Consider the following 54,875-nt stretch of genomic DNA (forward strand, 5'->3'; position numbering starts at 1 on the left):
CCGGCTGCGTCATCCGGCGGGCCGCTCCAGGGACCGGGGGGTGGCCCGTGGCGTGGCCTGTGGGGGCGTTCCGCCGAAGCGAGGATTTCGAGCTGTTCGGGGGTGAGCTTGGTGCGCAGCTCGGCGATCGCGTCCTTCAGCTTGGCGGCCGAAGCCGCGCGCGCCGTGACCTCGTCGGCCAGTCTTTCCTGGAAGGCGAAGGCATCGGCCTTGCCGCCCGGACCCGCATCGGGACCCTTGACATCTGGACCCTTGGCCTCGGGCCCGCCGGCATCAGGACCGCCAGTGGCACCGGGGCCACGATCATGCCGTGGCGGGGTCAGCACGGCTTGCAGCGCGCTGGTATAGTCGCGCCAGGCATCGAGCTGTTCGCTGCGGATGCCGACGCGGGTCTCGAGCGCGGCCAGCCGGGCGGCGAGCATGAATTCCGGCGGCGGTCCCATGCGCCGGGGGCCAAAGCCTTCCTGCGGACCCGAGCTTTGCGGACCCCAATTTTGCGGACCATGCCGCGTCGGCCCATTCTGGCCGAACCATGGCATCGGGCCATGGTCCGGTCCACCCTGCATTGCCATCGGTGGCGCATCGCCAGGCGCCGTGGCGGGATCGGGCTGCGCCGCCAGCACGGGGTGAACCGCGGCGACGGAAAACAGGCCGAGCGCAAGAAGTCTGCTTCGCATGACGATGTTCCTTTCTCTCATGCATCGGACGGCCATGAGGATAGGAAGCCTGTTTGTCCGCTTCGCGTCGGCGTGTTGCCGAAGGTTTCCGCAAAGGGGCAATTTGTTTCCGAATGTTTCCAGCGGCCCGCCGGAAACATTGCGTTGCAATTTTCCATGCCGCTTATGCGCGCTCTCCCTATAATCACGGCCATTACGGGCAAGGGCACGATGATGCAGTCACAACCCCATATCCTCGTCGTTGACGACGATCGCGAGATCAGGACGCTTCTCGGCCGCTACCTCGACGGCCAGGGCTTTCGCGTCTCGGTGGCGGCGGACCGGCGTGAGTGCGAGCAGAAGCTGGGTCTCGGCCAGTTCGACCTCATCGTCCTTGACGTCATGCTGCCTGATGGTTCGGGGCTCGACATCTGCCGTGCCTTGCGCGATCGCAAGCCGCACATTCCGGTGATCCTGCTGACGGCGCTGAAGGAGGATGTCGACCGCATCATCGGTCTCGAACTCGGCGCCGACGACTATCTCGGCAAGCCGTTCAACCCGCGCGAACTCACCGCCCGCATCCGCGCCGTGCTGCGGCGCTCGACGCCCGAGGACGCGCCCGCCCCGCCTCGCGCCCGCATCTATCGCTTCGCCAGCTACCGGCTGGAGCCGGACACCCGCAAGGTGACGGACGCGCAAGGCGCGGCTGTCGACCTCACAGGCGCCGAGTTCGACCTTTTGCAAGTGTTCCTCGACCGTCCCGGCCGGCTTTTGTCGCGCGACCAGCTGCTTGATCTCACGCAAGGCCGCGAACGCGACCCGCTCGAACGCTCGGTCGACGTGCTGATGAGCCGACTGCGCCGCAAATTCACCGACACCGGCGACGGGCCGCTGTTCAAGACGGTGCGCAATGGCGGCTACCAGCTCACCGCGCGTGTCGAGACGGTGGAGGCGCAGGCGTGAACTCGCTGCGCCGCCGCCTCATCCTGCTGCTGGTCGCCTCGATCGTCGGCGTCGTCGGCTTGGCGACGGCCGCCGTCATCAGCGTGCGCGGCGGCGGGCCGCCGCCGGAGCTGACCGTGCCCTGGGTCGCCCAACAGATGGAACTGGTGGTGCGGCTGCTGCCCGGCCCTATTCCGGATGTGCTGCGCGTGCAATTCAGCGACCGTCCGGCCGACGGCAAGGTGGACCGGCCGAAGACCGCCATGCTCAACGATTTGCTGCGCCGTCGCGGTTTCGACCTGCTGGCCATCGTCAGCGACAGGCCGGACGCACCCGGCCAGCATGCCTCGGTGCGCCTGCCCGATAGCCGCTGGGCGATCGTCGAGATTCCCCATATCGATCCGCCCGGGCGCGAGTGGCTGGTGCTGGCCGGCTGGATATCGCTGATCGTGGCCGGCGCCACCGCCGTCTCGGTCTACTTCACCTCGGTGCTCATCCGGCCGCTGGAGATGCTGGAAACAGCCGTCTCCAAGATCGGCAGCGACGGCGTGCTGGCGGCGGTGCCCGAAGTCGGTTCTGCCGAGGTCAAGGCGACGGCGCATGCGCTGAACCAGCTTTCGTCGCGGCTGCGGACCGCCATGGAAAGCCGCATGCGGCTGGTGGCCGCCGCCGGTCACGACCTGCGCACGCCGATGACGCGCATGCGGCTGCGCGCCGAATTCCTCGACGAGGAGCGTGACAAATGGCTTCACGACCTCGACGAACTCGACCGCATCGCCGACAGCGCCATCCGTCTGGTGCGCGAGGAGGTGAACCAGGACGCCGTCGAACCGCTCGACCTGGAAAAGATGGTGCGCGACATATCGGCCGAAATGGTCATGCTCGGCCATGCCGTCTCCATCGGCCACCTCGACAAGGTTTCGGTGCGCGCCGGCGCGCTCGGCCTGCGCCGGGCGCTGCGCAACCTGATCGTCAACGCCGCCACCCACGGCAAGGCCTGCAGCGTGGATCTTGCCATCGCCGGCAAGCGCGCCGTGCTGACCATTTCCGACAACGGCCCCGGCATCCCGCCCGACCTCATCAACAAGGCCTTCGAGCCCTTCTTCCGCGTCGACCCCGGCCGCCAGCAATCCGTTCCCGGCGCCGGTCTGGGCCTTGCCATCGCCAAGGAGATCATCGAGCGCTACGGGGGAACCGTAACGCTGGAGAACCGCCAAGATGGTGGGCTGGCGCAGATGGTGGTGTTTAGCGCGGTGTGAAAGGGGTGGCCGCCAAGCCAGCACCGATATCGCCAATCCGATTGTTACCTAACAATCGCACACGTCGAATTGCGCCGGGTTCACAGCCTTCGCGGCCACCATTGCCTTGACCGCCGAGACAACCTTCGCGCCGCCCCCGTCTTTCGTCGCCCCCACCGATGGGGACGAGACGAAATTTCTCGCAAACGCCACGAGCCCGGGAGGTCCCTTCATTGTGGTAAAACCCTGCTGCTTGCAGGCATCGAGAAACTCCTGTGTGCGGCCCTGTTCAACGATGGCGCGTACGTGAAGAACCACACCTTCGACGGAAAGCTTTCTAGTGTGCCGCGTGGTCGCGCCATTCTTGGGCTTGGATGAACTCGCGCCCGCCGTCGTTCTGGTCGCCTTTGCCATGGGTTCCTCCTTCGGTTGATCCATCTGTCGACGCTGTCGTGCCGTACAGTCACTCCCCGGTGATCACCTCGAGTGCCTTTGATTTCCTGTCACGGAAGTTGTTGTCGTCCACGCGCTGAAGTTCACGCACCCCTGCCTCCACCTGGCGGCTATACTCTTCCTGCTCCGCCTTGCTGCGTGCCTCCGCCACCGTCAATCCTCCCGACTGAGCCGGCAGTTGCATGATCAGCGTCAGGGTGTGGATGTCTACTCGGTCCGAGGTGGCTTGCAGTATGCTGGTCTGGACGTCGGTGCCGCTCAGCCGCTTGGCCAGCTCCAACTTTGGGTTGATGCCTGCATGGAGTGTCGTGGTGAAAACGAGCGTCTCGCTCATGGAAGGCACTGGTTTCGGATTCTGAACCGTTAGCACTTCGGCTTCGGACACTTGACCAATCAGGTTTCCCGACTGGTTGGCCGTGATGAAACTCCGGACGACCTCGATCAGATCGAGTTTACCAGCGATCGGGTAAGCGCCATTGGGCAGAGGCTCACCGCCGGCAAGCTCCGCCCGAAGCCGGTTGCACACGCGGATCGTAGGAAGATTGGTCAGCAACTCGTCGACCCGGTCCGCCTGGACAAACTCCCGCTTCGCCTGCCGTTTGCCTTCGAATGACCCTTCGATCGGAATGGTGAGCGTTCCCCGGGTAAGCACACTCAAAAGATCGACACTGCCGCCCAGATGGTCGGTCCGGGTCATATCGAATACATATTTGTAGACGATGAAGACTGGGGAGTATGTCTCCACGACCTGCTTGAGTTGCTTGTCTTCGTCATGAAGGCCCTTGTAGCCGGACGTGAGGAGGGTCTGGAATACCTGGGACTCATTCCTGGCCCTCGCTATTGCTATTCCGTCCCTGTCAAGCGAGGCACTGTTGGGTGGTATGAATCGTGCTAGGCGGTCGCGACTGAGGCCGGCCGCGACTTCCATATTGTGTTTGTCCCTGCCCTGCGACAGCGCGCCGATCAGCAGTGTGATATAGGCGTCGCGCATTTCGCATCGGATCGCCTGGGCGATGCGGGCGGTATCCAACCCTCCTGTAACCTGTTGAGTCGTCGGACGTACGGCGCAGCCAAATAAAACCTGGGCGGCGGCCAATAAAGCGGCCCCGCGAAAAATCGCGTGATACAGGCGCAAAGTCTCCCCCTCGGAGCCCAACCAGACTTATACTGGAAGCGCACAGTAAATCAAATATTCACCTCTTATGTCAATTAGAACTTTCAGAAATTGCTAATTTAGAAGCGCCGACGTCTTGCGTCGGATGATACGAGTGCGGTGTCGACGCGATTGGGGATGGGGAAATGGTGCGGCTTTCAAAAGAAATCAGAGGAAACCCGCCGTCATGGCAGGCCCCCTCTCTCCGTCCATTTCGGGGCCACCCCTACCCACTTCCGTGGGGCGAGGACATGGCGTTGGCGCTACCCCGCTATCGCCATCGGCACGGCGCTCTTGTTGGGGATCTGGATGTCGATTTCCAGCGTCGACATGGTCTCGCCGCGGTCCATGGAGATTTGCAGGTAATCCTGGTCGATCTGCACATGCTTGGCGATGACGGCCATGATCTCCTCGCGCAGGATGGAGACGAGGTCGGGCTGGTTGCGGTTGCGGCGCTCATAGGCCAGCAGCACCTGCAGCCGCTCGCGCGCCACCGGCGCACTGGAGCGCCGCTTGAAAATGTCGAGCAGGTTCATGCCGCCCTCCTTCCCAAAAGACGATCGAGAAAGCCCTTGCGTTCGAAGGGCACGATGACAGGCAGGTCCTCGCCTTCCAGCCGCCTTGCGGCGTCGAGGTAAGCCTTGGCCGCGGTGTTGAGCGGCTCCGACAGCGTGACCGGCGCGCCGAGGTTGGAGGCCCTGAGCACATCCTGGCTCTCGGGGATGATGCCGAGCAGCGGCACCGACAGGATCTCCAGCACATCGTCGATGGAGAGCATTTCGCCGCGCGCCGCGCGCGCCGCGTCATAGCGGGTGACCAGCACATGCTTGGCGATCTGCTCGCCCTGTTCGGCGCGCATGGTGCGGGCGTCGAGCAGGCCGATGATGCGGTCGGAATCGCGCACCGACGACACTTCCGGATTGGTGACGATGACCGCCTCGTCGGCAAAGCGCATGGCGAGCTGCGCGCCGCGCTCGATGCCGGCCGGGCTGTCGCAGAACACGTAGTCGAACACCGAGCGCAGCTTGTCGATGACTTCGCCGACGCCTTCCTCGGTCAGCGCATCCTTGTCGCGCGTCTGCGAGGCCGGCAGCAGGAACAGCGTCTCGACGCGCTTGTCGCGGATCAGCGCCTGCGACAGCTTGGCCGTGCCCTGGATGACATTGACGAGGTCGAACACCACGCGCCGCTCGGCGCCCATGATCAGGTCGAGATTGCGCAGGCCGACGTCGAAATCGACGAGCGCCACCTTCTTGCCGGTCTTGGCCACGGCCGCTCCAAGCGCTGCCGTCGAGGTGGTCTTGCCGACGCCCCCCTTGCCCGAAGTGACCACCACTACCTTGCCCATCAAAAAAGCCTCCGTTGTTGTCGTTTGTTATCTCGGGCCGGCTTGCCGGCCTTTGTCTCAGTCAGCGCTTTAGCTCAATGTCTCGACACGCAGGCCCTCGCCGTCGAGGAAGGCCTGCACCGGTTTGCCGCGCGACACGCCTTCCATTTCCTCGGCGGTGATGTACCAGCCGTCGACCGACAGAAGCTCGGCCTCGTTGCGGCGGCAGAAGATGCGCGCGGCGGTGTTGCCGAGCGCCCCCGCCGAAGCACGCCCGCGCAGGGTGCCATAGACATGGATCGAGCCGGCCGCCACGATCTCCGAACCGGACGCGACCGAGCCGAGCACGATGACATCGCCATGCGGATGCATGATCGCCTGGCCGGAGCGGATGGGCGCCTTGATCATCAGCGTGCCCGAATCGTAATGCCCAGCCTGCGGCTCGCTTTCATCGGTCTTGCTTGCGCCAGCCTTGCCCTTGCCAGCCGCACCTGCTTCTGTGCGCGTTTCCGGCACCTCGGCCTTGTCCGAAACCTGGACTTTGTCCGAAACCTCCGCCCTGCCCTTGCGGCCAGGCAGCAGCCCATCCGTTGTCGCCTCCTTGGCGCCGACCAAAACCGGCGGCAGATCGGCGCCGAGCGACGCGCCTTCAAGCTCGATGGCATAGATGCGGATGCCGCGCGTGCCGAGTTCAGCCACCAGCGCCGCGATATCGCTTGGGTCCGGCTTCAAAGTGTTCAAATCGAGCAGCACCGGCCGCCCGGCAAAATAGCCCGGCGAGTTGCCGATCCAGTGATCCAGCCCCTGCAGCCACTCCGAAAGCGGCATCTCCGGCGTCAGCGTGAAAGCGACGAAGGAGCGTGCCCGAAAGCGAATGGATTTGGCCTCGAGGGGAGCGGCAAAGGTCACGGCTGGCGAATCCTTACTGAGAGGTAAACGCTAGCGAGGGAATGGTTAACGAATGGTTAATGGGAGGTGAGCAACATATCTCGTCGCAACGATGTTCCCGCGGCGACACCGGTTTCCGGGCATTGCGCTACCCAGCATTAGCGCGCATCTGGCGTCGAGATGTGCGCCTCGCGCGCGGCGCAGCTTCGACGATATGTCCATTTGTGGGCAACACAGCGTCTTTGCGCGATCTCGCGTCGGTCACTCGGTGCAACCGCTCGTAGGGCAGCAATTCCTTAATGCGCGCGTCAAGAGTCACGATTTCGGCGCGCAGATCTTCGCATTCCTGCCTCTGGATATCGAGCTGTATCTGGTCTGAAGCCAGTTGCAATGAGAGCTCCGATAGGTTGGTGCTGACCGCCGACAGGTTTTTCTTGTCGCCTTCGCTCTCAATTTTGAGAGCGACAAGCCTTTCCTCCGCGATCCGGCGCTCGGTCGCGAAATCGTTAGCCTGGGTTCTGAGCAGGGTGATCTCGGCGGAGGTTTCGCTGCTGTCGCTGGATGCCTTCTCCAGCCTCGATCGCAACTCCTCTATCTCGGAACGCAGCCCGCGCATCTCCGCGTGGGCGCGCGCCCGTTCGGCAGCGCTGTCGCTTTCCACGATGCGGGCCGCCTCGGTTGCCTCGGCAAGCTGGGCATGCGTGGTCTCCAGTGACTTCTGCAGCCGGGCTCCTTCCTTCTCGTGCCTGCCGAGTTGGCCCAACAGCTCGGCTATGTGCGCGGTTTCGTTGGCGTGAGTTGCCGCGAACTCGTCCAGTTTATGCCGAGCCTCGGTCTCCCGCTTTTGCGCCTGCTCGAGCTCGACCGAAAGGCCGACCTGCTTTTCGCGCAGCAGCTTGTTCTCGCTTGCACGTCTGTCGACCTCGACGGTTTTGACGGTCAGAGCCTTGACGATCTCGCCGAACTGCGTTTCGCGCCTTGCACTCTCATTGCCCATTTCCACGAGCTCGAGCCGTGCCTTCGCAAGCGCTGTACGCAGCGACTCGCGGTCCTGGACTATGCCGGCCTCGCGCTGTTGCCAGACCTCGGCTGCACGGTCGAGTTCGCGCAGCTTGCGGGCGGTGTCGAGCAATTGTTCCGACAAGGTCTTGTGTTCCGTCGTCAAAGCGACATTGGCCAGTTCCAACTCATTGGCCCTTAGGGTGTCGCGATACAGGACGTTCAGAACCTCGCGCGTCATGCGATGCGCGGTGGCTATCTCGGCCAATCTGGTTTCGATCTCTTCCAAGTGGCCTTGCCCGTCCCGGAAAAGGCCGGCGACGGCCTCCAGGGCAGCAAGCCGGGTCTGTGTGTGCGGTGTCAACCTCACGGACGGCGCGTCGCTTTCGCCTTCAGCAGGGCCAGTGTCCTCGTTTGCCGGCACTTCCGCATCTTCGGAACCCTGCCCATTGGTCGAAAGGCAGTCCTCGATTGCTTCCGCCAGATCCGATTGGAATTCCTGAAATTCCTTGTCTACGTTCTCGGCCCGCTTGATTAGAGATTTGAAACTCACCACGACACACCCTTTATGCTCGACAACACACCTTACCCTAGCTTCCGGGAACGCTTAACGAATTGCTAATATACAGCATTACCTGCCATTCCGGAAGGGCTCGAGGCTGCCATAGCCGATCCTGCCGGCCGAATGGACGAGATCATCCAGAAGTATGACGAGGCGCAGCGCCGGTTCGAGGAGCTCGACGGATACGAGCGGCGACAGCCACGATGCTGTTCTCGTCAGGCGACGGGACAGCTACCTTTAACGGCCGAAATGAGGCGCAAAGCCGCCATTGTACTCAGCGGAGATGGCCATTAGGAGTAGTACGGCCGAGGTCATCGAAGGGGAGGCATGACATGCAGGCAATGCCGATAGCGCATCAAGCCGCGCAACCCGTGCTCGGCCCCATATCCTCCATGACCGGCTATCCGGCCGCAGTCCTGTGCTGGCTGCTTTCGGCTGGCGTCTATATCGCGGCCAAATGGGTGGCGCCTGAAATGCCGCCCTGGGGCCTCTGCTTCTGGCGGCTGACGCTTGCTTGCGCCATCCTGCTGCCGATCGTGCACCGTCATCACGACGCGATGATCGGCCTTTTGCGAACGCGCGCCGTGGAGGTCGTCGCCGTGGGGGCGATCGGCCTGACGCTGTGCCAGGGCATGATCTACCATGGCCTCAGCCACACCGACGCCACCACGGCCGGCATCATCATGGCGCTGTCGCCCGTCATGACGATGGTGCTCGCCCGTTTCGTGCTTGGCGAGCCGCTCGGGCTGTGGAAGTCGCTTGGCGCGCTGGTTGCGCTTGCCGGGATGATTTTCATCGTTGCCCACGGCAACCTGACGGCGCTGCTGCAACTCAAGGTCAACGCCGGCGAGTTGTGGATCGTCGGCAGCGCGTTCTGCTGGGGCCTCTACACCGTGCTTTTGCGCCGTGCCAAATTCGGCATCGAACTCCTGCCGATGGTCGTGCTGCTGCTCGGCGCCGGTGCGCTGGTCGCCTTGCCTTTCCATGTGTGGGAATTGTTCAACGACGAACGCTCCGCCATGGATGTCGACAGCCTTCTCGCGCTCGCCTATCTGGCGGGTCCCGGCGGCGCCTTGATGTACTATCTCTACAACAAAAGCGTGGAAACGCTCGGCGCGAGCCGGGCGAGCATGCTGCTCTACCTGCAGACGGTGTTCGTCGCCATGCTCGCCTATCTGCTGCTCGGCGAGGGCTTGCACGATTACGATCTGGTCGGTGCTGCCTTCATCGTCGCCGGCATCGTACTCGCCACCGTGGTCAAATCCAGGCCAGCTCAACCCCGCTTGGCGTAAAAATCCTGACGGGATCAGGCGCAAAGCCGCCTTTGTATTCAGCGGAAGTAACCAGTCTCAGTGGTGCGTCACCGTCGTGACAGTCAGAGGCACCCCCTCAATGCCGCTTGAAATACTGCACCTCGCGCTCGTGCTTCTCCGCGGCCTCGCGCGTTTCGAACGTGCCCAGGTTCCGCCGCTTGCCCGTCTTCTCATCCTTCTTGCGCGAATAAAGCCGGTATTTTCCGCCCTTGAGTTTCCTGATCATTTCGCCTGGCCCTCCTGAGGCGTGCGCCGCCTTTTGAGACTGCGTGCGGCTTGTTCAAGGGCGGCGCGGTCGGTGCCCAGGCGGTCGATCAGTTCCTGCGCCTCGTCGCCCGATATGCCGGTGCGCACCGCCAGTTCCTCCACCGTCAGCACGTCGGCGCTGGCGATCTCGCGCGGCAACGCGTCACCGGCCGTCAACGGCAGTGCCGCCTCGCGGTCGATCTCGGCTTCGGCCCGGTGCCAGTGATCCTCGGGATCGCCGCCGCCTTCACGCTGCCAGATCTGGTATGCGCGCTGCTGGATCTTCTCGTGCCGGTCATCGTCCATGGTCGTTCCTCCTCTGGGCATTGAGGCCGATCCGAACGATCCCAGAAATCGCGCGGTCGCAGTCGCTCCCGGCGGCCTTCGTCGTGTGCCAGCCCGCTGCCGGCTACTCGCATTGGCGTCTCGGCCCGCCGGAATAGGGCTGGTAGCTGTTGTCTTCCGGCCGATAGGAGCGGTAGCGGCTGAAGCAGGAGGCAACATGGTCGTCGTCGCCGGCGGCCGCGTAAGCGCCCAGCCCCGGGCCCTCGGCATAGCTGGCCTCGGCGGCGGGCGGCGCGGTGCGGTCGGCGGCGAGATAGGGCGAGACGCAGGTGCGCTGCTGCCCGCTATAGGACATGTAGCTGTTGTCGTCGGGATTGTAGGAGCGGTAACGGTTGGCGCACCAGGCGAGATGCGGCGGCGGCAGTTCGGCCGGCGCGATAGCGCCGGTGACGGTGGGATCTGGCTGCTGCTTGGTTGGTTCCCTGGCAACGATGTCGGCAGGCGCGGGCTGCTCGGCCGGCACGCGTTCGAGGTTCTGTGCCGCCTTGTTCACCGGCCGCGCCTTCTTGGTCCACAGCTCCGCCACGCTGACGGTGGGCCTTGCTTCGCGCGCGGGTTTGGCGGCGAGCAGCCAGGCTGCGAAAACCAACCCGCTGCCGAACACCGCAAGGGTCAGCACGAAGCCGCAGACCAGTCCCAAAAATGCTTTCATGCCACGCTCCTTGCGCCCCTGCTAATAGAATGCGGGACGTCAAGGCTTGTTCCAGAAAAGCACGCGCGGCGGGCGCATCGCTGATCGGTCCGCTGGAGCAGGAATGGAGCGGGCCATTCAGACGGAGAAATGATCCAGGCGGCGACCGCCGCCTGGATGCCGGCCATGGCGGCCGGTTTTGTTATCGGTTGCCCCAGATGCCCTGGCCATAGCCCGGTGCGGGCATGCTGGAGTTCGCACTTCCCTCAACCGCGCTGCCGGTGATGCCCTTGGTGCCGCTCATGTCGGACGCACCGCCGGGCATCATCGAATGGGTCGTCGTGGTCGGATAGCTGCCGGCGGCCGGGACATAGTCCGTGCCGAAGTGGTCGCTGCCGGCAAAAGCCGTGCCGGAGGCAAACAGAACCGCGGCAATGGTAAAAACGATCTTCTTCATTTCAATTCTCCATCTTTCTAAAGTTGATGACAGGACCTCAACGCGCCGCCCGCACCGCGTTCCCGAGGCTGTCTCTACATTTTCATCAGGCGAAACCGGCCAGCCGCTATCCCCACGGGGTCCGCGGCGGCAGGTTGCTCAGCGCATGATCGTCTTGGGTTCGTCGTGCGCTGTTGGCCGCTTTATAGGGCCGTGGTGTGTGCGCAAGCGTGGTAGCCGGCGTGGTAGGAACCGCCGCAACAGTGGAATTTTGCGTGGAATGCAGCAGACAAGTGCTGCGCCTGGGCCGCGAGGGTTCGGGCGCCCCTCAAATCGGCAGCTTCACCTCGCCCACCCACATGTGGTTCTCCACCGCCAGCAGCGCCGCCGCCATCTCCTTGTCGCGCTGTCGCTTGTGCAAATAGAGCGCCACCAGCCGGTCCAGCGAGAACCTGCCGGCACCGACGGCGGCCAGCACGAACATGCCGCCGGATATGGCCAGGTCCTTTTCGAAATGCAGTAGCTCGTTCTGGCTGGCGAAGTTGGTGTGGAACAGCATGGCCGTCGCCAGGCAGAACAGGCCGAGCCCGATGGCGCCCAACCGCGTCAGCAGGCCGGATGCGATCGAGAGCCCTGCCCCCAGTTGCAGCGCGATGGTGGCGACGAACAGCGGCAGGCCGACGCCCAATGCCGCCATCGCCTTTGCGGCGGCATCGAAATGGGTGGCGAGCGTTGCGCCCTCATGCAGGAAGATGAGGGACAGAAGCAGGCGGCCGGCAAGCAGGGTCACATCCCCAGCGTGGTATTTCGTGGCGAGAGCGTGTAACCGGGCGATACGTTCGGTCAATGTCATGGTCGGTCTCCGATATTTTGGTACAGGCAGGCGCCCGCTCTGCAAGGGCGCTTGCCAGCGTGCGATGTTCGAAAGGGCCGGAGCCGGCTCGAGGGAGAGGCGCCGGCTCCGGCAACGGGCGTCAGCCACGAGCGCCCAAACTGCCCCCGAGGGGAGATGTGGGAAGCGTCAACGTTGGCCCCTCCTCTCCCTCGGGGAGAGGTCGGATTGCCCCGAATTGCTCTTGGCAATTCGGTCTTGGCAATCCGGGTGAGGGGGAACTTACTGCGTCACCTTGGTGTCGATGGCTTTCTGCAGGTCGGAAAGCTCCTCGCAGCCGGCGGGGCACAGTTTCTGCAGCGACGCCAGTTGCTCCTGGGCCTTGGCCATGTCGCCGGTCTCGACATAGAGCTCGCCCAGATATTCGCGGGCGGCCTTGTGGTCGGGCTTCAGCTCCAGCGCCTTGTTGTAGTAGGTCAGCGCGGTGGTGAAGTCGCCGGTCTTGCGCAGCGTGAAGCCGAGCAGGTTGTAGACATCGGCCTGCTGGTTGTCCTGCGCGAGATCGCGCAAATCGGCCAGCGCGCCCTTGTAGTCCTTGGCGGCGATCTTGGCCTGCACGGCGGTGAGATCGGGCGCATCGGTGCCCTCGATGTCATCGACGGCATAGGCCGGCATGATCGTGGCAACGGGAACCACGGTCAGCACGGCAATGGCGCCGAGCAGGCCGTACAGGGCATGTCTGCCCAAGAAGGATTGTTTCATTGTCTTTCTCGCTTGTCGGGTTGCCGTGATTAAATCTGCACGGGCGTGAAAGCGTAAGCGCTGCCGTCCTTCACGAAAACGCCGGTGCCGGGGAATGGGAAATGCGACCCGGAAATGCGGATGTTGTCCGCGATCACCCGGTCGACGATCTTGTGGCGCGTGGCGATCGCGGTCGGCCCGTCCTGGTCGTAGGCGCCCTGCCACTCCGGATGCGGCGCCAGAAGGGCCGGCACATACATGGTGTCGGCCGAGATCATCAGCTGCTCCCCACCGGAATTGGCGAGGTAGACCGAGTGGCCGGGCGTGTGGCCGGGTGCGGCGATGATCTGGATGCCGGGCGCGACTTCGGCGCCGTCCTCGACCAGCTTCCAGTTCTTCCATTTCGAAAAATTCTCGGCGATGCGCTTGCCCGCCGGCTTGCGGCCCTCGGGCAGCTTGGCCAGCCGGCTGGGGTCGGTCCACCAATTGTATTCGGTGGCGTTGACGATCAGCTCGGCATTGGGGAACACCGGCGTGTTGGTGCCCTTCTCCATCAGGCCCCAGACATGATCGGGGTGGAAATGCGAGATCATGATGGTGTCGATGGCCTTGTAGTCGATGCCGGCGGCGGCCATGTTGGCCGGCAAATGCGTGGCGTTGGCCTGCCACTGGCCGACACCCGAGCCGGCATCCATCATGATCAGCCGACCGCCCATCTTGAGCACGACGACGGTGAGCGGGATGGGCATGAACTCGGTGGGCAGCCCGGCTTTGGCAAGAGCCGCCTTGGTGTCGTCGACCGATACATCCTTGATGAAGGCCGGGTCGTGCGGCTTGCGCCAGATGCCGTCATAGACGGCTGTGACCTCGATATCGCCGACCTTGTATTTGTAGAAGCCTACGGTCGGCTCAACCGGTGTTTGCGCGAAAGCCGGGCGTATGAATTCCAGCTTTCCGGCAAGGCCGAAAGCGGCGGCGGCGGCGGCTGATTGAAGCACTGTGCGACGTGTCATGCTGAACATGGTGGTCTCTCCTTTGGGTTGCGTGGCGGAAGGCAAAAATCGGAAGAAATGACGGAGGGCCAAGCCCCTGGCCCTCCGTCCTGATGCGGTGAGGCGCGCCGTCGGGATCCGGCGCGACGCTCATGAACTCAGCGGCCCCAGATGCCCTGGCCGGGTTCTTCCGCATCGGATTTCATCGACGCCTGCGTGTCGTGCCGAACTATGTCCGCCTCGCGAGTGGAGGCAGTGTAGGTGTTGTCGGTGGTTGCGGTGGCCTGGGTGCTCGTGCCGAAATGGTCGCTGCCGGCAAAGGCAGAACTCGAGGCAAGCAACATCGCAGCCACGCTGAGAGCGAGCTTGGTCATTTCCGATAAATCCTTGTTCCGTTTCTTCAGGTCGCGGGCCGCTGGATTGGCCCCGCTGAAATGAAGACCCGGAAGGGCGGCGCTTTATTCCCGGGCCTCGCAAGATTCTTTGGGAGGAAGGAATCCGGGGCAAAAAAGAGCACCGAGACACAATCCAGAAACAATATTCAACAGTTCGGAAAAACTGGCGAAAAGATCGGATGGCATAAGCGTGTCCCAGCGACCGGGAATCGGCCGCACAGCGCATCGGATTGGGCACGGGCAATGCAACGCGGTTCGAACGGATGGATGTCGCTCGCCGCCAGCGGTGCGTCTGCCTCCGCCCCGCGCCCTGCGCGCCGGTCATTCCACCTTCACCAACAACGTCAAATTGCAGCGGCCGCACAGCCGACAATGCCTGCTTGAGCGGCGGCACGATCGACATGTGCCTGGCACGGTTCGGCTAGGATAAGAAAGTTTTGGAAATGGACCACGGTGTCGATATCGCCGAACTGGACAGGGAAGCGGCAAGATCGGGCGGAGAGCCCGATCGGGCGGGCCTGGATAGCATCGAAGCTCTTGTAAGGATCGCCCCGCGGACAGTGGCGCGCAGCCAGATCCTGGCGGGCGCCGATTTCGCCCGGGCAGGTCAGCCAGATGAGCGGCTCGATGCGGTCTTCGAGCAGCTCGCCGAAAGCTTCGCCACGCTGCCGGCGGTGATCAGCGAGGGACGTGTCTGGACCTATCGCGAGCTCGACAGGCGGGCCAACCAGTTCGCCCGCCTACTGGTCGAGCGTGGCGTGCGGCCGGGTCACCGGGTCGGTCTCATCCTCGACCGGTCGGCGGAGACCTATGTCGCGGTGCTCGCCGTAACGAAGGCCGGAGCCGCCTTCGTGCCGCTGGCCACCGCCTTCCCGCAAGAGCGCATGACCCTCATCATCGAAGACGCCGGCGTGAGCCTGATCGTCACCATCGCCGCCTATGCGGAGCGAGCCGGTCTGCTGCCGGTTCCCCATGTGCTGATCGACAGCGCCGCCACCGACATCTCCGCACGCTCCGACGCAACGCTGCGGCTCGACGCGGCGCCCGCCGACGACATCTGCTACATCCTCTACACGTCGGGCACGACAGGCAGGCCGAAGGGCGTCGCCATCCGGCACCAGAGCTTCGTCAATTTCATCCGCGTCGCCGCCGCATCCTACGGATACCGGCCGGGCGATCGCGTCTACCAGGGCATGACCATCGCCTTCGACTTTTCCTCCGAGGAGATCTGGGTGCCCTTCGTCGCCGGCGCGACGGTGGTGCCGGCACCCGGCCCGCTAACGCTGGTCGGCGAGGAGCTGGCCGATTTCCTGCGCCACCATGAGATCACCTGCATGGCCTGCAGCCCGACCCTGCTGTCGTCCATGGCGAGCGACGTGCCGAGCCTGCGCACGCTGCTGGTGGGCGGCGAGGCCTGCCCGCACAATCTGGTGGTGCGCTGGTCCAGGCCCGGCCGGAAGATCCTCAACACCTATGGCCCGACCGAGGCGACCGTCACCGCGACGATGGGTGAACTGACCCCCGATAAGCCCGTGACCATCGGCGCGCCGCTGCCCACTTATTCCATCGTCATCCTCGACCCCGAAGTGCCGGCACTGGCCGAGCCGGGCGAACTGGGCGAGATCGGCATTGCCGGCATCGGCCTTGCCGTGGGCTACCTCAACAGGCCCGACCTCACCGAACAGAAATTCATCGCCGATTTCCTCGATTTGCCCAACAACCCATCGCGGCGCATCTACCGGACGGGCGACCTTGGCCGGATCAACGACGACGGCGAGATCGAGTATGCCGGCCGCATCGACACCCAGGTGAAGATCCGCGGCTACCGCATCGAGCTGGGCGAGATCGAGGCGGTGCTGCTGGACCAGCCGGAGATCGCGCAGGCCGCCGTCACCACCTGGGAGATCGAGCCCGGCCGCGTCGAACTCGTCGCCTATTTCGCGCCAAAGGCCGGCCTGCCGCCGCTGTCGCGCGCCGATATTGCCAGCACGATGAAGCGGCGCCTGCCGGATTACATGGTGCCCTCCTATCTGGAGGAACTGCCGGCGATCCCGATGACGGTTTCCAACAAGGTCGACCTTCGCCAGCTTCCGAAGCCGACCAGCATCAGGCTTTCCGCCGACCGCGAGATGGTGGCGCCCGGGAATGACGACGAGCGCTTTCTCGCCGAGGCGCTGGCCGCGGTGCTGAAATTCGACGCAGTGTCCGTCGAGGACAATTTCTTCGACGACCTCGGCGCCAACTCCCTGCTGATGGCCCATTTCTGCGCGCGCGTGCGCACCCGGAAGGAATGGGCGACGGCCTCCATGCGCGACATCTATCTCTATCCGACCGTGGCGCGCCTGGCCAAGCACCTGCGCGTGGCCGAAGAGATGACGACCGCCACCAACGAACCTGTCCTCACCCGCCAGGCGTCGAGCCTTGTCTACTGGACTTGCGGTGCCGCGCAGCTCGCCTTCTACGGCCTCTACAGCTATGTCGCGCTATGGGCGGTCAATGACGGCCTCAACTGGGTCTATGACGCGCTCGACGAGCCGCTGCAGCTCTATATCCGGTGCGTGGCGCTCTCGGCCGGCGTGTTCTTCGGCATGTCGGGCTTTGCCGTCGCCGCCAAATGGCTGCTTGTGGGCCGCTGGAAGGCCGAAACGTTCCCCATCTGGGGCCTGCGCTATTATCGCTTCTGGGTCGTCAAGACCTTGATCCGCACCGCGCCCGTGGTCCTGTTCCGCGGCAGCCCGCTCTACAGCATCTACCTGCAGCTGCTTGGAACCAGGATCGGCAAGAACGCGGTCATCGAATCCAAGTCCGTGCCCGTCTGCACCGATCTCATTTCGATCGGCGCCCAGACGATCCTGCGCAAGGAATCGATGATCCTCGGCTATCGGGCCCAGGCCGGCTATATCCACACCGGGCCGCTGACCATCGGCCGCGACGCTTTCGTCGGTGTTGGCTGCACCATCGACATCGACACCAAGATCGGCGACGGCGGCCAGCTCGGCCACTCGTCCTCGCTGCAGCGCGGGCAAAGCATCCCGGACGGCGAACACTGGCATGGATCGCCGGCGGTGCCGACCACGGCGGACTATTGCAAGGTACGCGCCGTCGATCCGTCCAATGTCCGGCGCGTCCTCTACGAAGCGGTTCAGTTGATCGGGTTGTTCGCCATCGTCACCCCGCTGCCGCTCCTGTTCCACAGCTATTGGGAAAATGTCGGCGACGACTATCAGGAGACGATCGGCCTGGTCGCGATCGGCACCACGGTCACGCTTCTCGGATACATCGCCGCGGCCTTCCTCGCCGCGACGGTCGTGCCGCGCCTGATAAGCCTGGTGCTGAAGCCCGGCCGCACCTACTCGCTCTATGGTTTCCGCTACTGGCTGCAGACCGTCGCCGAATTCTCGAGCAACTCGCGCGTGCTCGGCCTGCTGTTCGGCGACAGTTCGGCAATCGTCCACTACATGCGCGCCATCGGCTGGAATCTCAACAAGGTGGTGCAGACGGGTTCCAATTTCGGCTCCAACCAGCAGCACGAAAACCCTCTCCTGTGCGAGATCGGCACCGAGACCATGGTCTCGGACGGGCTTTTCATGATCAATATGCACAAGTCCGCCACCGCCTTCAGGCTCGAGCCGACGCGCATCGGCGAACGCAACTATCTCGGCAACAACATCTACTATCCGCCGGATGGACGCACGGGCGACAACGTGCTGCTCGGCACCAAGGTGATGGTCCCCGTCGATGGACCGTTACGCGAGAATGTCGGGCTTCTGGGCTCTCCGGCTTTCGAGATCCCGCGCATAGTGAACCGCGACAAGGAACTCATCGCCGGCGTCGACGAGGCCGACCGCCGACAGCGCATCCCGCACAAGAACCGCCACAATCTGGTGACCATCCTGCTGTTCGTGGCAACGCAATGGGTGATGCTGTTCGCCACGCTGGCGATCTGGGACCGGGCGCTGAACTACTACAGCGAGTGGGCGGAGGTCGCGCTTTTCGTGGCCGTGCTCCTGACCTCGGCCATCACCATCCCGTTCTACATCCTGGTCGAGCGGGCAAGCCTTGGCTTTGGCAGGCTCAAGCCCCAGATCACGACGATCTACGACGTCGCCTTCTGGCGCCACGAACGCCACTGGAAGCTTGCCGATTCACCGATCGTGCGCCTGTTCGCCGGCACGCCGTTCCGGCCGGTGATCCTGCGCCTGCTCGGCGTCAAGGTCGGCAAGCGCGTCTATGATGGCGGCAGCAACCTGACCGAACGTTCCCTGGTGGAGATCGGCGACGACGTCACCCTCAACGAGGGCTGCGTCATCCAGGCCCATTCGCTCGAAGAAGGTGCGTTCAAGTCCGATTACATCCGCATCGGCAATGGCTGCACGCTCGGGCCCTCCGCCTTCGTCCACTATGGGGTGGTGATGGGCGAAGGCTCGGTGGCCGACACCGATTCCTTCGTGATGAAGGGCGAGGAGTTGGAGCCCAACTCGATCTGGCGCGGCAACCCGGCCAAGCTGCATCGGTTCGTGACTCCGGTCGCCGACGATGGCGAAAAGTGACGGAACGTCCCGCGAGATGGTGGAAATCCGTCTCGTCCCGGTGACCAGGGCCAACCGGGCCCTGGTCACGTCCCTGCGACTGGCGCCGGAGCAGATCGATTTCGTCGCCGGCAATGCGGACTCCCTGGATGAAGCCAGATCCGACAGGGATGCACGGCCACGCGCGGTGATCGCCGGCGACCGTGTCGTCGGATTTCTGATGTACGAGGCGCCGCGCGATGACGACGAGGCGCGCATCTATCGCTTCATGATCGACCGCTCCAGCCAGGGTAAAGGCTACGGCAAGGCCGCGCTGCGTGAAGTGCTGGGCGAAATCCGGGGGCTCGGCCACGTCAGGCACGTCTCGATTTGCTATGAACCGGAGAATGAGGCCGCGCGCCGGCTCTACCGCGCCGCCGGTTTCGTCGAGGAAGGCCTCGACGAGGACGGGGAAATGATCGCCGAGCTCGTGCTGCCCGCATCGAGCGGCCGATGACACTTCCCGCAATTCCGTCCGCCCTGGAGCAGCTTGAGGAAATCTCACTCGCGCGGGCGCTGGCCGCCATCGCCCCCAACGGCGTCCGCACCGGATGCCGGATGATCCGTGGAGGCGACGAGGCGCACCTCTTGCCCGCGGAGGCGCAATCCATTCCGGCGCGCCAGCCGGCCATGCGACGCGCCAGCGGCGCGGCGCGGTGGATCGCGCACCGGCTGCTGGCGGATCTCGGCGTCAACGACCTCGCCATCCCGCGCGGCACCTCCGGCGCGCCGGTCTGGCCCGGCGAGATAGTTGGTTCGCTCGCCCATGACGACGAGATGGCCGTGGCCGCGGTCGCGCCGCTTGGCCACATCGCCTCGCTCGGCATCGACGTCGAGCCGGCATTGCCCCTGCCCGACGAGCTCCTGGCGATTGTTCAAACCCCAGCGGATGAAACCGGTGCGGCGCCCCTGCATCTTGCCGGCCGTATCCTCTTTTCAGCCAAGGAGGCGGTCTACAAGGCGGCATATGCGCTCGACCGCAATGTGCTAGGCTATGAGGATATCACTGTCGACCTCAACGCAGGTCGCGCGGTGACGAAGACGGGCCGCAGCGTCCGCCTCGCATACCGCATAGCGCCGCGCGTGGTCGTGCTGGCGTTTGTCGAGGCCGGTGCGGACTAGCTGATCCGGCGCCGGCGCACCTGCTTCTCACGCTTCGGTGATCTCCGTATATCCCCTCACCGCGCCATCCTGCCCGCGTATCCGCCAGCTCTCCCCATCGCGTCCCTCGATAGAGCACGGCCCGAGCGGCACCTTGCCGCCGCCTTCCGGGAGGTCCAGCACATAGACGGGATTACAGATGCCCGACAGCCGCGCCCTCAGCGCTTCCACCAGCGCCTGGCCCTGCGCAATCGTGGTGCGCCTGTGCGCCATGCCGCGCGCGAGGTCGCCATGGTGCAGGTAATAGGGTTTTACCCCCAACCGGTACATCAACTCGCGGCAGAGCTCTTCCAGCACTTCGACGCTGTCGTTGACGCCCTTGAGCAGAACGCTCTGGTTGAGCAGCACGAAGCCCGCCTGGCGCATTGTCCGGCAAGCCGCCTCGGCAGCGTCGGTGATCTCGCGTGCATGGTTGAAATGGGTGACGACGGTGACCATCAGCCGGCCTTGCAGCGCTTCGACCAGCCCTGGCGTGATGCGTGACGGCAGCGCCACCGGCACGCGGGTGTGGATACGCAGCAGCCGCACATGGGGGATAGCCTCGATGCGCATGAAGATTTCGGCCAGTGCCTTGTCCGACAGCGACAGCGGATCGCCGCCGGTCAGGATCACCTCGCGTATCTCGGAGTGGTCGGCGATATAGGCCAGCGCCGGCTCCAGCGCCTCGCGCGTGTAGCCGCGGCCGATCGAGGTCAGGGATTCCTTGCGGAAGCAGAACCGGCAATAAACAGCGCATTGATAGGTCGGGAACAACAGCACCCGGTCGCCATGGCGGTGCGTCAGCCTGGGCACCGGGCTGAAGTCGTGATCGGCGATCGGGTCGCCAAGCTCACCCTCCGCTTCCACCAGTTCGTCCGGCGACGGGATCACCTGTGCCCGGATAGGGTCGGCCGGGTCGTTCCAGTCGATCAGGTCGAGATAGGTTTTTGGCACGCGCACCTTGTGAAGCGTCGCGGCTTGCTGGGCGGCTTGGCGCTCGGCGGGCGACAGCGGCAAGGCGGCCAGATCGCGGACATGCCGCACGCCCTGGCGGACATCGTCCTGCCAGGTGGCGTCGGTGGCACGGGTTGCATCTTTGAGGTCGGTCATTGCGGGTCTCGGGCTGTTCGCGCGGACCTATCGGCCGGATGGGCGGTTGGGTCAACCGCCATGGACGCCAAACGATGTCTGCCCCGCCCTACGACGCCCCCCTCTGTCCTGCCGGACAGAGGGGGCGTCGTAGCGCACCAACCTCGCAAGGCATCCAACCTTCACACCGTCCGCCCGCCCCCTGCAGCCATCTCCACAAAGGCGCTCTCGATCGTCTCGAACCTCAACTCCGGATAAAGCGCACCGGCCTCGGGAGTGGCCGTCTCCAGCGCGGTCTCGCCGCGGATCCAGAATGCGCGCAGCAATGCGAGGCCAGGGACGGCCGCGATCAGCGCCTCCAGCTCGTCGGCGTTCATGTGCTTGATGCCAGGCGAGCGGCCGCTCACCTTGCGCCACAGCTCGATCATCTCGTTCTGCGTGATCCTGTTCTGCGCGATGCGGATTTCGCGGCGGACGGCACCCGGATCCTCCAGCGCACGCAGGGTGACGGCGGCGATGTCCTTTTCGCTGACGAAGGTCGCCGGCACATTGCCATCGCCGTAGAGCGTGACCTCATCCGGCGGCAGGGACGTCGAGCCGAACCGCGTCAGGTCGCCTAGCGTGGCCACCCAGGTCGAGAAGAAGCCATTGGTATATATCACCGTATAGGGCAGATCGGCTTGCCTGACCGCATCGAACACGGCTCGCTTGATGTCGAGCGGTTCGATCGAGCCGGGTGCGGCGGCGGCAAAGTCGAGGCCGAAGCCGGCGGAGGGCACATAGCGCGAGACGCCGGCATCCTTGATGGCGCGCACCAGCGTCATCTCGCTGGCCGAGCCAACATGCACCGAGCTGATGACGCGATCGACCTTGCCGACGGCGCGGACAAGGCTGTCATAGTCGTCGAGATCGCCGACATGGACCATGGCGCCGAGGTCTCGCAGCGGGCGCATCCGCTCCTCATTGCCTGCGGTTGCCGGCCGGACAAGGACATGCAGGCTGTCGCCGTTGCGCGCACTCGCCTTCGCCATTTCGCTGCCCAGAAGTCCCGTCGCGCCGATGATCAAGGTGCTGGTCATATTCCCCTCCCGTTGCCAAGAATGGAACCGTCCCAGTCGCGCTCCAGGCCGATGTCGCGCAGGCGTCGGTCCGAGAGGCGTGAAACCTGACGCAGGGTGCGGCGGTGCTCGAATGCTGCTACGCTTCGCATGGCAAGGCCACCTATCGCGGCGCCGATATATCCAAGGGTCATTGTTCGTCTCCTGTGTTCGTTTGGGCGCAAGGATGCCGGTGCCGCCCAGCGGGCGAGCATGACGATCGCTCACACTCATGTCTGGTCTTCAGCGCATCGGCGAGCCGGAAAGCTCGATGTGGATGCGCGGTACGCCTTGAATTATTGGCCATCTTTGGGCTGGACGACAAACGACTCTTTGTGCAGGATTTGTGAGCAATGCTCACAGGTCGAGACCATGCCGCGCAGACTGCCACCCCTCACCGCTTTGCCCGCCTTCGACGCCGCCGCCCGGCATTTGAGTTTCTCCAAGGCGGCGGAAGAGCTCAACGTCACCCATGGCGCGGTCAGCCGCGCCATCCGCAACATCGAGGACAGGCTGGGCATCCAGCTGTTCGATCGCGGGACAAGGTCGGTGCGCCTGACACCCGTGGGCGCGGCCTATGCGGCGGAGGTCGGCAAGGCGCTGGACCAGATCGCCGCCGCCACCATCGCCGCAACGCCGGACCGCTCGACGCGCGTCCTGAACGTCAGCACCTCGGACGGCTTCGCCGGTCGCTGGCTGGTGCCGAGGCTGCATCGCTTCCACCGCGCCAACGCTGATATCGACGTGCGGTTGTCGACCTCGGGCGTGTTTGCCGATTTCGTCAGCGACGGCATCGACATCGCCATCCGCTATGGCCGGGGCGACTACACCGGGGTGACCGTCGAGTTTCTCGCCGATGAGGAGGTCTTCCCGGTCTGCAGCCCGGAACTCCTGGCGGGTGAACATCCGCTGCGCCGGCCCGAGGATCTCAGGCATCACAAGCTGATCCACGATGCTTTCCGCATCGACTGGGCGACATGGCTGGACCAAGCCGGCGTGACGGACATCGACGCCAAGCGCGGCGTGCGCTTCGATTCAGCCACCTTTGCCGTCGAGGCGGCGGTGCATAGCGAAGGCGTTCTGCTCGGCCGCAGCGCGCTGGTCTCGGCCGACCTTGCGGCGGGGCGCCTAGTGCGGCCTTTCGACCTCGCGCTGAAATCGGCGGCTCGCTACTACGTCGTCTATCCCGAAGGCGCGCTGCGCCAGAAAAAGGTCAGGGCGTTCCGCGACTGGCTGTTCGCCGAAATCGCGGCCGACTGGGTCGGGATGCCCAAGAGAGATTGAGCGGCGCCGCGGCCCCACCCCGCTGCTTCGCAGCGACCCTCCCCACAAGGGGGAGGGTTAGGAAGCGCCTTGTTCACCTATGCGACCGTGCTTTATGGAAATGCAGAAAAAGCTCAGCTCCCACCTTCCCTTGTGGGAAGGTCGGACCAAAGGTCCGGGTGGGGGTACTGGCGCAAACCTTTCCCTGAGCTACTCCTTGGCGCGGTAGGCTTCCGGCACGACGAACACTTCGTCGGCGCGACCATAGCCGCCGTCGGCGACCTCCTCGACCAGCACCATCGTGTAGGGCCGCACGCTCTCGCCGAAAAAGTCGACGAACATGGCGGTGGTCCGATGGATGAGGTCTTCCTTCTGTGCCCTGGAGAGGGCCGCCTGCGGCATCTTGATGTTGGCGAATGGCATGATCGTTTCCTTTTGTGTTGAAGTTGGATTTCAGGCTTTGGGATGGAGCAGCCGTCCGGCGGCTGGAGACGCCGTCGACAGCCTCCTTCAGATCACGCCGCCATTGGCGCGGATGATTTGCCCGTTGACCCAGAAGCTGTCCGGCCCGGCTAGGAACGAGACCACGCCGGCGATGTCGCCGGGCTGGCCGAGCCGGCCGAGCGGGATCATCTTGCCGATCGCCTCGATCTGCGCCGCGCTCTTGCCGTCCGTGAACAGCGCCGTCTCGACCGGTCCGGGCGCCACCGCGTTGACGGTGATACGGCGCGCGCCAAGCTCCTTGGCGAGAATGTGCGTCATCGCCTCGACCGCCGCCTTGGTGGCAGCGTAGACGCCATAACCCGGCTGATAGAGGCCGACGACGCTGCTGGAGAATGAGATAATGCGGCCACCATCACGAAGCCGGCGCGCGCCTTCGCGCATTCCACGGAACACGCCGCCGAGATTGGTGGCGACCTGGTGGTCGAAGGAGGCGTCATCGGTCTCGGCGACTGGCGAAAGCTTCATGATGCCGGCATTGTTGACGAGAATGTCGACGCCCCCAAACGCCTGCTCACCGGCATCGAAAAGCATGGCGATACCAGCCGGATCGGCGATGTTGGCCTGTATGGCAACCGCCTTACCGCCTTCGGCTTCAATCGTGCGGACAAGCTCTTCGGCCTCCGCACGGCCTCGTGAATAATTGACGACAACGGCGACGCCGTCACGGGCAAGCCGCCGCGCGATCGCAGCACCGATGCCCTTGGAAGCGCCGGTCACGATCGCCGCTTTGGTTGGATTGGATATCATAGACGTGTCTCCGTGTTGTCAGTGACACGGGATATATGCCAAGCCATCTTTCGGATAATCAGTCACCTATTGACATCACTATTCGGAAACTGCGAACAAAGGCCATGGATCGCCTGGACACGATGCGGCTCTTCGTCCGCGTGTTGGAGCGGCGCAGCTTCACCGCTGCCGCCGCCGATCTCGGACTGCCCCGTTCAACCGCGACGGAAGCGATCCGGCGGCTGGAAGAACATCTCGGCGCGCGGCTCCTGGAACGCACGACACGGCAGGTGAACGCCACGCAGGACGGCGAGGCCTACTACCGGCGTTGCCTGTCGATCCTGGCTGAGATCGAGGATGCGGAAGCCGCCTTCCGCAACGCCGAGCCATTCGGCCTGCTGCGCATCGACGCCAGCACGCTGCTCACCCGGACATTTCTTCTGCCGCGCCTGCCGGAATTCCTCGCCCGCCATTCCCGCATTGACCTGCAGATCGGCCAGAGCGACCGGCTGGTCGATCTGGTGCGCGAGGGCGTCGATTGCGTTATCCGCGTCGGCGAGCCGCCCGACAGCGGCATGATCATGCGGCGGCTGGCCATGATCCGCGAGATGACCTGCGCCAGCCCCGCCTATCTCGAACGCCACGGCACGCCCGCCTCCCCCGACGCGCTCGACGGCCACCAGGCGGTCGGCTTCGTCTCGTCGCGCACCGGCGAGGTGCTGCCCTTCGAATTCACCGTCGGCGGCAAGACCCGCGAAGTCAGGCTGCCGGGCCGCGTCGCCGCCAACAATTCCGACACCGCCGCCGACCTGGCCAGGCTTGGCCTCGGCCTCATCCAGGCCCCACGTTATCGCTTCGAAAAGGATCTTGCCGACGGCACGCTCATCGAGGTGCTGGCCGACTATCCGCCCTCTCCGACGCCACTCTCGGCGCTTTACCCGCAGAACCGGCAGCTTTCGCCCCGGCTGCGCGTCTTCCTCGACTGGGCCGCGCGCATCTTCGCCGAGGCGAACCTCTAGGGGTGAGATCCAGCCCTATTCGCCGGCGATCAGCACGATCTTTGCGGGGTCGAAATCGATGCCGACGACGGTTCCTTCCGCCACGGCGGGCGAATGGCGAGTGCCGCGAGACCAAGCCATGCCCTGCCCCGCCTGCGAACAAATGGACCTTTCATCGATATTCCTCCCTTTAACTGCTCTTGAAATCAACCGTCGTCGAGCGGCACTCCGATCACCTGGGACAGTGTCGCCGCCACGCCTGGTGCTGCGGCAAGCACGGGATTGCCCTTCGTCATGCCCTCGCCGTCGAGGAACCGGTTCACCCGGCCCCCGGCCTCCTCCACCAGAAGCAATCCGGCCAGGCAGTCCCAAGAATTGATGTGAAGCTCGGCATAAGCATCCGAGCGGCCGTCGGCGACATAGGCCAGCCCAAGCGCTCCCGAGCCGGAGCGCCGCACATTGGCGCCGAGTGACCAGACCAGCGCGACCTTGTCCAGATAGTCGCGGTTCGGGATCCTGGGCGACCAGCCGAACTCGACAAAGGCGCGGTCGAAAGCTTGCGTCGGCGAAACATGGATCGCCGCGCCGTTGCGCGTCGCGCCGCGTCCGCGACGGGCAAAATACGTCTCGCCGACGGCCGGATTGGAGATGCCGCCGATCTCGCTGCGGCCGTCCTGGACGAAGGCGATGGAGATGCAGAAATGCGGAATGCCGCGCATGAAATTGGCGGTGCCGTCGATCGGGTCGACGACCCACATGCGGACCGAGCCGGTGCCGCCGGTCTCCTCGCCCAGGAACCCGTCCTGCGGAAAGGCCGCGGCCAGCGTCGCACGGATGTGCTCCTCGACCTTGCCGTCGGTTTCGGTGAGAAAATCCTGCGGCCCTTTCATCGCCACCGGCTGGGTGGCGTCGAGCCTGGAGTATCCCTCCATCGCCAATTCTCCCGCCGAGGCGAGCAGCTTGCGGCAGACATCGGCACGCCTGTCCATTTCGGCATCGGACAGCCGGTCCGCCCCAGGATGCGCCACTGCCGTGCTCATGCAGCCGGTCCGGACAATCGCGCCCTCGATACCGTCGTCGCTGAAATGGACAGGATAATCCTCCAGTGCCGCATTTGTTGCACGGCTGTGCAAAGCTGTTTCATTCAGGCGCGGGTGTCAAGTGGGGCAGTAGCAATAGCTCGGAACTTGCGCTATGTTGCACTGCCGTGCAAGGAATCACGAGAAACAGCAGCGAGACATTTCGCTTGACCGTCCAGAGAGCCCGCAACGGTTTTTCCAGCGCCCAGCAGGTCGCCGACCTCGCCGGTGTTTCGCGTTCGGCCGTGTCGCGAACCTTCACCCCCGGCGCCAGCGTCTCGGAAGAAACCCGCGAGCGTGTGCTGCTGGCGGCCGAGCAGCTCGGTTATCACGTCAACCATCTGGCACGCGGCCTGATGCGGGCTTCCACGGGCATCGTCTGCCTCATCGTTGCCGACGGCGACACGCCCTATCACGCCCGCCTGCAGCGGGTGCTGACCCAGCATCTACGGGATGCCGGCAAGGTGGCCATGGTGTTCAACACCTCAGGCCCCAGCCATCATGTCGATCAGGCATTGCGCAACACGCTGAATTATCGCGCCGATGCGAGCATCGTGCTGTCCGGTTCGCCGCCGCAAGTCCTGATCCGCACCTGCCTCGAAAACGGCCAGCGGCTGATCCTGATCAATCGCGACGATCGCTTCGACGGGCCGCACAACATCGGCGTCGACAACGCCGCAGCCGCCGAGGCGGCATTGCACGCCTTCATCCGCGCCGGTTGCACGAGGCCTGCCTTGGTCACGTCGGCCGCCGGCACGCCCAGTCTCCTGGTCCGCGAGACGGCTTTCATCGCCGCCGCGCGGAAGGAAGGGCTGGAAATGATCCTGTGGCGCGAAGGGCGCACCGGCTACGCAACCGGCGTCGAGGGCGCCAGGCGCCTGTTTTCCGGCCGGCAGCGGCCGGATGCGGCGTTCTGCGTCACCGATCTCATTGCCTGCGGCTTCCTGGACGCGGCGCGCCATGAGTTCGGCATCAGCGTGCCGCGCGATCTTTGCGTCATCGGCTTCGACGATATCGAACAGGCCGACTGGGCGTCATACCGGCTGACAACGTTCGCACCGCCCATCGAGGAGATCGCCACGCACGCCGTGCGGCTGGCCACCGGTGCGCGGGACGAAGGCGGTGCCGGCAGCCGTATGATCTACCATGCGCCGATGATCTGGCGTGGCACCGTAAGGCCGGGGCAGAGCTGATGCGAAGCATGCCCGGACCAGATTGGGATGCGCACTGATGCCAAAGAAGAAGGCCAGGAAGACGCGTCATGTGGCAAGACCGGTCGAGGTCTCGGTGAGTCCCGAAATCCGGCGGATGATGCGCAAGTTCGGCCTGACCGAGGAAGAAGCGCTGCGCATGATGCGCGAGTGCAGCGCCACACTCTACGGCTCCAGCGCCGGACACAGCCGGCAAGGATCCTAGCTCCGCCCGCCGGTTCTTCTGCCTGCGCGACCGGCTTCCTTCATTGCCCATCCACGCCATCTGATGTCATTGTCGCCGCGACGGCGCTCCGTGGGGAGATGTGGCGCCGCCAGGGAGGACTGCCATGACCAGGACCGGCTTGCCGCGCTACGAGGACGCTGTTCAGCACTTTCGCATCGAAGATGAGATCGCCAGGCTCGACGGCGACCCGGCGACCGGCATCAATGCCTATGTCGAATGCTGCGGCCGCCATACCGGCAGCAACCGTCTGGCGCTGCGCGCGATCTCGGCCGGCGGCGAGCTCAGGCAATTCAGCTTCGACGATCTGGCCGATATGTCGGGCCGAGTCGGCAACCTGCTCAAGCAACTGGGCGTCGGCCCCGGCGATGTCGTCGCCGGCATGCTGCCGCGCATTCCCGAATTGGTAGCGCTGATCCTCGGCACGTGGCGCATCGGCGCCGTCTACCAGCCGCTGTTCACCGCATTCGGCCCAAAAGCGATCGAGCACCGGCTCGGCTACAGCGGCGCGAAATTGGTGGTGACCAATCCGGCCAATCGCGGCAAGCTCGACGAGATCGAGACCTGCCCGCGCGTGGCAACCATTCTCGACCCAGGCGATACCCTGCCGCAAGGCGACATCGATTTTCGTGCCGCCATTGCCGCCGTCTCTCCCGACTGTGAGCCGGTGATGCGCAAAGGTTCCGACCTGTTCATGATGATGTCTACCTCGGGCACGACAGGCCTGCCCAAGGGCGTGCCGGTGCCGCTCAGTGCGCTGCTGGCCTTCGGCGCCTATATGCGTGACGCGATCGGACTTCGTCCAGACGATGTCTTCTGGAACATCGCCGATCCCGGCTGGGCCTATGGCCTCTATTACGCCATCACCGGCCCCCTGCAGCTCGGCATCGCCACGACCTTCAACGAAGGACCTTTCAATGCCAGGAGCACCTATGAGGTCATCGAGCGGCTCGGCGTCACCAGCCTGGCCGGTTCGCCCACCGCCTTCCGCCTGCTGCTCGCCGAAGGTCCCGACGCCGCCGCTCGCGTCAAGGGCCGGCTGCGCGTGGTAAGCAGCGCCGGCGAGCCGCTAAACCCGGAGGTGATCCGCTGGTTCGACGCCCACCTCGGTGCGCCCATCCACGATCATTACGGCCAGACCGAGAACGGAATGATGGTCAACAATCACCACGGCCTCGCGCATCCTGTCCGCGCGGGCTCTGCCGGCTTTGCCATGCCCGGCTACCGCATGGTGGTGCTGGACGAGGCCGGCAACGAGCTCGGCCCCAACCAGCCTGGCATCCTTGCCGTCGACATCGCCAACTCGCCGCTGCGCTGGTTCGATGGCTACCACCAGGCCGAAACGCCGGCGATCACGGGCGGCTACTACCGCACCGGCGACACGGTGGAATACGAGCCGGACGGCTCGGTCTCCTTCATCGGCCGCGCCGACGACGTCATCACCTCATCGGGTTACCGCATCGGCCCCTTCGATGTCGAAAGCGCGCTGATCGAACATCCCGCGGTCAACGAGGCCGCCGTGGTTGGCGTGCCCGATCCGCAGCGCACCGAGATCGTCAAGGCCTTCGTAATCCTGGCGCCCGCTTACAAGGGCAGCGAGGCGCTCGCCGAGGAACTGGCGCAGCATGTCCGCAAGCGGCTGTCGGCCCACGCCTATCCGCGCGAGATCGATTTCGTGACGGAATTGCCGAAGACGCCGAGCGGCAAGATCCAGCGCTTCCTGCTGAGGAAGGCGGAGGTGGAGAAGCGAAAGCAAACCTGACCATGTTTTCACCATGCTCGTTGCACAATGTCTTCCGCACAACACCCTGAAACTGGAGAGATTCCCATCATGCGGCTGGTCTGGACGGTCATGTTCGCGCTGGCGAGCAGCGCGGCTTTCGCGGCATCGCCGGAGGACGACTATATTGCCGCGCGCGACAAGGCGATTGCAGCCATCGCGGCGCTCAACAGCGCGAACGCTCCCGTGGAAGACCTCGATGCCGCCGATGCCAAGGCGCGGACCGATCTCCAAGGGCGCCTCTCCGCACTTCTCGGCCCCCTGGCGGTCAAGGATTTCCCGGCAACCGGCACCATCAATCTGGAAAGCCTGAGCGACGCCGATGTCGGATATGGCATGCTCGACGGGCTGCGATACACCAAGAGCGATGACGGCCCGAGCCTCTTGGCAACGACGCGGGGTCTGCTCGACCGCTGGCTTCAGGCCCGGTCCGCCGAGACCGACGCGGCGCTCAAACTGCCCACCGATATCAACGAAGCGCTGAAGCTCGACGCCTTCTACACCCAGGCGATCAACAGCGACGCCGCCTTCCTGGGCACGCTCGATTTTCCGCTGAAGAAGCCTGATGGCGCCGACATCGCCATTGCGCGGCTCGGCGGCTGGACGCAGGATGTCGGCCCGATCTACGAGCAGCAGGTCGTCGTCACGCTGGTCAAGGGCAACAGCGTCATGATCGCCTCGGCGCCCGCCACACCACCTGTTCCCAAGATCGCGGCCTGCGAAGCGTTGTGGACCGCGGCCGACGAAGCCGCCCAGAAACTCGCCGCGCAGGCGTCCGGGCAGCAGGACGAAACGGCCTATGATGCCGCCAATGCCGCCTGGGAAAAAGGCGACGGCGACTATCGCAAATGCATGGGCGAACAGTTGCCGAAAGACGCGGCCTTCCCGGCTCTGGTCGGCGAGGCGCAGGCGCTTGCCGACCAGATGGCGGGGAAGTAGCGCGCGGCACGGACGCTGCCAATCTCCCCACTCGTGGGGGGTGAGGAGCGGCCCGCGCAGCGGACGGAAAGCCAATTGCTGGGCTTTCCGAGCGACGAACGCCGGCAGGCCAGAGGGGGCGCCGTAGGGCGCCAACCCCGCTCTTCTGTCGATACGAGAGAACACATCGCGATTAGCGAACGGACTGGAAGAGTCGGCGGGACAGCGCCCCCCTCTGCCCTGCCGGGCATCTCCCCCACTAGGGGGGAGATTGGCAGTTTTGCCGCCGGCGCCCAGTTTCTCAGCCTCTTGTCACTCTCCCATTCCATCACGATATTGTCGTGGCGCTGGCAACTGCCGAGTTGCCAGCGTTATTGAAAATGGTTGAAAGGGACATCCCGAACGCGCTACCGCGCGGCGGGCGGATGAACAGCGTGGGAAAAATCTGAATGACGACCGATACGAAAGCGACGGAAACCAGGGCGTTCGAGGCGGATGTTTCGCGGCTGCTGCACATGATGGTGCACTCGGTCTATTCCGATAAGGACGTCTTCCTGCGCGAGCTGATTTCCAATGCCGCCGACGCCTGCGAGAAGCTGCGTTTCGAGGCCGTCAGCCGGCCTGAGTTGCTGGCCGATGACCCCAAGCCACGCATCTCGATTTCGGCCGATCCCGACAACAAGCAGATCACCGTCGAGGACAACGGCATCGGCATGAGCCGCGACGACATGGCCGAGGCCCTTGGCACGATCGCGCGGTCGGGCACGCGCGCTTTCATCGAGCGGGTTGGTTCCAGCACCGAAGACACCCAGCTTATCGGCCAGTTCGGCGTCGGCTTCTACTCCGCTTTCATGGTGGCCGACCGGGTCGACGTCGTCAGCCGGCTGGCGGGAAGCGAGGAAGCCTGGCGCTGGTCGTCCGACGGCAAGGGCTCCTACGAGATCGCGCCCGCCCCGCTCGAAGCCGCCCCCAGGCGCGGCACCCGCGTCGTGCTGCATCTGATGGACGATGCCGTCTCCTACACCGGATCCTACCGGCTCGAGCAACTGGCCAAATCGCAATCGGGCCATGTGCCGGTGCCGATCACGCTCGTCGAAAAACCCGGCGCCGAGGCGCGCGACATCGCCGATGGTACGGCACTCTGGGTCAGGCCGAAGAGCGAGATCAAGCCCGAGGAATACACCGACTTCTATCGCGGCGTCGCCGGCCAGTATGACGAGCCGGCCGCCACCATCCATTTCCGCGCCGAAGGCCGGCAGGAATACTCAGTGCTTGCCTTCGTGCCCGGCTCGCGCCCGTTCGATCTCTTCGACCAGGACCGCAAGGGCCGCATGAAGCTCTATGTGCGCCGCGTCTTCATCACCGACGATGCCGACCTCCTGCCGCGCTATTTGCGCTTCGTGCGCGGGCTGGTCGATTCCGCCGATCTGCCGCTCAACGTTTCGCGCGAGATGATCCAGGAAAGCCCGCTGCTGGCCGCGATCCGCAAGGGCCTGACCAATCGCGTGCTCGGTGATCTCGTCAAGCTGGCCGAGAATGAAGCCGAGGCCTACGCGAGTATCTGGGAGAACTTCGGCGTCGTTCTCAAGGAAGGGCTCTACGAGGACCATGAGCGCCGCGAGCAATTGCTGAAGCTTGCCCGCTTCCGCTCAACCGGCTCTGGCGAAGGCTGGCGTGGGCTTGCAGACTATGTCGCGGCGATGAAGGAAGGCCAGAAGGCGATCTTCTTCATGGCCGGCGACGACCGCGCGCGGCTCGAAGCCTCGCCGCAGCTCGAAGGTTTCAAGGCACGCGGCATCGAGGTGCTGTTGCTTACCGACCCGGTCGACAGCTTCTGGGTGACGATGGCGCCGGACTTCGACGGCAAGCCGTTCAAGTCCGTGACACAGGGCGTGGCGGAACTGTCGGACATCCCGCTGCCCGACGGCGCCGCCAAGCCGGACACGGCAACGACACCGGAAGTCGAGGGCTTCCTGGCCTTCGTCAAGGCGGCGCTCGGCGATGCCGTCTCGGACGTCAAGGCATCAGATCGCCTGACCGAAAGCGCCGTCTGCCTGGTCGCGCCCGAACATGGCCCCGACCGTCAGTTCGAGCGGTTGCTCAATGCCGCCGGCCGCCTCGACAAGGCGGCGAAGCCGATCCTGGAAATCAATCCGCGGCACCAGCGCGTGCTGGCGCTCGCCGGCCTTGGCGAGGACGAACAGGCCTTCAAGGACGATGCGGCCCATCTCCTCTATGACGAGGCGCGCGTGCTCGACGGCGACAAGCCGGCCGACGCCAGGGCATTTTCCGATCGCCTTGCCCGGCTGATCGCACGCGGCATTTCGAAGGGCTGAGCGCACGCTCAGCCTCACTTGATCGCCGAGCCTCGACGGCGATCAACCTGTCGGCGCCGCGACGCCGGCGTGGTGGCTTCCCAATTGCCAGAAGGGCAGCGGAAACCGCCTGCGCTCTTCTTCGATAAGGTGGAAGCCCGCCCCGCGGATCAGGCCCAACGGATCGCGGTTGAGGTGACAGCCGCCGGCGAGCCGCCCCCACAGGCGGTTCAGGCGCTCCTGCCACCTGCGGCAACGCGGCCCCTCGGCCTGGCCGTGCTCGATGAAGATCAGCCGCCCCGTTGGCTTCAGGACGCGCCGGATTTCGCTCAGCGCCGCCTCGGGGTCCGGAATGGTGCAAAAGGCATAGGTGACGACGACCGTGTCGGCGCAGGCATCGGCCAATGGCAGGCTTTCGCCGCCGGCACGCAGGCATTCGACATCGAATGGCGAGGAGCGGCACTTCGGTCCGGCCAGACCGAGCATCGTGCCGTCGGGATCGACGCCGACCAGCCGCTTCACCCGGGCGGCGTCGTAATAGGGAAGGTTCAGGCCGGACCCGAAGCCGACTTCGACGACGATGCCCTCTGCCCGCGGGATCATGCGCCTCCGCATATGCGCGAACGCGTTCGCCGAACAGCCGGCGTGGACGAAATAGGGAGCAACGCAGCGTGCGTACCAGGAAAGACAGGATTGGCACATGTGTCAGCCTCCCTGCCGTATGGTTGCGGCACCGACAGGGGTGCCGGCATCGATCTCGAACGTAGAGTGATGGGTGAACGTATTGACCAGTGGCATTTCTCGCTCCAAGGGAGTCTCCTGATCGGGCCCATTTGGCCCGGCGTCGTGGGGTAGATAGAAGGCCGGCGTCCCCTCAACGTCCTCTCAAACCCCTTCGGCGGCCGCACACGGTTTCGATGGAACGATTGACGTTCCGACTTCTGGGGTTTCCGGAGTTCCGCCTGAACGGGCGGCGGGTGGAGCTTGCCTTGCGCAAGGCGGCTGCGCTCCTGGTCTATCTCGCAGAGGCCGGCGGACCCGTGGCGCGCGACGTCCCCCCCCCGCTTCTGTGGCCTGAAACCGACGAAGAATCCGCACGGGCACGCCTTCGCCGCACACTGTATAAAATCCGCATCGCTTTCGGCAGCGAGCTCATCGCCGCCACCGGAGCATCGCTCGTCCTGCACCCGGAGCTGTCGGTCGAGGTCGACTCCAGCTTTTTCGAACATGCCTGCAATGTCGGTCCCCTCGACGCGGCGGCCGACACGTACCAGAGCGACTATCTCGCCGGCTTCTCAGTCCCGGATTGTCCGGAATTCGAGGAGTGGGTTTTCTTCAGGCGCGAGGCCTTGCGCAGCCGCCTGGTGCAGGTGCTGGAACGGCTGGTCGAAGCCAAGATCGCCGATGGCGAGCCCCGTGCTGCCGTCGTGAGCGCGACACGCCTGGCCGGACTGGATCCCCTGAGCGAAAGCGCGCACCGTCACCTGATCCGTGCCCATCTGGCGGCCGGACACAGGGCGGCGGCCGAGCGCCAGGTCGAATCCTGCGTGCGGCTGCTGAGGGATGAACTCGGCGTAGCGCCGGACCCCGCCACCCTTGCCCTGCTGCAGCAGCCAACGCATGATGCCGCCGTCCCCGCAACGCGCTACATCGAAGTCGACGGTATCCACATCGCCTACCAGATCGTCGGCACCGGCCCGATGGACATCGTGCTTGTTCCCGGCTTCATTTCACATGTCGAGCGCGTTTGGGAAGACGGACGCTGTCGCGCCTGGCTCACCGCGGTTTCGCAGATGGGCCGCCTGATCCTGTTCGACCGGCGCGGCATGGGGCTTTCCGACCGCGTCGGCGCCCGCCCCACCGTCGAAGCGACGGCGCAGGATATTCTGGCGGTCATGAATGCGGCCGGCAGCCGCCGGGCCCTGCTCATCGGCGCCTCGGAGGGTGGACCGGGTTGTGTTCGTTTTGCCGTGGATCACCCTGATCGCCTCGGCGGCCTTGTCCTCTGGGGCTCGCTCGCGAAAGGCAGCCACGCCCCCGACTATCCCTTCGCCCTGACCGCCGCGCAATATGATCTGTGGAAGCGACGCCTGCTCGCCGGCTGGGGTGGTCCGGCGGAGATCGAAACCTTCGCGCCGAGTCTCGCCGGTGACCTCCAGGTTCGGACCTGGTGGGCCGGACTGCTCAGGGCTGCCTCCAGTCCCGGCGCGGTCGCGGGGCTGTTGGAGGCACTGAGTGATACCGATGTCCGTCATCTCCTGGCAAAGGTCTCGGCCCGGACGATGGTGCTGCACCGCGCCGGCGACCGCGCCGTGCGCGTCGAGGCAGGGCGGTTCCTCGCCGCCAGGATCCCGGGCGCACGGTTCATCGAGGTCGCCGGTCACGACCACTGGTTCTGGGTCGGCGACCAACAGCCGCTGCTCGACAGCATCGGCGCGTTCGCACGAAGCGGCTGATTGGCAAGGTCGCGCGTTCGTTCGCCGTCGTAACCCTAGCCGTTGTTGTTCGGTAGCGTCTCTTCGCCCTGGATGGAGGTCGGGCCGCTTTGCCCCAGCCGAGGCTCCGTCCCGTCAAGCAGCCGCCGGATGTTGGCACGATGGCGTGCGATCACGTAGAGGCCGCCCGCGATCACCAGCAGCCGGTAGGCCAAGGGCTGCTCCATGCCGCAGACAAGCGCGATCGCGGTCAACGCCGCCAGCATCGAACTCAGCGAGACAATCCTGGAAATAGCCAATACCGCGCCAAACACCGCCGCGGCACCCAGACCGATCGGCCAGGACAACGCCAAGAGCACGCCCAGCCCCGCCGCGGCGGATTTGCCGCCGGTGAAATTCAACCAGATCGAACGGCCATGCCCCAGCAGCACGGCAAGTCCGGCAAGGCAGACGGCCCAGGGCACGAACCTTTGCGGATCAAGCCCCGCCGGAGGTGTCAGAAACGGCAATACATAGAGCCAGCGGGCAAAGGCGATCGCCGCCACGCCTTTCAGCACATCGACCAGCAGCACCACCAAGGCGGGCCCTTTTCCCAACATTCGCAACACGTTGGTCGCGCCGGTTGATCTGGAGCCATGCTCGCGTATATCGATCCCCTTGAGCAGCTTCCCCGCCAGGTAGCCCGTGGGTATGGACCCGAAGAGATAAGCGATCGCCAATCCAGCCACGCTCGCTATCCAGAAAACCATCGTCTCATCCTGTTGCGTATCGATCACGTCACCCTTATACAGCCGCTGTCGGAAAAGGCAGGGTTGGTTTGGTAAGCCCAACTCCTCTCGGTGACGAGAGCTCTGGTCTTTGGCTTCGTGCACGAGATCCCCGCGACGAACATCGGACGCTATTGCGCCCCATCGTTCGTCCGTGTGGAACTCAACTCGAGGAACGCTCCGGTCGAACATCGACCAAGGAGCAGTTCATGCACAGCCACCACTCGAATCCCTATGATGTCGTGATTGCCGGCGCCGGTCCGGTCGGTCTTTTTCTCGCCTGCGAGCTTCGCCTCGCGAGCCTCTCTGTCCTTGTGCTGGAGCAGGCCGAGGATCCCGGCTCTGCGTTGAAGCGGCTCCCCTTCGGTATGCGCGGCCTGACGGTGCCCACCATCGAGGCGTTTCACCGTCGCGGCCTGCTGGAAGACATTGCGCCGCCCACCAATGATGGCTCCGGCGGCGGCAAATTGGCCGACGCGCACTGGATGCAGCAGCAGCGCCGACCCGGCGGCCACTTCGCCGGTATCCAGTTCTACCTCGACGCCATCGACAGCTCGAAATGGCCATACCGCCTGCCCGGCTCGGCGGGCACCAGCATGGCCGTCGAGATGGAGCATCTCGAAACCGCGCTTGCCGCACGCGCAAGCGCGATGGGCGTCGAGATCAGGCGTGGCCTCGGCGTCGAAGCCCTTGATCAGTCGGACGAACATCTGACCATCCGCGCCGGCGGCGAGACCTTTCGAGCATGCTGGCTCGTCGGTTGCGATGGCGGCCGCAGCACGGTTCGCAAGCTTGGCGGCTTTGCCTTCACCGGCACCGATCCCGAATTCACCGGTTATTCCCTTGAGGTCGAAATGGTCGACCCGGACAGGTTGAGCCTTGGCCGCCATTACACGCCGACGGGCATGTACGCCTACTCACGGCCAGGAACCATCGCAATGGTCGAGTTCGACGGCGGCGCCTTCCACCGCACAGAGCCGATCACACCAGAGCACGTACAGGCAGTGCTGCGCCGCGTGTCCGGCACGGACGTCACCTTGACGGCGCTGCGGCTCGCCACCACCTGGACCGATCGCGCCTACCAGGCGACCGCCTACCGCAACGGCCGGGTGCTGCTCGCCGGCGACGCCGCCCACATCCATTCCCCGCTGGGCGGCCAGGGCCTCAATCTCGGACTTGGCGATGCCATGAACCTCGGCTGGAAGCTTGCCGCCACCCTTCGCGGCGACGCGCCGGCCGGCCTGCTCGACAGCTATTTCAATGAGCGGCATCCAGTTGGCGCGCAGGTTCTCGACTGGTCGCGCGCCCAGGTCGCACTGATGCGGCCAAGCCGCAGTTCGCGCGCGCTTGAAGCCATTATCCGCGATCTCATCGACACGCGCGACGGCGCGACCTATTTCGCCGAGCGCGTGTGGGGTATTTCGCTGCGCTACGACCTCGGCGGCAGCCATCCGCTGGTTGGCCGCAGCGCACCGGACTTCGAACTGGCCGACGGGACGAAGCTCGGCGAACGCTTGAGAAGCGGGCGAGGCCTGCTTCTGGACTTCGATGCCCACCCTGCCCTGCAATCGCTTGCGAACCGCTGGAGCGGGCGCATCACCTATGTCGCCGTCGACGCCAGGGAGCGACTGGGCCTGAGCGCCCTGCTCGTGCGCCCGGATGGCTTCGTCGCCTGGGCCGCAGATGCGGAGCCTGACCTTGAGGAGCTGAGCGGGACCGCGTCACGATGGTTTGGCGACGCGGCGACACCGTAAAATCTCCCCCTACCCATCTATCGGCTGGAAGGCACGAGTTCGCCAACCTTGGCGGCCTTCCTCTCCCTCCGGAGGGGGGAGAGGTGGCGCTGCGAAGCAGCGACGGAGTGGGGGAAGCCATCGCCAAACGCGCCGCCGTAAGACAGGTATAACCCGGCAGGCAAGAAAACCTAAGCAAGCGGTAGTCAGGCGGAAGCATGCTTCGATGAAGATCGACCCCCACTCCGTCGAGCTTCGCTCGACACCTCTCCCCCGATCGACGGGGGAGAGGAACCCAAGCTGGAACAACGCCGCGTTCCTTCACCCCCCTCTGCCCTGCCCGGCATCTCCCCACGAGTCCTTCGACGGGGAGATCGGCAGCTTCGGCGCCGACCCTGCCCTCTCATGGCTGAAAAAGAGGCAGGGTGTCGGAAAGCACCCCGCTCATTCGTCCTTTGGGCGCAACCAAAAACCATACCCGACACCGGAGCCTGCCAATGACCCCCACCATCACAGCCTTTGAACGATCGCCCGATGGCGGCAAGGGACTGGCGCGCGATACGCGCGTTCGCTGGGCGCTCGAAGAAGTGGGCCAGCCTTATGAGGTTCGCCTCGTTTCCTTCGCGCAGATGAAGGCACCCGAGCATCTGGCCATCCATCCCTTCGGCCAGATCCCCACCTATGAGGAAGGTCCTCTTTGCCTGTTCGAGACCGGTTCGATCGTCTTTCATCTTGCCGAGCGGCATGCCGGTCTGCTGCCTGGGGATGGCGATGCCCGCGCGCGTGCCATCACCTGGATGTTTGCCGCGCTCAACACCGTCGAGCCGCCGATCCTCGAATTGATGACGGCAAGAATATTCGAACGTGACAAGCCGTGGAGCGAGGAGCGCCTGCCGCTGGTAAAGGACCGTGTTCGCGCGACGCTGGACAAGCTCTCCGTTCACCTGGGCGCCGCCGACTGGCTCGATGGTGCGTTCAGCGCCGGCGATCTGTTGATGGTGTCAGTGCTGCTGCGACTGAGAATGTCAGGCATCTTGGACGAGTATCAAAACCTGGCCGCCTATGTGGCGCGCGGGGAAGCTCGGCCCGCTTATGTCAGGGCTTTCGCCGCGCAATTTGCGGTCAACGCCCCGTCAATCAGCTGAAACACCAATGCCCGGTGCTTCCAGCTTGACCGCTTTTGGCGTCGACCTCCCTCCCAGGTTGACCAGATGTCCGCAACGAACGACGCGCCGTCAACAGCCGCCTTCGTGCTCCGCGATGAAAGTGTGTCTATGGATATTTCGTCTGTGCGCTCGCGGGGCTGAAATCGCCTTCCAATTCCTTCGGCAACGGAAGGCTTGAGCATTGCAGGTGCACCTCGCGGGCGAACAGCTTCCGTTGCTTCTGTTCGTGCTCCTTGGTGGCCGCGATGATTCCCAACCCGTACGGGCCAAGCGCGACGAATTCCCAACCCGGATGGTGCTTTTCGCGCGCCGCGTAGTCCGAAGCCGCCGTCCGCGCCTGCTGGCATTGCGGCGACGCCCATTTCTGGTCCTGCTGCGAAAGCGACGCCCCGTAGTCAACCGGCGAGGTCGCGCATCCAGCCAGCATCGCGGCCAATGCAGACGTCGCAATTCCCATCGCAATTCTCATCCTGAAGCTCTTCCCCTGAATCGCACCTTGAATCGCATCATCCCAAATTCCGCACGATCGTGCCTGGCCGGCGCCTCCGCCTTGCCAATCACGTATACGCGATGTCCCGCCCTGGCGCTTGCCATAGACCTCACTTCGTGTCGATCTTCTCGCAGCCAGATTCAAGCCATGTGCTTGGAACCAAATGACGGGCGAGACTGTTCAGTTGTAACTTTGACATGACGCTGACAGCCCCGCCGGTTGGGCAAAGCGGCGGCCTTCTGAGGAGCTTTCATCATGAACATCTCGTCCGGATTGCGTTCCATCGCGGTTGCCGCCATCGCCACCGCGGGCATCAGCTTTGCCAGTGCCGCGCACGCCGACAGCGGCACGATCCGCTTCTCCGTCTACAAAGCCGCCTTCTTCATCGGCGGTTCTGGCGGCGAAGGCACCCTGACCTTCCATGGTAAAAGCTATCCCATCTCGGTCGGCGCCGTCTCGGGCGGCCTCGCCTTCGGCGTTTCCAAGACCTATTTCCGCGGCACCGTGCGCCATATCCGGCGCGCCCGGGATGTGACCGGGGTCTATGGCGCGGCGGGCGGTGGCGGCGCGATCGGCAAAGGCGCCCAGGTGATCGTCATGACCAATGACAAGGGCGCGCGACTCGAACTGACAGGCAGGCAGGTAGGCATGCAGGTCAACGCCGATCTCAGCGGCATGAGCATCTCGCTGAAGTAGCGGCCTACCCCCTCAGCCCGGGCGCCTCCTGCCCCGTGCGCTCGACATATTCGGTGTAGCCGCCACCATAGGTGTGGATGCCCTCGGGCGTCAGCTCCAGCACTCGGTTGGACAGGGCCGCGAGAAAATGGCGGTCGTGCGAGACGAACAGCATGGTGCCTTCATACTGCGACAGCGCCTCGATCAGCATCTGCTTGGTGGCGATGTCGAGGTGGTTGGTCGGCTCGTCCAGCACCAGGAGGTTGGGCGGATCGAACAGCATCAGCGCCATCACCAGCCGCGCCTTCTCGCCGCCTGACAGCACCCGGCACTTCTTCTCGATCTCATCGCCCGAAAAGCCGAAACAGCCGGCGAGCGCGCGGAGCGGCGCCTGTCCGGCCTGCGGGAAATTGTCTTCCAGCGTCTGGAACACGGTGCGCTCGCCTTCGAGCAGCTCCATGGCGTGCTGTGCGAAATAACCCATTTTCACGCTAGGCCCCCGCGCCACCGTGCCCGTGTCGGGATCCGAAGCGCCCGCCACCAGCTTCAGCAGCGTCGACTTGCCGGCGCCGTTGACACCCATGATGCACCAGCGCTCGCGGCGGCGGACCTGGAAGTCGAGCCCGTCATAGATGGTACGACTGCCATACGCCTTGTGCACGTTCTTCAAGGTCACGACGTCCTCGCCGCAGCGCGGCGCCGGCTGGAATTCGAAATTCACGATCTGACGGCGCTTGGGCGGCTCGACGCGCTCGATCTTGTCGAGCTTCTTCACCCGGCTCTGCACCTGCGCCGCGTGTGACGCCCGCGCCTTGAAGCGTTCGATGAAGGCGATCTCCTTGGCCAGCATCGCTTGCTGGCGCTCGAACTGCGCTTGCTGCTGCTTGTCGGCGATGGCGCGCTGCTGCTGGTAGAACTCATAGTTTCCCGAGTAAGCGGTCAGCGAACCGGCATCGATCTCGACGATCTTGTTGACGATGCGGTTCATGAACTCGCGGTCATGCGAAGTCATCAGCAGCGCGCCGTCGTAGCCCTTCAGGAATTGTTCCAGCCAGATCAGGCTTTCCAGGTCGAGATGGTTCGACGGCTCGTCAAGCAGCATGACGTCGGGCCGCATCAACAGGATACGCGCCAGCGCGACGCGCATCTTCCAGCCGCCGGACAGCTTGCCGACATCGCCGTCCATCATCTCCTGGGAAAAGCCGAGGCCGTCGAGCACCTCACGCGCCCGGCCGTCGAGCGCATAGCCGTCGAGCTCCTCGAAGCGATGCTGCGCCTCTCCGTACTTCTCGATGATCTCGTCCATCCGGTCGGCCTGGTCGGGATCGGCCATGGCAGCCTCGAGTTCCGCCATTTCGGCCGCCACGTCGCTCACCGGCCCGGCGCCGTTCATCACTTCGGCGACAGCACTATGGCCCGCCATGTCGCCGACATCCTGGCTGAAATAGCCGATGGTGACGCCGCGATCGACCTGCACCTGGCCCTCGTCCGGCTGCTCCTGGCTGGTGATCATGCGAAACAGCGTCGTCTTGCCGGCGCCATTGGGCCCGACAAGACCGATCTTCTCGCCCTTCTGCAGGGAGGCCGACGCCTCGATGAAGACAAGCTGACGGCCATTCTGCTTGCTGATGCTTTCAAGTCTGATCATGCGGGTTTCCGGACTGTGCCTGCGCTGAAAGGATTTGCCCGGCGCCTTACGCGAAGGATAGCGGCAAAGGAAGAGGCAGAAGCGCCGCATACAGCCGATCTCCCCCCTTGTGGGGGAGATGGCCGGCAGGCCAGAGGGGGGCGCTGTCCCGCCGGCTTTCAATCCGTCGACATACACCGAGACGTTAGTACCCGTCGCGATACCACGGAGGTTGCCGATCCTTGGCGCCCCCCTCTGCCCTGCCGGGCATCTCCGCCACAAGGGGGGAGATCGGCGGCTTCACGCCAGAAACACTCCAGAAACAAGATTCAACACACCGGAAAAACTGGCGAAAAGATCGTCTGCGATAACCATCCCGTGGCAGCCGGACAGCGGCCGCCACACAGCGCAATGAGATGACCCCGAAAATGCAACGACGTTCAACCCGATGGATGGTTGCCCTCGCAGGCGTTTCGCTCACCATGCTTGTGGTCGCACAGTCGGGTGCGGAAGCGGCGGTGACCCGGAGCGAATATTGCAGCCGGCTCGGTCTTCAACTCGACAGCGCCATCCAGACCCAAGCCGAACCCGGCGCCAATGCCAGTGAGATCGCCGAGGCAACGGCGCTCCAGGACAAGGCGAACCGGTTCTGCGCTGAGCGCAAGCAGGCGCAAGGCATCCGGGCCTATGCCAACGCCCTGAAACTTCTTGGCGTGACACCGGTCGACCTCAACCAGTGACAGCATCCTCCCGGGAAAAGGCCGCCACGCGCAGAACGCGAGGGCGGCTTTTTCTTTGGCAAGGCCGGGTGTCGGTTCCCGCCGGCTATTTCTCGCCCAGATACTGGAAGACGGCCTGCTTCCACCAGTCGCTCTCCATGGTCTGCAGCAGGGTGACATCGAGAGGCTTGCGCAATTTGCTGCCGAGCGGCAGCGCGATGGCATATTGCTGCTGGTCGAAGGTCGCGTCGAGAACCTGCAGGCTCGTCGCGTAGTTCTGCCCGACCAGCCAGCCGAGCAGCGGCTTGTCGTGGACCAGCGCATCGACCTTGCCGGCGCGCAGCGCGTCGAGCCCTTGCTGGATGGTGGCGAAGTCCTGATGGCGGATCTGCGTCGAATCCAGGTAGGACGCCGTCGAGGAGTCCTGCACGGCACCCACCCTGACCGCGGCGAGGTCGCGTTCGCCCTGCACCATCCCTTCCATCTGCGTCACCGTCAGCACCGACGTGACGCCAGCGGTGAACACCGCGATCACGATGATCGATCCCATCATCCAGAGTGCGGCCAGCACGCGCCCCGGGACGGTTCGCGGGCCGAAGTCGCCGGTGCTGGCCTGCGTCGCGGCGATGGTCGACCACCACATGCTGGAAAACAGGCCCTTTGCGACGCCACCGCCGAAATCATCATTGTGGCGGCGCTCGAACATCCAGATCAGCACGCCGACCACGACGGAGATGACGATCAGCGCCAGCACCGCCTGCAGGAAGCCGAACGAGGTCAGCGCGCGCATCACCGGCCGCCATGAAGGCTGGTTGTTGAGCGGCGTCGCGATGCCGAGCCCGGTCGTGAAAAAAGGCTGCGTGAAATCGACCGCCTTTTCGCGGTCGGCCGTGACCGTGATCGCCGCCATCGCCGCATCGAACTTGCCGCTGACGACTCCATCGATCTGGTCCTGCACGGTCGGCACTTCGACATAGCGGAAACGAAGCTTGAGCCGCCCGGCTATTTTCTGCCAGAGGTCGATGCTCAATCCGGACCAGGTGCCGTCCTGCAGCTTGAAGGCGAAGGGCGGCGCGGCCTTTATCCCAACCGATATCTCTTTCGTCGACAGATCGGCGGGCAAGGACGGGGACGTCTGGGCGGCGGCCCCGGTTCCGGCACACGCGACAATGGCCGTGAGAAACAATGCCATCGTCCACGAAGCAACTCTTCTCAACGGCAACGACTCCCAGCAACCGCTGCGCGATCGTCGCGGCGCTGGAAAAGGTAACGGCCACGCCGCCCGTCGTCCACCGGCCATGTCGTTGTCACCAGTCGGCGTTGTGCAATGGCCTGTCAGCGATCCGGGGGCCTGGCAGCGATCCGGGCAAAAACAGGCAGTTAGGGCGGTTTCGCGATTCAAATGGTGAACCGCCCCGCACAAAGCCGGGCCGCATCGGTACCGCCGGCTTTGCCCGCATCCGGATGCCTGAACGCCTATTTCTTGCCCTGCGGATGGATCGTCTCGCCGCGCTTCAGCATCGCGACGAAGGTCTCGATCTTCTTTTTGCGGCCAGCCTCGGTCTTCATGTTGTGGGTGCGGAAGGCGAGCGCGAAGCGGTTCTGCGCGCTGAGTTTTTCCAGCATCGCCTTCGCGGCCGGCTCGGCGTCGATCGCCGCCCGCAGATCGTCGGGGATCTTCATCTCCCGGCTGCCGCCATAGGCCCGCGCCCAGCGCCCATCGGCCTTGGCTGCCTCGACCTGTTTCAGCCCATGCTCTGTCATGCGGCTCTCCTCGATGAGCCGTGCGACGTTGTCGATGTTGATCTTGCTCCAGATGCTCTTCCTGCCACGCGGCGTATAGCGCTGCAGGAAGCTTTTCTCATCCAGCCCCTTGCGCACCGCGTCGACCCAGCCGAAGCACAGCACGACATCGATGGCTTCCTTCGGCGTGATCGACTTCAGCCCCGAACCCACCTTGTGCACCTTGATCCACACCTCGGCCTCCGTGGCGTGGTGCTGGCCGAGCCAGGCGTAGAAGCTGGCCGCGTCGGGAAACTCCCGGACCTTGTCGGGATCGATCTTGACCGGCGCCATCAGCGGGCCTGTCCATTCAATGCGATTGTCGCTTGTGCCACCATGTCGCCTGCCACCATCGTCCCCTCATCGGCCAGCATCATGGCATAACCCACGGTCAGTTTTCGTCAGCAGCCGACGCACCGGCGCCAGTCAGCGGAACGCACCACCCATCGCCGCGTTCCGGCTTCAGTGCAACCGCCGGATGGAGGTTCCGATGGCGATCCAGACGATTTTCGCCCATGTCAGCTGCTCCAATCTCGAGGCCAGCATCGAATGGTACGAAAAACTCTTCGGCAAGGCGCCACAGCGCCGGCCGATGCCTGGGCTGGCCGAGTGGCAGTTCAGCGACAGCGCCGAGGTGCAGCTCTTCGAGGACAAGCACAAGGCCGGCACCTCGACGCTGACGCTCGGTGTGCTGCCGCTGGCGCCCGAACGGCTGAGGCTGGTGGATGCGGGCCTCGAACCCGGTCCTATCGAGAAAGCCGACCATTTCTGGATCATGCGCATGCGCGACCCCGACGGGAACCTGATGGTGTTTGCCAGCGCGGAACGCGACTAGCACACTTGCCATCCTTCCAGGGGAAAGGGGGCGCTGGCGCCTCCTCGCGCTGTGCTGTACCAAAGCGGGTATCACTGTCGGGGAACGCGCCATGAAATGTCTGCTCCTCGCTTTTGTCCTCGCGCTCCCCGCAACTGCCCTCGCCGAACCGATCGAAACCCAAAAAATCATCACCGCGGCCACCGGCGACTGGAACGGCGACGGCGCCATCGACCTGGCGATGATCGTCGAGACGGAACCCGGCGCTGCCATGGACATGCATTTTTTCCTCAGGGACAAGGAACACAATTTTCTCAAACCTGCCGGCATCGTGCAGGAGCAGATGTATGGCGAATGGAACGGCTACGACCGGCCAGGCTATGAGGCGTCCTACATCGAGCCGGAGCTGACCGCGCTGCCAAACGGCTCGATCAAGCTCGACATACCGGGGATACCGTCCAACGGCGCGCGGACCGACCAGACGCTGACGATCGCCTGGCGCAACAATGGCTTCGTCGTCGCCGGCTTTGCCTATGACTATCATGACTACATGAAGGACAATGTCGCCAGCGACTGCGACTACAATCTGCTGACCGGCAAGGGCAAAAGCAGCAAGATGCAGCCGGATGGCACCCGTATGCACAGGACCGTGGCGGTGGAAGGAAAGGTGGTGCCATTCGCCGAGTGGGATAGCGGGGCCAGCTTTACCGATTGCGGAGAATGAGCAGCCTTGCGCTTCGTTGCGCAAGGCAACGCATGACCGCCGCCCTGCTGTAAAATCCCGCAAGACCTGCGATGGTCCTCTTGGACGCGTCTCCCTCCCACCCTCGGAACACGCCATGCGATACCTGCTCTTCGCTCTTGCTTTCCTGCTCCCCACTACGGCGCTGGCCGAACCGATCGAAACCCAGAAGATCATCACCGCGCTGACCGGTGACTTCAACGGCGACGGTGCGCCGGACCTTGCCATGGTGATCGAGACCGAGCCCTCCGATCCGATGGACATCCATTTCTTCCTCAGGGACAAGGAGCACAATTACCTCAAGCCGGTCGAAACCGTGCACGAACAGATCGGTGGCGAGTGGAACGGTTACGACCGGCCGGGCTACGAGAACTCCGACACCGAGCCGGAACTGACGATGCTGCCCAACGGCTCGATCAAATTCTATCTGCCGGCACCGCCAGTCGGCAGCGAACGCACCAACCAGGCGCTGACCATCGCCTACCGCAACGGCACCTTCATCGTTGCCGGCTTCGCCTACGATTCGCAGGATTACCTCAAGGAGAATGTCGCCAGCGCCTATGACTACAATGTGCTGACCGGCGAGGGCGCCTGCTCGAAGCAGCAGCCGGACGGCAGCACGAAGCACAAGACCGTGTCGGCCGAAGGCCGGATCGTCGCCTTCAAGGACTGGAATTCGGGCGACGCCTTCACCGCCTGCCAAGAATAAGCGGCGCCCCGCCCTCCGGCCGGGGTCAGACCGGTGGCAGCGCTGCGGTGTTTGTCGTCTGGGACAGCCCTGGTGCGCTGAACGAGACCGCTGCGCGGCTGGCATTATCGGCATCTCCGATAACACCATCGGTTTCTTCCGTTTCCCCTTGGCGCCCTGGCCTGCCAATCCCCTGCCCTTGTCCCTCCAAGCAAAGGCAGAGCGAAATGAGCATTCCGAACCAGAAAATCCTGATCGTCGGCGGCGGCTCCGGCATGGGCTTGGCACTGGCCAGGCGTTGTGTCGAGGCCGGTGCGGAAGTCGTCATCGCCGGACGAGGTGAGCAGAGATTGCAAGAGGCGCGCCAGGCGTTGGGCGGCCCCGCCAATCTGGAGGTGGCCGCTGTCGACCTCACGCAGGAAGACCAGGTCACAGCCCTTTTCCAGCGCGTCGGCGGGCTCGACCACATCGTCAGCACCGCCGCCGACATCGAAGGCGCCTACCGTCTGCTGCCGGAGCTTGACCTAGAGGCGGCGCTACGCGTGGTCGAGAGCAAGCTCTTCGGTCCGCTGCTGCTGGCCAAGCATGGTGCGCCACAACTTACACCTGCCGGCTCGATGACTTTCGTTTCCGGCATCGCCGCCTACCGCCCGGCCGCACGCGGCTCGGTCGTTGCCGCTGTCAATGCCGCGCTCGAAGGGCTGGTGCGGGCGCTGGCGGTGGAACTCGCGCCCATCCGCGTCAACGCCGTGTCGCCCGGCTGGGTCGACACCACGATCTGGACGCAGGTCGCCGGCGACAACAAGGCCGAAATGCTTGGTGCGATGGCCGAGCGGCTGCCCGTCGGGCGGATCGGCCAGCCCGAAGACATCGCCGATGCCATCGCCTTCCTGATCGGCAACGGCTTCACGACGGGAACGACGCTGCATGTCGAGGGCGGGCATCGGCTGGTTTAGCATGGCCCGACATCAGGAACTGTTTGCAAACAAGGCATTGGAGCGTTTCGTCGATTCAGCTCCTGAACGCTCAGTTGGCACAAGCGTATCGCGAGCGGCGGCAAGCAATTGCCGGAGCGCCGGCGGCTGGACGCGCCGGCGTCGCCAGATCATCGTCAGCGGCGCCGCCCGCGCCGAACCGGGCCATGGCAGTTCGACGATGTCGCCACGCGCGATCGCATCGCTGACGGCAATGCGTGGAACGAGGCCGAAACCCGCGCCGGCGGCCACCAGCCGCGCAATGACGCCGATGCTGCCGACTTCGGCGGCAATTGCTGGCGCATCGACACCCGCCTCGACAAAGGCAGTGTCGACCATGTGCCGGTAGATGCATCCGGGCTCGGTCGCCACGAACCGCAGTTTGGCGAGCGCGGCAATGTCGCCTGGGGCGGTGCCCTGCCCCGGAGCCGCGACCAGTGCCAGCGGTTCGGCCATTATCGTGCGCCTGGCGAAACGCTGATCGGAAGTGTCCTTCGCGAAATGGCGAGGCTCGAAGCAGAAGACGACATCGATATCGCCGTCCTCCAGCTGGCGCAGCAGCGCGCCGCTGCCTGCCACCTTCATCCGGACAATGATGCCGGGGTGGTGGGCCTGGAACCCGGGCAGCCACGGCGCCAGCCGAGCCGAGGCGATCGTCTCCAGCGCACCGACGGTCACCTGCCCGCTCGTCTGCCCGGCAGCCGCCTGCACAGCCGCACGCGCCTCTGCGTCGAGCCGCAACAGCTCTTCGGCGACGGGCTTCAACGCCAGTCCCGCCGGGGTCAGCTCCAGGCCGGCCTTCGAACGCGTGAACAAGGCAGCGCCAAGCTCGGCCTCGAGCGACTGGACCTGGTCGCTGACGCTCGACTGCGCGAGATGGACGGCCTCCGCGGCGCGCGTGACGTTGCGGCTGCGCGCCACGGCGAGAAAGGTCTTGAGCAGTCTTGGATGCATCGCCTGGCCGAAATGGTAAGGCCTACTGCAGCTGCGGCTTTTTCAGGAAACTGCCACGGTCGGCGGATTTGACGCGCAGCCAGGTCTCGCGGCCGTCGCGCACCACCCGCATCGGGATCTCGGCGCCCGCCGAGCCGCTCTCCCACAGCTTGCGATAGAAATCGGCGAGCCCATCGACCGCGCCGTCGCGAACCTCGGAAATGACGTCGCCCTCGCGCAGGCCGGCCTTGGCGGCCGGGCCACCTTCGGTCACGCTCATCACCACCACCTGGCCGTCGCTTTCGGCCGACAGGGCGCCAAGCCAGGGCCGCGGCGGCTTGGCCACCTGGCCGCGCGTCAAGAGATCGTCGAGGATCGGCGGCAAAAGATCGATCGGCACGATCATGTTTATATCGGCGACCTCGCCGGCGCGGCTCATCTGCAGGCGCAACGAGCCGATGCCGAGTAGCGCGCCATCGGCTCCGAACAGCGGCGCACCGCCCCAGGACGGATGCGCGGGCGCGATGAAGATCGCCTCGTCGAGCAGATACTCCCAATAGCCGGCGAATTCCTGCTTGGTGACGATCCTGGCCTCGACGGCTCGGCCGATGCCGTCGGCAAGCACGACCGCGTCGCCGATCCTGGCCTTGCCGGCGTCGCCCAGCGCCACCGCCGGCAGGCCGGTCGGCGCCAGCGCCTGGACCAGGCCGAAGCCCGATTCCTGGTCGTATGCCAGCGCATGCGCGGGGACGACACGGCCGTCATGCGTGGTCAGCCAGACCTCCTCGGCCTCGGTGATGAGATAGCCGATGGTCAGCACCAGCCCATCGTCGCGGATGACGACGCCGCTGCCTTCCCTGAGCGTGCCCAGCGCGCCCGCCGTGAAGGCGTCTTCCGGAACGGTGGCGCGCACGGCAACGACGGAGCGCGGATTGGGATTGGCGGTCATGATTTTGTCCTGCGATGCGAATGCCCTGGCGGCTTGTTCTATAGGTATGCCTTGGAGGGGATGGTGCAAGGGGTGAGAAGCGGTCCGCGCAGCGGACAAAAAGCCAATTGCCTGGCTTTTCGAGCTTCGAATGGTGAAGATCCGGTTCGCCTTCGGGCGGATCAAAGGTCCAGTGGACCGTTTGAAGGGGCTGAACACCTGAAGAGCGGGGAGCCCGGATCAAAAGGCCCACTGGACCTTTTGAAGGGGCTGAATACCTGAAGAGCGGGCCTCCGGGGAGAAGGAAGGAGCCGGCGCTCTATATTGACAATAGTTCAACGCAAGTTGAACTTCCCGCTCCGCAGCCCTAGCTGTAGGTGGATCCGCCCCCGATCCCGTTCTGTCTCCCCCATCACGCCACGAGGCCCGACATGACCGACTATACCCCGCCGAAAGTATGGACCTGGAACAAGCCGAGTGGCGGCGCCTTCGCCAGCATCAACCGGCCGATCGCCGGGCCGACGCATGACAAAGAGCTGCCCTTCGGCAAGCACCCGCTGCAGCTTTATTCGCTGGCGACGCCGAACGGCGTCAAGGTGACGGTCATGCTGGAGGAGCTTCTGGCGCGCGGCCACGAAGGCGCCGAATACGATGCATGGCTGATCCGCATCAACGATGGCGACCAGTTCGGCAGCGGTTTCGTCGAGGTCAACCCCAACTCCAAAATCCCGGCCTTGATGGATCGCAGCGGCGCCACGCCGATGCGCGTCTTCGAATCCGGTTCGATCCTCGTCTATCTCGCCGAAAAGTTCGGCGAATTCCTGCCCACCGAACAGCCGGCGCGGGCGGAGGTGCTGTCCTGGCTGTTCTGGCAGATGGGCTCGGCGCCGTATCTGGGCGGCGGCTTCGGCCATTTCTACGCCTATGCGCCGGAAAAATTCGAATACGCCATCGACCGTTTCTCGATGGAGGTGAAGCGCCAGATGGACGTGCTCGACCGCCGGCTGGCCGAAACGGAGTATCTCGGCGGCAAGGATTACTCGATCGCCGACATGGCGGTTTGGCCCTGGTATGGCGGGCTGGCGCTTGGCCGCATGTACAACGATTCCGCCGAATTCCTCTCGGTGCACGAATACAAGCACGTGCAGCGCTGGGCGAAGGTGATCGACGAGCGGCCAGCGGTCAGGCGCGGCCGCATGGTCAACCGCGCCTTCGGCGAACCGGCTCTGCAGTTGCACGAGCGCCATGACGCCAGCGATTTCGACACGAAGACGCAGGACAAGCTCGCCGCCGAATAGGCGGCAAGGCCCGCTTCAAAAGAAAGCCCGCCACGAAGCCGCGGCGGGCTTTTCCCAAGAGTTGGGCCGGTATCAGTTAGTCGGTGTCGCACCCTCTTTCATGGCCAGGCCACGGATCAGTGCAGCACTTCGACGATTTCGCGCGTGTCGGGGTCGACCAGGACGGTCTGGTCGTTGATCACGGCGACGCGGTACCTGACGTTGGGTACCTCGCGCAATTCAACCCTGTCCGGCACAGGCGAGCCGAGCTTGAGCTCGACGCCCAAAAGGTTCACCGACGCCAGCGGCTCCTTCTTCACGTATTCGCGGACGACTGTCTCATCCTGTGGCTGCACGACGACGGTTTCCGCCAAGGCCGTGCCAATACCACCCATCAGGACGATCGCGGCAGCCGCACTCGTAGCAAGATAGTGTTTCATAACAAACCTCCATGGTTGGATATGTCAAACCCGCCCTGCAGGAAAACTCCGCCACCGTCGCGAGGTTCCATCTCGATTTTTGGAATAAATGCGCCATTCAGGCAAACTGATGAGAATTTCCGCCGTTGACAACATTGTGATTATATATGGATCACGCAGACAAAACCTCAGAGGTTATTTTCAGAGATTACATTTTTAGTGAAAAATATAAGCGAAAAATACTTTCACCGTGAAGCGCGCCGGGCCGTACTTCTTCACGGAGTGAATTCGATCTGGTCTGCCTATTGCCTTAGCTACAGCTAACGTGGAGCGCGCCGCGTCGTTCCCACCCCTTCGCCGCACCCGAAAAAGGCCCGCCCTGCCGGGAGCAGGACGAGCCTTTAACGGCGCCGGCGGAGGTGGCAGCCTCACCGGTCACATCAGGGAAACGCCGGCTCTGGCACCTTGGTTCCGGCAATCGGACGGCGTGGCTGACGTTTGCCGTTCTCGCGCTGATGGCGCCCTTTGCCGGCTGCCTGGCGCACGCGCGAATAGATGGCCGGTAGCGAAAAGCACTCCTGATCCACCCGGACATCATCGATCCCGGATGTCGGCCTTCAGAACCAGACACCATCCCGATGCAGCGGCGGAACAACGTTCACGGTATCCTCGCTTGTCGCGGCATGATGCGCGCGCCTGTAGATCAGCCGCACGACGAGCATGAAGTATCCAACCTGCAGGACAAGCAATGTCACGACCGTCCAGGCGAGCGCCTCCCAGAAAGAACCGGTGGCTAGATAGGTCCAGACCGCGATAACGACGGTCGTGACTGACATCCCTACGAGAAAATGTCCAAAATACATCGATCCCAAAATCGCTCAAACCGCCCCGGTTCAAACGACTCCCCTGCCTGAATTCCCATTACCCGCCCACAACGTTTCATTATTTTAGCGACTTCGCAACTATGTGATCGCCCGATCCGGAACAGCTCGCGAAATTTGTTGCGCGACCGCCCGGTCGGGAGCAATTTAATGCTCACGGACCGGGGTAATGGAGAAAACAAGTCCGAGGGATGGGGAAATGACGCTCAAACTGATCGGGGCCGGTTTCGGCCGCACTGGCACGTGGTCGACCTTTGCCGCGCTCAATAGGCTCGGCCTGCCTTCCTACCACATGCAGGAAGTAATCCTGAACAAGGCCAACAAAGGTCATCTCGATTTCTGGCGCAAGGTGGCCAACAGTGCGCCCGGCAGCCAGCACGACTGGAACCGTGTGTTCGCTAACTATACAGCCACCGTGGACAATCCCGGCTGCTGCGTGTGGAAGGAACTGATGGTTGCCTACCCCGATGCCAAGGTACTGCTGACGCTCCACCCGCGCGGCGCCGAAGCCTGGTACGAGAGCACGATCGACACAATCTACTTCACCGAGAATGTCTGGCAGTTCAAGATCTTGGAGTGGCTGACGCCGTTCGGCCGGAAATTCGGCGATATGTCGAGGAAACTGGTGTGGGGTCGCACGCTGAACGGCGTAATGGAGGACCGCGCCAAGGCTGTGGCGCGCTACAACGCCTATGTCGAGGAGGTCATGGCAGCGGTGCCGCCGCAGAAGCTGCTGGTCTACAAGGTGACCGAAGGCTGGGCTCCGCTTTGCGAATTCCTCGGCGTGGCGCTGCCCAACGAGCCGTTCCCCAACCTCAACGACCGCGAGACGATCAAGAAGATCATCCGCGATATCGTCAAGGGCTCCTACATCATGCTGGGGCTGACGATCGCGGCGATCGTGGCGGTGGTCGCAGCGCTCTGGTGGTGGCTGGGCTGACGCGCAAGCCTTCGGTGGTCATTAGGCGCAACCCCTACCGCTATCAGGCGGGAACAAATGGCGGCACGCCGAGTTTCGCTTGCAGTCCTTTCAAGGGTTGGAGGCCGGCATGGCACCGCGCGAAAAACCACGCACCGACATGGAAGAAGACGGTCCCGAGGCCGATGGCCCGACCATCGAGCAGCAGGACTGGGACGCGGTCAAGGGCGGCCAGATCCTGCCCGACTCAGTGCCGGAAAATGGCGACATTCGCTACGAAACAGAGAAAGAGGGCGAACTGCCCGAGGAAGACGACGACAACGCCTACCAGGACAGTGACGACGCCCTCCCTGACGACGACGAAGAAGCTGCGATCAGGCGTGATTTGAACCGCGAGGGAGGGTTTGACGAGACGTGAGCCGTGACTTGATCCGATCAGCCGTTGGTGAATTTGCCGCTTCTCGACGACCTTGTTTTTCGCCTCGCAAGTGCCGGTAAAAAAGCTTCGTCGGCTATTTTTTTGACGCTTTCCTACCTCCGGCAGCGCCGCACCATTATATGTCGTTTGACTAAAATAACGGAACGTCCAATGGACATTGCCGGAACCGAACAGGGCCCCTCGGACCTTTGCGTTCGGCCGCTAAGACCTTGGTCCTACAGGGAAACGCAAACGGCCGAATAAGGCCCTGCTCCGGGAACATCTGGCCCTTGCTGCCGTTTTTCCGCGAGGTCTCCGGACCCGCCTCATCTCGGAGGAAACGAGCGTGCCCCATCGGTCCATCATCATCAACACAGGCCATGGTCCGGGTACGGCGATTGCCGTATTGACGGTCGGATTGGTGGCGGTGGGGATTGTTTTCCTCATCCTGGGCGGGGCGCTCTATCTTGGCGAGCAGCCGTCCAGTCAACATGTTCTCTCTTCCGTGCCAGCCCGATCGATCCAGGCGGCCGACCGAGGGGCGAACCGATGAAGGGCGTGGCTTGTCGTCTCAGAACTTGCAGTTGATCTTACCGACGACGATTTTTTCCGTGTCGTGGTTGTCGACGAAGAAGCCAGGGCTTACGTCGCTTTCTGCCGCCGAACGATTGCTGGCGTCGCCATAGATAAGGCAACGGCCAACAGACGTCCACGCGCCGAAGCCAGATAGTCCTGCTTGGTCTCATGGCTCAAATGCAACAGGCAGGAAAAACTGTTTCGCGCGATTGCCCCGCGAAGCAGAGCGCCGAATCCGCGCCGCAGCTCCTGCCTATTCCGCTTTCGCGGAAGTTTCGAGCGCCCCGCAATGTGTCATGTTGCAGTCGCGGCGGTACGAGCCGCCCTGGTTGACGCGGACGCCCGAGCCATCCCAACAATGCGCCCCCCCGTCCGCGTCGGCCATGGCAAACGCCTGGGGGCAGGACGACGCAGCCGCCGCGCGAAGCGACGATGAATATGTTGTCGCTTGTTGATCTAGCAACTGATCAGTGGCTCCGCTGAATATCGAGACCAAACAGGAACCCGGTACCAAGGATGCCTATGGCGATGGCAACCAACACCATTGCGCAGGCAATAGTGCGAAAAGCTGCCATCGATCTTACCCCGTGCTGCAAGCTGCCGATCTCACGAAGTGTTCTGCGGGCCAATACAAGAAATCCAAAGGCAGCGGCTGCGGTTGCTCCCCAAACAAAAAGCACTGCCAAACTTCTCAACGTTGGCGGATGACTGTAAACACCGACGATCGCCTCAACGAAGTGATGAAGGAAAATCGGCGCGTATCCTATTGCGGCGAAGACGCCGCCGAGCGCAAAGTAAGTCACCAGGCGCCAGGGCCATTCTGAGAGCCAGCGTTTGCCGGCCAGTTTTCGT

At 64.2% G+C, this 54,875-nt stretch carries 57 protein-coding genes (1 of these 57 running past the window's edge); 25 read left to right on the forward strand and 32 right to left on the reverse strand.

Features of this window, described 5'->3' with window-relative positions:
* Positions 1-677: hypothetical protein (locus tag LB568_RS26545; RefSeq protein ID WP_224731677.1), on the reverse strand; the 677-nt coding region annotated here is incomplete at its 3' end.
* A 213-nt stretch (positions 678-890) separates the two neighbouring features.
* On the opposite strand from LB568_RS26545, the gene LB568_RS26550 reads away from it, so the two are divergent.
* The gene (locus tag LB568_RS26550) at positions 891-1,619 is read left to right on the forward strand and encodes a response regulator (protein WP_041164725.1); all 729 of its coding nucleotides are present in this window, start codon (positions 891-893) and stop codon (positions 1,617-1,619) included.
* Complete coding sequence (locus LB568_RS26555) at positions 1,616-2,857, forward strand: ATP-binding protein (protein ID WP_224731678.1); 1,242 nt, start codon at positions 1,616-1,618, stop codon at positions 2,855-2,857. Before LB568_RS26550 ends, LB568_RS26555 begins: the two co-directional genes overlap by 4 nt.
* A 48-nt stretch (positions 2,858-2,905) precedes the next feature.
* On the opposite strand, the gene LB568_RS26560 is transcribed toward LB568_RS26555, so the two are convergent.
* The 6 genes from LB568_RS26560 to LB568_RS26585 form a co-directional block, all read right to left on the reverse strand.
* On the reverse strand, positions 2,906-3,250 hold the full coding sequence (locus LB568_RS26560; RefSeq protein WP_224731679.1) for a hypothetical protein: 345 nt from the start codon (positions 3,248-3,250) through the stop codon (positions 2,906-2,908).
* A 49-nt stretch (positions 3,251-3,299) separates the two neighbouring features.
* On the reverse strand, positions 3,300-4,424 hold the full coding sequence (locus tag LB568_RS26565) for a hypothetical protein (RefSeq protein WP_224731680.1): 1,125 nt from the start codon (positions 4,422-4,424) through the stop codon (positions 3,300-3,302).
* A 281-nt stretch (positions 4,425-4,705) separates the two neighbouring features.
* Positions 4,706-4,978: a cell division topological specificity factor MinE gene (gene minE / locus LB568_RS26570; RefSeq protein ID WP_224731681.1), complete on the reverse strand. Its 273-nt coding sequence runs from the start codon at positions 4,976-4,978 to the stop codon at positions 4,706-4,708.
* Positions 4,975-5,790, reverse strand: a complete 816-nt coding sequence (minD, locus tag LB568_RS26575; RefSeq protein WP_224731682.1) for a septum site-determining protein MinD — start codon at positions 5,788-5,790, stop codon at positions 4,975-4,977. Before minD ends, minE begins: the two co-directional genes overlap by 4 nt.
* 69 nt (positions 5,791-5,859) lie before the next feature.
* Complete coding sequence (gene minC, locus LB568_RS26580) at positions 5,860-6,678, reverse strand: septum site-determining protein MinC (RefSeq protein ID WP_224731683.1); 819 nt, start codon at positions 6,676-6,678, stop codon at positions 5,860-5,862.
* A 127-nt stretch (positions 6,679-6,805) separates the two neighbouring features.
* The gene (locus LB568_RS26585) at positions 6,806-8,209 is read right to left on the reverse strand and encodes a hypothetical protein (protein WP_224731684.1); all 1,404 of its coding nucleotides are present in this window, start codon (positions 8,207-8,209) and stop codon (positions 6,806-6,808) included.
* Positions 8,210-8,550: 341 nt separating this feature from the next.
* Between LB568_RS26585 and LB568_RS26590 the strand changes: the two genes are divergently transcribed.
* Positions 8,551-9,510: a DMT family transporter gene (locus LB568_RS26590; protein ID WP_224731685.1), complete on the forward strand. Its 960-nt coding sequence runs from the start codon at positions 8,551-8,553 to the stop codon at positions 9,508-9,510.
* A 97-nt stretch (positions 9,511-9,607) separates the two neighbouring features.
* On the opposite strand, the gene LB568_RS26595 is transcribed toward LB568_RS26590, so the two are convergent.
* From LB568_RS26595 to LB568_RS26630, 8 genes are all read right to left on the reverse strand, one after another.
* On the reverse strand, positions 9,608-9,757 hold the full coding sequence (locus LB568_RS26595) for a hypothetical protein (RefSeq protein ID WP_023780469.1): 150 nt from the start codon (positions 9,755-9,757) through the stop codon (positions 9,608-9,610).
* Positions 9,754-10,083, reverse strand: coding sequence for a DUF2934 domain-containing protein (locus LB568_RS26600; protein WP_224685370.1), 330 nt, complete (start codon positions 10,081-10,083; stop codon positions 9,754-9,756). The genes LB568_RS26595 and LB568_RS26600 overlap by 4 nt, the downstream gene beginning before the upstream one ends.
* A 103-nt stretch (positions 10,084-10,186) precedes the next feature.
* Complete coding sequence (locus LB568_RS26605; RefSeq protein ID WP_224731686.1) at positions 10,187-10,774, reverse strand: BA14K family protein; 588 nt, start codon at positions 10,772-10,774, stop codon at positions 10,187-10,189.
* 181 nt (positions 10,775-10,955) lie between these two features.
* Positions 10,956-11,210 carry a DUF680 domain-containing protein gene (locus LB568_RS26610; protein ID WP_224731687.1) on the reverse strand — a complete coding sequence of 85 codons (255 nt, stop codon included), beginning with the start codon at positions 11,208-11,210 and terminating at the stop codon, positions 10,956-10,958.
* A gap of 307 nt (positions 11,211-11,517) precedes the next feature.
* The gene (locus LB568_RS26615; protein WP_013894374.1) at positions 11,518-12,042 is read right to left on the reverse strand and encodes a DoxX family protein; all 525 of its coding nucleotides are present in this window, start codon (positions 12,040-12,042) and stop codon (positions 11,518-11,520) included.
* 261 nt (positions 12,043-12,303) lie between these two features.
* On the reverse strand, positions 12,304-12,783 hold the full coding sequence (locus tag LB568_RS26620; protein WP_013894373.1) for a tetratricopeptide repeat protein: 480 nt from the start codon (positions 12,781-12,783) through the stop codon (positions 12,304-12,306).
* Positions 12,784-12,812: 29 nt separating this feature from the next.
* Positions 12,813-13,784, reverse strand: a complete 972-nt coding sequence (locus tag LB568_RS26625) for an MBL fold metallo-hydrolase (protein ID WP_013894372.1) — start codon at positions 13,782-13,784, stop codon at positions 12,813-12,815.
* Positions 13,785-13,912: 128 nt separating this feature from the next.
* Positions 13,913-14,128 (reverse strand): DUF680 domain-containing protein, encoded by a 216-nt coding sequence (locus LB568_RS26630; RefSeq protein WP_224731688.1) that lies wholly within the window; start codon positions 14,126-14,128, stop codon positions 13,913-13,915.
* Positions 14,129-14,592: 464 nt separating this feature from the next.
* Here LB568_RS26630 and LB568_RS26635 point away from each other — a divergent pair, with 464 nt between their 5' ends.
* From LB568_RS26635 to LB568_RS26645, 3 genes are read left to right on the forward strand one after another with little or no spacing between them, the layout of a single operon-like run.
* Positions 14,593-18,699 carry a Pls/PosA family non-ribosomal peptide synthetase gene (locus tag LB568_RS26635; RefSeq protein ID WP_041164153.1) on the forward strand — a complete coding sequence of 1,369 codons (4,107 nt, stop codon included), beginning with the start codon at positions 14,593-14,595 and terminating at the stop codon, positions 18,697-18,699.
* The gene (locus LB568_RS26640) at positions 18,686-19,174 is read left to right on the forward strand and encodes a GNAT family N-acetyltransferase (RefSeq protein ID WP_224731689.1); all 489 of its coding nucleotides are present in this window, start codon (positions 18,686-18,688) and stop codon (positions 19,172-19,174) included. The genes LB568_RS26635 and LB568_RS26640 overlap by 14 nt, the downstream gene beginning before the upstream one ends.
* A complete protein-coding gene (locus LB568_RS26645; RefSeq protein ID WP_013894368.1) occupies positions 19,171-19,839 on the forward strand; it encodes a 4'-phosphopantetheinyl transferase family protein in 669 nt (222 codons plus the stop codon). The genes LB568_RS26640 and LB568_RS26645 overlap by 4 nt, the downstream gene beginning before the upstream one ends.
* A 27-nt stretch (positions 19,840-19,866) precedes the next feature.
* Here the strand turns inward: LB568_RS26645 and LB568_RS26650 are convergent, their stop codons facing one another.
* The 3 genes from LB568_RS26650 to LB568_RS26660 all read right to left on the reverse strand — a co-directional run bounded on the left by LB568_RS26650 (position 19,867) and on the right by LB568_RS26660 (position 22,198).
* Positions 19,867-20,967, reverse strand: a complete 1,101-nt coding sequence (locus tag LB568_RS26650; RefSeq protein ID WP_013894367.1) for a KamA family radical SAM protein — start codon at positions 20,965-20,967, stop codon at positions 19,867-19,869.
* A 161-nt stretch (positions 20,968-21,128) separates the two neighbouring features.
* A complete protein-coding gene (locus tag LB568_RS26655; RefSeq protein WP_013894366.1) occupies positions 21,129-22,025 on the reverse strand; it encodes an NmrA family NAD(P)-binding protein in 897 nt (298 codons plus the stop codon).
* Positions 22,022-22,198: a DUF1127 domain-containing protein gene (locus LB568_RS26660; RefSeq protein WP_013894365.1), complete on the reverse strand. Its 177-nt coding sequence runs from the start codon at positions 22,196-22,198 to the stop codon at positions 22,022-22,024. Before LB568_RS26660 ends, LB568_RS26655 begins: the two co-directional genes overlap by 4 nt.
* A gap of 217 nt (positions 22,199-22,415) precedes the next feature.
* On the opposite strand from LB568_RS26660, the gene LB568_RS26665 reads away from it, so the two are divergent.
* Positions 22,416-23,327, forward strand: a complete 912-nt coding sequence (locus tag LB568_RS26665; protein ID WP_013894364.1) for a transcriptional regulator GcvA — start codon at positions 22,416-22,418, stop codon at positions 23,325-23,327.
* A 189-nt stretch (positions 23,328-23,516) separates the two neighbouring features.
* Here LB568_RS26665 and LB568_RS26670 read toward each other — a convergent pair whose 3' ends face one another.
* Positions 23,517-23,729 (reverse strand): tautomerase family protein, encoded by a 213-nt coding sequence (locus tag LB568_RS26670; RefSeq protein WP_013894363.1) that lies wholly within the window; start codon positions 23,727-23,729, stop codon positions 23,517-23,519.
* Positions 23,730-23,816: 87 nt separating this feature from the next.
* Positions 23,817-24,557, reverse strand: a complete 741-nt coding sequence (locus tag LB568_RS26675) for an SDR family oxidoreductase (RefSeq protein ID WP_013894362.1) — start codon at positions 24,555-24,557, stop codon at positions 23,817-23,819.
* Positions 24,558-24,661: 104 nt separating this feature from the next.
* Between LB568_RS26675 and LB568_RS26680 the strand changes: the two genes are divergently transcribed.
* Positions 24,662-25,555: a LysR family transcriptional regulator gene (locus tag LB568_RS26680; protein ID WP_013894361.1), complete on the forward strand. Its 894-nt coding sequence runs from the start codon at positions 24,662-24,664 to the stop codon at positions 25,553-25,555.
* A 185-nt stretch (positions 25,556-25,740) separates the two neighbouring features.
* Here the strand turns inward: LB568_RS26680 and LB568_RS26685 are convergent, their stop codons facing one another.
* The gene (locus tag LB568_RS26685) at positions 25,741-26,574 is read right to left on the reverse strand and encodes an inositol monophosphatase family protein (RefSeq protein ID WP_013894359.1); all 834 of its coding nucleotides are present in this window, start codon (positions 26,572-26,574) and stop codon (positions 25,741-25,743) included.
* 206 nt (positions 26,575-26,780) lie between these two features.
* Here LB568_RS26685 and LB568_RS26690 point away from each other — a divergent pair, with 206 nt between their 5' ends.
* The 5 genes from LB568_RS26690 (at position 26,781) to htpG (ending at position 33,081) form a co-directional block, all read left to right on the forward strand.
* The gene (locus LB568_RS26690) at positions 26,781-27,806 is read left to right on the forward strand and encodes a substrate-binding domain-containing protein (protein ID WP_013894358.1); all 1,026 of its coding nucleotides are present in this window, start codon (positions 26,781-26,783) and stop codon (positions 27,804-27,806) included.
* A 37-nt stretch (positions 27,807-27,843) separates the two neighbouring features.
* Entirely contained in the window at positions 27,844-28,029 is a 186-nt protein-coding gene (locus tag LB568_RS26695) for a hypothetical protein (protein WP_013894357.1), read from the forward strand.
* A gap of 124 nt (positions 28,030-28,153) precedes the next feature.
* Positions 28,154-29,809: an acyl-CoA synthetase gene (locus LB568_RS26700; protein ID WP_013894356.1), complete on the forward strand. Its 1,656-nt coding sequence runs from the start codon at positions 28,154-28,156 to the stop codon at positions 29,807-29,809.
* Between the two features lie 69 nt (positions 29,810-29,878).
* A complete protein-coding gene (locus LB568_RS26705) occupies positions 29,879-30,766 on the forward strand; it encodes a hypothetical protein (protein ID WP_224731690.1) in 888 nt (295 codons plus the stop codon).
* Between the two features lie 428 nt (positions 30,767-31,194).
* A complete protein-coding gene (gene htpG, locus LB568_RS26710; RefSeq protein ID WP_224731691.1) occupies positions 31,195-33,081 on the forward strand; it encodes a molecular chaperone HtpG in 1,887 nt (628 codons plus the stop codon).
* 42 nt (positions 33,082-33,123) lie between these two features.
* Here the strand turns inward: htpG and LB568_RS26715 are convergent, their stop codons facing one another.
* Positions 33,124-33,663, reverse strand: a complete 540-nt coding sequence (locus LB568_RS26715) for a class I SAM-dependent methyltransferase (protein ID WP_245265107.1) — start codon at positions 33,661-33,663, stop codon at positions 33,124-33,126.
* A gap of 314 nt (positions 33,664-33,977) precedes the next feature.
* Between LB568_RS26715 and LB568_RS26720 the strand changes: the two genes are divergently transcribed.
* Positions 33,978-35,516 (forward strand): alpha/beta hydrolase, encoded by a 1,539-nt coding sequence (locus tag LB568_RS26720; protein ID WP_224731692.1) that lies wholly within the window; start codon positions 33,978-33,980, stop codon positions 35,514-35,516.
* Between the two features lie 35 nt (positions 35,517-35,551).
* Here LB568_RS26720 and plsY read toward each other — a convergent pair whose 3' ends face one another.
* Positions 35,552-36,244 (reverse strand): glycerol-3-phosphate 1-O-acyltransferase PlsY, encoded by a 693-nt coding sequence (plsY, locus tag LB568_RS26725; RefSeq protein WP_224731723.1) that lies wholly within the window; start codon positions 36,242-36,244, stop codon positions 35,552-35,554.
* A 227-nt stretch (positions 36,245-36,471) separates the two neighbouring features.
* Here plsY and LB568_RS26730 point away from each other — a divergent pair, with 227 nt between their 5' ends.
* Together LB568_RS26730 and LB568_RS26735 are read left to right on the forward strand one after the other, a co-directional pair.
* Positions 36,472-38,016 carry an FAD-dependent monooxygenase gene (locus tag LB568_RS26730; protein WP_224731693.1) on the forward strand — a complete coding sequence of 515 codons (1,545 nt, stop codon included), beginning with the start codon at positions 36,472-36,474 and terminating at the stop codon, positions 38,014-38,016.
* Between the two features lie 476 nt (positions 38,017-38,492).
* On the forward strand, positions 38,493-39,140 hold the full coding sequence (locus tag LB568_RS26735) for a glutathione S-transferase family protein (protein WP_224731724.1): 648 nt from the start codon (positions 38,493-38,495) through the stop codon (positions 39,138-39,140).
* A 127-nt stretch (positions 39,141-39,267) separates the two neighbouring features.
* On the opposite strand, the gene LB568_RS26740 is transcribed toward LB568_RS26735, so the two are convergent.
* On the reverse strand, positions 39,268-39,630 hold the full coding sequence (locus LB568_RS26740; protein ID WP_224731694.1) for a hypothetical protein: 363 nt from the start codon (positions 39,628-39,630) through the stop codon (positions 39,268-39,270).
* A gap of 276 nt (positions 39,631-39,906) precedes the next feature.
* On the opposite strand from LB568_RS26740, the gene LB568_RS26745 reads away from it, so the two are divergent.
* The gene (locus LB568_RS26745; protein WP_224731695.1) at positions 39,907-40,347 is read left to right on the forward strand and encodes a hypothetical protein; all 441 of its coding nucleotides are present in this window, start codon (positions 39,907-39,909) and stop codon (positions 40,345-40,347) included.
* Between the two features lie 4 nt (positions 40,348-40,351).
* Here the strand turns inward: LB568_RS26745 and LB568_RS26750 are convergent, their stop codons facing one another.
* The gene (locus LB568_RS26750) at positions 40,352-41,974 is read right to left on the reverse strand and encodes an ABC-F family ATP-binding cassette domain-containing protein (RefSeq protein ID WP_224731696.1); all 1,623 of its coding nucleotides are present in this window, start codon (positions 41,972-41,974) and stop codon (positions 40,352-40,354) included.
* A 407-nt stretch (positions 41,975-42,381) separates the two neighbouring features.
* Between LB568_RS26750 and LB568_RS26755 the strand changes: the two genes are divergently transcribed.
* Positions 42,382-42,693 (forward strand): hypothetical protein, encoded by a 312-nt coding sequence (locus LB568_RS26755; protein WP_041164720.1) that lies wholly within the window; start codon positions 42,382-42,384, stop codon positions 42,691-42,693.
* Between the two features lie 85 nt (positions 42,694-42,778).
* Here the strand turns inward: LB568_RS26755 and LB568_RS26760 are convergent, their stop codons facing one another.
* Both LB568_RS26760 and LB568_RS26765 read right to left on the reverse strand, forming a co-directional pair.
* Entirely contained in the window at positions 42,779-43,864 is a 1,086-nt protein-coding gene (locus tag LB568_RS26760) for a transporter substrate-binding domain-containing protein (protein WP_224731697.1), read from the reverse strand.
* A gap of 284 nt (positions 43,865-44,148) precedes the next feature.
* Positions 44,149-44,748, reverse strand: coding sequence for a YdeI/OmpD-associated family protein (locus tag LB568_RS26765; protein WP_224731698.1), 600 nt, complete (start codon positions 44,746-44,748; stop codon positions 44,149-44,151).
* A 196-nt stretch (positions 44,749-44,944) separates the two neighbouring features.
* Here LB568_RS26765 and LB568_RS26770 point away from each other — a divergent pair, with 196 nt between their 5' ends.
* From LB568_RS26770 to LB568_RS26785, 4 genes are all read left to right on the forward strand, one after another.
* Positions 44,945-45,289, forward strand: coding sequence for a VOC family protein (locus LB568_RS26770; RefSeq protein ID WP_224731699.1), 345 nt, complete (start codon positions 44,945-44,947; stop codon positions 45,287-45,289).
* 91 nt (positions 45,290-45,380) lie between these two features.
* Positions 45,381-45,992, forward strand: coding sequence for a hypothetical protein (locus LB568_RS26775; RefSeq protein WP_140576043.1), 612 nt, complete (start codon positions 45,381-45,383; stop codon positions 45,990-45,992).
* Between the two features lie 115 nt (positions 45,993-46,107).
* A complete protein-coding gene (locus tag LB568_RS26780; protein ID WP_140576045.1) occupies positions 46,108-46,719 on the forward strand; it encodes a hypothetical protein in 612 nt (203 codons plus the stop codon).
* A gap of 206 nt (positions 46,720-46,925) precedes the next feature.
* Positions 46,926-47,654: an SDR family oxidoreductase gene (locus LB568_RS26785; protein WP_224731700.1), complete on the forward strand. Its 729-nt coding sequence runs from the start codon at positions 46,926-46,928 to the stop codon at positions 47,652-47,654.
* A 12-nt stretch (positions 47,655-47,666) separates the two neighbouring features.
* Here the strand turns inward: LB568_RS26785 and LB568_RS26790 are convergent, their stop codons facing one another.
* Both LB568_RS26790 and LB568_RS26795 read right to left on the reverse strand, forming a co-directional pair.
* Positions 47,667-48,626 (reverse strand): LysR family transcriptional regulator, encoded by a 960-nt coding sequence (locus LB568_RS26790; protein WP_013894337.1) that lies wholly within the window; start codon positions 48,624-48,626, stop codon positions 47,667-47,669.
* 22 nt (positions 48,627-48,648) lie between these two features.
* Complete coding sequence (locus LB568_RS26795; protein ID WP_013894336.1) at positions 48,649-49,554, reverse strand: S1C family serine protease; 906 nt, start codon at positions 49,552-49,554, stop codon at positions 48,649-48,651.
* Positions 49,555-49,964: 410 nt separating this feature from the next.
* On the opposite strand from LB568_RS26795, the gene yghU reads away from it, so the two are divergent.
* A complete protein-coding gene (gene yghU / locus LB568_RS26800; protein WP_013894335.1) occupies positions 49,965-50,831 on the forward strand; it encodes a glutathione-dependent disulfide-bond oxidoreductase in 867 nt (288 codons plus the stop codon).
* Between the two features lie 116 nt (positions 50,832-50,947).
* On the opposite strand, the gene LB568_RS26805 is transcribed toward yghU, so the two are convergent.
* Both LB568_RS26805 and LB568_RS26810 read right to left on the reverse strand, forming a co-directional pair.
* Positions 50,948-51,250 (reverse strand): DUF1236 domain-containing protein, encoded by a 303-nt coding sequence (locus LB568_RS26805; RefSeq protein WP_013894334.1) that lies wholly within the window; start codon positions 51,248-51,250, stop codon positions 50,948-50,950.
* 596 nt (positions 51,251-51,846) lie between these two features.
* Positions 51,847-52,065, reverse strand: coding sequence for an exopolysaccharide production repressor protein (locus tag LB568_RS26810; protein WP_023767209.1), 219 nt, complete (start codon positions 52,063-52,065; stop codon positions 51,847-51,849).
* Positions 52,066-52,309: 244 nt separating this feature from the next.
* On the opposite strand from LB568_RS26810, the gene LB568_RS26815 reads away from it, so the two are divergent.
* Both LB568_RS26815 and LB568_RS26820 read left to right on the forward strand, forming a co-directional pair.
* The gene (locus tag LB568_RS26815) at positions 52,310-53,050 is read left to right on the forward strand and encodes a sulfotransferase family protein (RefSeq protein WP_013894332.1); all 741 of its coding nucleotides are present in this window, start codon (positions 52,310-52,312) and stop codon (positions 53,048-53,050) included.
* A 109-nt stretch (positions 53,051-53,159) separates the two neighbouring features.
* The gene (locus tag LB568_RS26820; protein WP_013894331.1) at positions 53,160-53,447 is read left to right on the forward strand and encodes a hypothetical protein; all 288 of its coding nucleotides are present in this window, start codon (positions 53,160-53,162) and stop codon (positions 53,445-53,447) included.
* A gap of 1,043 nt (positions 53,448-54,490) precedes the next feature.
* On the opposite strand, the gene LB568_RS26825 is transcribed toward LB568_RS26820, so the two are convergent.
* Positions 54,491-54,875, reverse strand: partial view of a hypothetical protein gene (locus tag LB568_RS26825; protein WP_150111203.1) — the 3' portion only. It continues 68 nt past the right edge of the window; only the last 385 of its 453 coding nucleotides appear in the window; the start codon falls outside the window, past its right edge — the gene reads right to left on this strand; its stop codon occupies positions 54,491-54,493.

It is taken from the genome of Mesorhizobium sp. B263B2A, from assembly GCF_020165775.1.
Taxonomy (GTDB): Bacteria; Pseudomonadota; Alphaproteobacteria; order Rhizobiales; family Rhizobiaceae; genus Mesorhizobium; species Mesorhizobium opportunistum.

Excerpts from the sequence above, each read along its gene's own strand:
- LB568_RS26550 (WP_041164725.1), top strand. The coding sequence starts at position 891 with ATGCAGTCACAACCCCATATCCTCGTCGTTGACGACGATCGCGAGATC.
- LB568_RS26560 (WP_224731679.1), bottom strand. The coding sequence starts at position 3,250 with ATGGCAAAGGCGACCAGAACGACGGCGGGCGCGAGTTCATCCAAGCCC.
- minE (WP_224731681.1), bottom strand. The coding sequence starts at position 4,978 with ATGAACCTGCTCGACATTTTCAAGCGGCGCTCCAGTGCGCCGGTGGCG.
- minD (WP_224731682.1), bottom strand. The coding sequence starts at position 5,790 with ATGGGCAAGGTAGTGGTGGTCACTTCGGGCAAGGGGGGCGTCGGCAAG.
- LB568_RS26590 (WP_224731685.1), top strand. The coding sequence starts at position 8,551 with ATGCAGGCAATGCCGATAGCGCATCAAGCCGCGCAACCCGTGCTCGGC.
- LB568_RS26595 (WP_023780469.1), bottom strand. The coding sequence starts at position 9,757 with ATGATCAGGAAACTCAAGGGCGGAAAATACCGGCTTTATTCGCGCAAG.
- LB568_RS26600 (WP_224685370.1), bottom strand. The coding sequence starts at position 10,083 with ATGGACGATGACCGGCACGAGAAGATCCAGCAGCGCGCATACCAGATC.
- LB568_RS26605 (WP_224731686.1), bottom strand. The coding sequence starts at position 10,774 with ATGAAAGCATTTTTGGGACTGGTCTGCGGCTTCGTGCTGACCCTTGCG.
- LB568_RS26610 (WP_224731687.1), bottom strand. The coding sequence starts at position 11,210 with ATGAAGAAGATCGTTTTTACCATTGCCGCGGTTCTGTTTGCCTCCGGC.
- LB568_RS26615 (WP_013894374.1), bottom strand. The coding sequence starts at position 12,042 with ATGACATTGACCGAACGTATCGCCCGGTTACACGCTCTCGCCACGAAA.
- LB568_RS26620 (WP_013894373.1), bottom strand. The coding sequence starts at position 12,783 with ATGAAACAATCCTTCTTGGGCAGACATGCCCTGTACGGCCTGCTCGGC.
- LB568_RS26625 (WP_013894372.1), bottom strand. The coding sequence starts at position 13,784 with ATGTTCAGCATGACACGTCGCACAGTGCTTCAATCAGCCGCCGCCGCC.
- LB568_RS26630 (WP_224731688.1), bottom strand. The coding sequence starts at position 14,128 with ATGACCAAGCTCGCTCTCAGCGTGGCTGCGATGTTGCTTGCCTCGAGT.
- LB568_RS26635 (WP_041164153.1), top strand. The coding sequence starts at position 14,593 with ATGGACCACGGTGTCGATATCGCCGAACTGGACAGGGAAGCGGCAAGA.
- LB568_RS26640 (WP_224731689.1), top strand. The coding sequence starts at position 18,686 with ATGGCGAAAAGTGACGGAACGTCCCGCGAGATGGTGGAAATCCGTCTC.
- LB568_RS26645 (WP_013894368.1), top strand. The coding sequence starts at position 19,171 with ATGACACTTCCCGCAATTCCGTCCGCCCTGGAGCAGCTTGAGGAAATC.
- LB568_RS26650 (WP_013894367.1), bottom strand. The coding sequence starts at position 20,967 with ATGACCGACCTCAAAGATGCAACCCGTGCCACCGACGCCACCTGGCAG.
- LB568_RS26655 (WP_013894366.1), bottom strand. The coding sequence starts at position 22,025 with ATGACCAGCACCTTGATCATCGGCGCGACGGGACTTCTGGGCAGCGAA.
- LB568_RS26660 (WP_013894365.1), bottom strand. The coding sequence starts at position 22,198 with ATGACCCTTGGATATATCGGCGCCGCGATAGGTGGCCTTGCCATGCGA.
- LB568_RS26665 (WP_013894364.1), top strand. The coding sequence starts at position 22,416 with ATGCCGCGCAGACTGCCACCCCTCACCGCTTTGCCCGCCTTCGACGCC.
- LB568_RS26670 (WP_013894363.1), bottom strand. The coding sequence starts at position 23,729 with ATGCCATTCGCCAACATCAAGATGCCGCAGGCGGCCCTCTCCAGGGCA.
- LB568_RS26675 (WP_013894362.1), bottom strand. The coding sequence starts at position 24,557 with ATGATATCCAATCCAACCAAAGCGGCGATCGTGACCGGCGCTTCCAAG.
- LB568_RS26680 (WP_013894361.1), top strand. The coding sequence starts at position 24,662 with ATGGATCGCCTGGACACGATGCGGCTCTTCGTCCGCGTGTTGGAGCGG.
- LB568_RS26685 (WP_013894359.1), bottom strand. The coding sequence starts at position 26,574 with ATGAGCACGGCAGTGGCGCATCCTGGGGCGGACCGGCTGTCCGATGCC.
- LB568_RS26695 (WP_013894357.1), top strand. The coding sequence starts at position 27,844 with ATGCCAAAGAAGAAGGCCAGGAAGACGCGTCATGTGGCAAGACCGGTC.
- LB568_RS26700 (WP_013894356.1), top strand. The coding sequence starts at position 28,154 with ATGACCAGGACCGGCTTGCCGCGCTACGAGGACGCTGTTCAGCACTTT.
- LB568_RS26705 (WP_224731690.1), top strand. The coding sequence starts at position 29,879 with ATGCGGCTGGTCTGGACGGTCATGTTCGCGCTGGCGAGCAGCGCGGCT.
- htpG (WP_224731691.1), top strand. The coding sequence starts at position 31,195 with ATGACGACCGATACGAAAGCGACGGAAACCAGGGCGTTCGAGGCGGAT.
- LB568_RS26715 (WP_245265107.1), bottom strand. The coding sequence starts at position 33,663 with ATGATCCCGCGGGCAGAGGGCATCGTCGTCGAAGTCGGCTTCGGGTCC.
- LB568_RS26720 (WP_224731692.1), top strand. The coding sequence starts at position 33,978 with ATGGAACGATTGACGTTCCGACTTCTGGGGTTTCCGGAGTTCCGCCTG.
- plsY (WP_224731723.1), bottom strand. The coding sequence starts at position 36,244 with ATGGTTTTCTGGATAGCGAGCGTGGCTGGATTGGCGATCGCTTATCTC.
- LB568_RS26730 (WP_224731693.1), top strand. The coding sequence starts at position 36,472 with ATGCACAGCCACCACTCGAATCCCTATGATGTCGTGATTGCCGGCGCC.
- LB568_RS26735 (WP_224731724.1), top strand. The coding sequence starts at position 38,493 with ATGACCCCCACCATCACAGCCTTTGAACGATCGCCCGATGGCGGCAAG.
- LB568_RS26740 (WP_224731694.1), bottom strand. The coding sequence starts at position 39,630 with ATGAGAATTGCGATGGGAATTGCGACGTCTGCATTGGCCGCGATGCTG.
- LB568_RS26745 (WP_224731695.1), top strand. The coding sequence starts at position 39,907 with ATGAACATCTCGTCCGGATTGCGTTCCATCGCGGTTGCCGCCATCGCC.
- LB568_RS26750 (WP_224731696.1), bottom strand. The coding sequence starts at position 41,974 with ATGATCAGACTTGAAAGCATCAGCAAGCAGAATGGCCGTCAGCTTGTC.
- LB568_RS26755 (WP_041164720.1), top strand. The coding sequence starts at position 42,382 with ATGCAACGACGTTCAACCCGATGGATGGTTGCCCTCGCAGGCGTTTCG.
- LB568_RS26760 (WP_224731697.1), bottom strand. The coding sequence starts at position 43,864 with ATGGCATTGTTTCTCACGGCCATTGTCGCGTGTGCCGGAACCGGGGCC.
- LB568_RS26765 (WP_224731698.1), bottom strand. The coding sequence starts at position 44,748 with ATGGCGCCGGTCAAGATCGATCCCGACAAGGTCCGGGAGTTTCCCGAC.
- LB568_RS26770 (WP_224731699.1), top strand. The coding sequence starts at position 44,945 with ATGGCGATCCAGACGATTTTCGCCCATGTCAGCTGCTCCAATCTCGAG.
- LB568_RS26775 (WP_140576043.1), top strand. The coding sequence starts at position 45,381 with ATGAAATGTCTGCTCCTCGCTTTTGTCCTCGCGCTCCCCGCAACTGCC.
- LB568_RS26780 (WP_140576045.1), top strand. The coding sequence starts at position 46,108 with ATGCGATACCTGCTCTTCGCTCTTGCTTTCCTGCTCCCCACTACGGCG.
- LB568_RS26785 (WP_224731700.1), top strand. The coding sequence starts at position 46,926 with ATGAGCATTCCGAACCAGAAAATCCTGATCGTCGGCGGCGGCTCCGGC.
- LB568_RS26790 (WP_013894337.1), bottom strand. The coding sequence starts at position 48,626 with ATGCATCCAAGACTGCTCAAGACCTTTCTCGCCGTGGCGCGCAGCCGC.
- LB568_RS26795 (WP_013894336.1), bottom strand. The coding sequence starts at position 49,554 with ATGACCGCCAATCCCAATCCGCGCTCCGTCGTTGCCGTGCGCGCCACC.
- yghU (WP_013894335.1), top strand. The coding sequence starts at position 49,965 with ATGACCGACTATACCCCGCCGAAAGTATGGACCTGGAACAAGCCGAGT.
- LB568_RS26805 (WP_013894334.1), bottom strand. The coding sequence starts at position 51,250 with ATGAAACACTATCTTGCTACGAGTGCGGCTGCCGCGATCGTCCTGATG.
- LB568_RS26810 (WP_023767209.1), bottom strand. The coding sequence starts at position 52,065 with ATGTCAGTCACGACCGTCGTTATCGCGGTCTGGACCTATCTAGCCACC.
- LB568_RS26815 (WP_013894332.1), top strand. The coding sequence starts at position 52,310 with ATGACGCTCAAACTGATCGGGGCCGGTTTCGGCCGCACTGGCACGTGG.
- LB568_RS26820 (WP_013894331.1), top strand. The coding sequence starts at position 53,160 with ATGGCACCGCGCGAAAAACCACGCACCGACATGGAAGAAGACGGTCCC.